This is a genomic window from Candidatus Cryosericum septentrionale (assembly GCF_003570995.1).
In the GTDB taxonomy this organism is placed as follows: Bacteria; Caldisericota; Caldisericia; order Cryosericales; family Cryosericaceae; genus Cryosericum; species Cryosericum septentrionale.
This window is the reverse complement of the sequence record NZ_QXIY01000017.1, coordinates 1-57,671: the sequence shown is the minus strand read 5'-3', so window position 1 is coordinate 57,671 and position 57,671 is coordinate 1. Positions and strand designations below refer to the sequence as shown.

Here is a 57,671-nt window from a genome sequence, read left to right as displayed (position 1 = left end):
CAGTTCTTACAGGCCTCGGCGTCGTGATTCGATTTCCTGGAGCAGCTCCTCGCGGGATGCAAATCCCCACCGCTCCAGCAGTTCCTCCGACAGGTCATACACGAGAGCCTTCTTCAGATAGTCCCGTTTCGTCGTCAGGAGCTTGCGTTCGAGGAGCGACACCAGAGCTTTGTCGCTGGTGACTCCGCGAAGCTGCAGAATCTCCTTACGTGGCAGCGCCCCCTTGATAATGATGAGGGCGAGAACCTCCATGGCCTGTCTGGAGAGGCCGACCTTGGGTCTGGGCTGAGATGGCTCAGGCGTGAGCTTGTCCGGAACCGAGAAGCAGTACTTCTGGCCGTCCTGAACGAGACAGACGCCACGATTGGCGTAGTCAGCCTGAAGACTCTCCAGGAGACGCCGGGTCGCCTGACAGCTCTGTCCCGCCCGGCGCGCCAGATAGCGGACACCCACGGGCCCTTCAGCCGCAAACAGGATGGCCTCGAGTCGCTGCTTCGCAGCCTGAAGCTCCAGCCCCGTAATGAATTCCTGACTTTCTGTGCGCTCAGTCATTCGGTTTTCCCACGTACGCGACGGCAATACCCTCGAACCGGCTCTGCTGAGCGATGTGCAGGACTCCCAGCTTCGTCAGAATGAGGATCGCGAGAAAGCTCAAGACCACACGCTCCCGGGAATCGGATGAGTCGAAGATATCCTCGAACAGCATAGTCCCCCTCTCCTGCAGCAGCTCGCGAAGCTCCCGCATGACCTGTTGGAGGCTCAGATAGACCGGTCGCTGGTCCTCGCTCTTGACGGGTTTGCGCGCCGCGACGCGTTCAACAATGCGGGCAAGTGCCTCGAGAAGAGCGTCCGATACCTCGTCACCCGTCTGCTCCTCCGCTGGAGGCAGCGTCGTCCTCACGTTGGGTCTCCTGTACGGGGCTCTGCCGGCGTTGACTTCCTGGAGGACCTCGATGATGGGCCTGGCGTACAACCCCGCCTCGTCCAGCGCTCTGATGCCTTCCTGCAACGATTTCTGCTGCGCGGCCGCGTGCCCGAACAGGACGAACTCGCTCTTCAGCTTGAGAAGATCAGCCAGCATGTAGACGAGCTCAGCATGCTCCTCAACCCCGGCGTCACGCCGAATGGTCAGACTGCAGAAGTCCACCAGGCGCTCGACAACGACGTCGGCGACGTCGGCCTGCCCCGCTCGTCCAAGGAGTCTCAGGTTGTTCACAGAATCCGTCAGCCCCGCCACGTTCAGATCCCTATGGCCTCCCTGACCATCCGCACGGTCTCGGCGGCGACCACCGAGGCCTTCTCGCGGCCTTCGGCCAGAATGAGGTCAACCGACTGAGGATCGGCGGCAAAGGCGGCCCGGCGCTCCTGGAACCCGACCAGCCGCTCCGAGACCATGGCTGCGACAGAGCGTTTGTGGACGACACAACCCAGACAGCCCTGTTCGCACTCAGTCTTAGCTTCTGGCGCGGTGTCCGGCTGAAGCAGCTTGTGATACTGGTAGACGACACAGCCGGCTTCTGGGTGACCAGGGTCATCCTTGCGTACCTTCAAGGGGTCCGTGTAGGCCGTCATCATGCGCTTCGCCGTCACTTCCGGCGCGTCGGAGACCACGATGTCGTTGCCGAGAGACTTGCTCATCCTCCCTCCGTCGAGGCCCGGCAGCCTCTGAAACTCGTTCAGGATAGGCTGAGGCTCTGGGAAGAGGTCGACGTGATACGTGTGGTTGAAGGTACGCACCAGTTCACGGGCGAATTCGAGGTGTGGGACCTGGTCCTTGCCAACGGGCACTGCTTCCGCCCGGTACACCATGATGTCCGAGGCCATCAGGACGGGATAGCTCAACAGGCCAAGGTTCACGTTGTCCTTCAGGCCCATGTCCCGAATCATCTCCTTGACGGTCGGGTTTCGTTCGACCCACGACACGGGGGTGATCATCGCAAGAAGCGTGAACAGATACGCATGTTCCGGCACATCGGACTGGCAGAACATGGCCGACTTCTGCGGGTCGAGCCCCGCCCCCAGCCAGTCGAGGACCATGTCACGCCGGTACTCACGGATCGAGCCACTCTCGTTCCACTTGGTGGTCAACGCGTGCATGTCCGCAACCATGAAGTAGCAGTCATACTCGTCCTGCAGCTTCACGTAGTTCGCCAGCACGCCCAGGTAGTGACCAAGATGGAGCTTGCCGGTGGGACGCATGCCACTCAAAATACGCTTTTTCATTGGCACCTCACAGCCTCAGGAGAGTATACAGAATGAAGTTTAGAACCTTGGACATCACAACCGTGATGACGTTGAACCAGAGGAGAGCGAGCAGGATGACCGTCCCGTACAGGTCGACCGCGCGGTCGTACAGAAACCGTTCCGGTCTCTTGAAGAAGAGCGCGAAAAAAGCCTTGGAGCCGTCAAGCGGGGGGATGGGGAGCAGGTTGAACAGGCCGAGGCCCAGCGAGACCACCACGAGAGCCTCCAAGACCTCATACACGTAGGGGAGCCGCGTGACTATCGCCGGCGAACTCCTCACGAACAGCAGGAGCAAGTAGGCAACGATGGCTGTGGCAAAGTTGGAGGCCGGTCCGGCCAGGGAGACAAGGACGGTATCGCGGCGAGGGTGTTTGAACGCAGCGAAATCGATCATCACAGGGCGCGCCCATCCGACATGGAACAGCAGGAGAGCGATGGTTCCAAGCGGGTCCAGGTGACGCAGGGGGTTCAGGCTGAGGCGCCCTGTCTCGACGGGAGTCGTGTCCCCAAGTTTCCATGCCGTCCAGGCATGGAAGTACTCATGGATCGTAATAACGATCAGGATGACCGGCACCTGGACAATCCAGATGGGCATCTCGCTGCGAATGTAGTTCAAAAGTCCCTGCATATGTTCTGTCCTTTCTCAATCATGCACCGGTTTTGCCGGCTGGTGTCATGGAGTCATAGTAGTCGGGTTTCTACCTTACGCAATCGCTTGGCAACCAGCGATTCTTCATTGCGGATGCCTACTTTCCTGCTACAATCAACGCATGATTAAGATGCGCATGCGATACAGCAAGGAAGAAGAGGCCTGCTTGCTTTCACACCACGAGGTCCAGGCGGCCCTGGTGCGATGGCTGCGGCGCAGCAACCTGCCTCTGGTCTACAGCAAAGGGTTCAATCAGCGCGTCCGGATCGAAACTGGCATTCCCACGGGCGTTGGCATGGTCAGCCTCCAGGAATATGTGGACGTGCACCTCGACGCCTATTCGCCCATCGCCGACCGTGCGAATGCACTGGAACGTACGGCGCCTCCCGGCCTCAGGTTCCTGGCCGCGGTCGACATCCCTCTCACTGCCCCGTCTCTCATGGGACAACCTATGATCCTCCGCTACGAATACACGTGGGCACACCGGGCGAACATTGATGCTGAGCAGATGAAGGCCCGCATGACGTCGTTCCTCGCCCTGCCAATGTTGATGGTCGAGCGCGAGAATAGCAAGTCCCATGCACCGAAAGACATTCGCAAGTACGTTCTTACGGCACAGATCTCGACGCGAACCTCCTTGCGCGCTCACGTGGGCGTCTTCTTCGACCAGTCGGGAACAATCCGCATGGACGAGGTCATTAAGTACATCTTCGGCCTCGATGCCAAGGTTGCGCCCATGCCGGTTATCACGCGCCAGAGCGTGCTGCTCAATATGAGTGACGTGTTCGTCGACCCTATGGACGTCGCCGCACAGGCTGTCTCACCTCATCGACCGAAGAACAATCACCACGACTGAGATGCACCAACAACAAAAGCTCCCCGGTCACCCGGGGATTTTCCGTTTCTCACGTGCTGTTCCAGCTAATCGCCGTAGTCGTCTTCCTCGCGCCCAGAACGCTTCCGCTCCTTGAAATCAAGGAGCCTCTTACGAATGCGCAGTGACTTGGGTGTGACCTCCAGCAACTCGTCCTCGTTGATGTAGTCGAGAAACTGGTCGAGAGCGAACTGGATCGGCGGGTCGATCTTCGTGGAGATCTCTGACGTGGAGGACCGCATGTTGCTGAGGTGTTTCTCCTTCGTCGGATTTACCTTCAGATCGTGATCGCGCATGGTCTCGCCGACGATCTGACCGGCATACACCTTTTCCGCAGGCGCAGCAAACAGCTTGCCACGGTCCTGGATGTGTGCGATAGCATAGGCTGAAACGGCCCCGGTATGGTCTGAGACCAGGACGCCGTTCCTGCGGCCGCCAATCTTGCCTGCCCACTCCAGGTACCCCAGGTACGTATGGGTCATGACGCCGTTGCCTTTGGTCGAACTCAAGAACTCGGACCGGAAGCCAAACAGCCCACGAAGAGGAATCGTATAGCTGAGACGGACGTACGCTCCCTTGAGGTCGAGCATCTTCTCCATGGTCCCGCGCCGTTCACCCAGCATGTTGATGACCGTTCCCCGGTACTCCTTGGGAACGTCGAGGACGAGGGTCTCATACGGCTCGAGGACCTTACCGCCCTTCTTCTCGGTGATGACTTGTGGCATCGAGACCTGAAACTCATAGCCTTCGCGGCGCATCTGTTCGATGAGGATCGCCAGCTGGAGCTCGCCTCGTCCCGCAACGGTGAACCGGTCAGGCAGATCGCCCCAGTCGACGGCGATCGAAACATTGGTGCGCAGCTCTTTCTCGATACGCTCACGCAGCTTGTTGGAGGTCACGAACTTGCCCTCCGTACCTCCAAATGGACTGTCGTTGACCATGAACATCATGGAGACGGTCGGCGGCTCGATCCTCAAGATGTTCAACTTCACCGGACGTTCCGGGTCGGTGACCGAGTCTCCGATCGTAACAGCAGGTATTCCTGCGAACGCGAAGATCTCGCCCGCCTCCACACTGGGGACTTCCTTGCGTTCCAACCCCTCGAAGATGAAGAGCTTGAGGACCTGGCCCAAGTATTCGTTGTCGCCGCCGGAGAACACCTTGACCTTGTCTCCGGTCTTCAGCTGTCCCCCAAACATGCGGCCGATGCCGATACGCCCAATATAATCGTCATGGGTGATGTTCGTGACCAGGACCGACAGAGGACTCGCAGCGTCATACTCCGGAGCAGGGACCTTCTTGAGCATCAGCTGGAACAGCGGCGTCAGGTCTTGCGGCGGATCGTTGAGGTCCATGGTCGCTTTGCCGTCGCGGCCCGAAGCATAGACAACCGGGAAATCCAGCTGCTCTTCGGTGGCGTCGAGTTCGACGAACAGGTCGAAGGTCTCGTTGATGACTTCCTGGATACGGGCATCCTGCCGGTCGATCTTGTTGATGACCACGATCAGCCTGAGATTGAGCTCGAGAGCCTTCTTAAGCACAAACCGCGTCTGCGGCATCGGCCCCTCGGAGGCGTCGACCAGGAGCAGAACCCCATCCACCATTCTCAGGACGCGCTCCACTTCGCCACCAAAGTCCGAGTGGCCAGGCGTGTCGACGATATTGATCTTGACACCCTTCCACACCAGCGACATGTTCTTGGAGATAATGGTGATGCCGCGCTCCCGCTCGAGGTCCCCTGAGTCGAGAATACACTCGCCCATCTGGTCGATATTGCGGAACAGTTTGCACTGCCGCATCATGGCGTCGACCAGTGTCGTCTTCCCGTGGTCAACGTGTGCAATGATACCTATGTTACGGAGATCGTTTCTGCGCACTCAAGCACTCCCTTCAAACAAGCATGGTTGGAGACCGGCAATGGCCTCAAACTATTATTATACCCTTGTTCTCAAGCGTTCAATGCCCCGAGTGCGATGGAGTAGAACTTGGAGTCTTCGGAATCCCCCCTGCTGGTCAGGATGCAGGGCGCAGTCGTGCCAGTCACCATAGCCGCGACGTCACCGCCCCCAAACCTGCACAGCACCTTGTAGAAGACGTTTCCAGACTCGATGTTCGGTACGATGATGACGTCCGCGTCCCCCTGGATGCGGCCCGTGAAACCCTTAATCTGGCAAGCGTCAGGGAACAGCGCGCAGTCGATGGAGATCGGCCCCTCACCGATGATGGCGCCAAACTGCTTTCGGACCGCCATTCCGGCCAGCACTGCGGCCTCCTGGCTGCTTGCGAACTTCAGCACACTCTCGCTCGCCGACAGGAACGCCACTTTCGGGACATCGATGCGAAGGCTACGCGCAACACCCACGGTCAGCTTCGTGATGCGCACCTTGTCCTGCAGTGAGGGAAGCGGCACGACGGCAACGTCTGACATGATGATAAGACGCGGGTAGTTGGGAGCCTCGAACACGGCCACGTGTGACAGCAGGCCGCCCTCGGGCAGCAGGCCGTTCTCCTTGTCAAGGATGCCCCGCATGTAGTTGTCCGTGTGAGCAAGGCCCTTCATCAGCATATGCGCGCTTCCATCACGGACCAGCTTCACGGCTGCTTTGATCGAAGGCAGCTCTCCCTGGACGTCCATGATCTCAAAGAGGCTGGTGTCGACGTCACTCGCCGCTGCCACCTCCGCGATCTTCGCCGCGCTGCCCACGACGATAGCGTCGACAATGTCCTCCCTGACTGCGCGCTGTACCGCTTGCAGTGTGTGAGCGTCTTCGCCATAAGCCACTGCCATGCGCTTACGCGGCAGGCCCTTCACTGCGGCCGGAATGTCCGAAAGATGCGTCATTGGTCCCATACCAGTCCCCCTAGTAGTAGGCTACGATGCCCAGCGCCACGGACATGAGCTTGGTTCGTCCGTCGTCGGCCCTTGAGGGTACGAGGACTGGCTTCCGGGCGCCGATCGTCACGTGCGCAGACGTGAATCCTGCAAAGTAGCTCATGGACTTCCCAAGCAGGTTGCCACCCTCAATGTCGGGCACGATGAGAATGTCCGCATTACCCACGACGGGACCACTCAGGCCCTTGATGGCTGCCGCACGCTCAGAGATGGCGTTATCCAGCGCAAGAGGTCCGTCCACGACGCATCCCTTGATCTGTCCGCGCTCCCACATCCGCGCTATGATCGCTGCATCCTCCGTGCATGGCATCTTGTCGGTCACTGTCTCGACGGCTGCCAGCACAGCTACCTTTGGGTTCTCGTACCCCAGCTTGTGGTACACGTTGACCGTATTCCTGATGGCCTCCACCTTCTCTTCGAGCGTCGGAGCGATCAGGATGCCGCCGTCGACGACAGCCAGGAGCGAGTGGCGTACGCGCGTGTCCTCGTACAGCGAGCACTCGGAAAGCACCTTGCTGGCCCGGATGCCGTTTTCCTTGTCCAGCACTGCGTGCAGCATCTGGGCCGTCTGCGCCCCACCCTTGAGGATGATGTCCACCTTGTCGTCGCGCGCAAGCGCCACCGCGACAGCACAGGCTTCGGAGGGCGAGCCGGCTTCCTCAATCTCGAATGCGTCGGTATCGACTCCAGCCTGGCTCAGCAGCTCACGGATCCTGTCAGGAATGCCCACCAGGATGGGCGCTGCAATGCCCGCCTCATGCGCCAGCAGAGCCGCATGCAGCGAGACTTCCTCGGGGAATGCGACGGCCAACTTCCTGCGGCCGCGCTTCTTCGCCTCTTCCAGCAACTGGTCGAATGTCCTGATCTCCATGGATCCCCCTATGCGTATGTTCTTTCGGTCTCGATGCCTTGTCTGAGGCGCAGGTACGCGTCGTTGAGAGCCTCCAGCTCGTTCTCACCCGGCACGACTTCGACCGGCGCGATGAAGCCGACCCTTGCGGTGACCCATCCCACGATGGCGTCATTGTGTGCCAGCCCTCCGGTCAGGACGATGACGTCGACATCGCCCTCCAGTACGGTGGCCATGGCGCCGATTTCCTTGGCGATCTGATAGGCCATGCCTTGCAGGACGAGTGCCGCCTCGCTGTCTCCCATATCGACGCGGCGCTGCACTTCCCGTGCGTCGTTCGTGCCGAGATACGACACGAGACCGCCCGTGCGCGTCAACCGCTTGACGACCTCAGCCTCGGTCGCCCCTTCCTCGAAGCACAGCCGCACGAGCGCGGAGGCGGGGAGCCCTCCCGCACGTTCAGGCGAAAACGGCCCCTGCTCGTTGGCGTTGTTGACATCCACGATGCGCCCCTGGCAAAGTGGTGCAATGGAGATGCCTCCGCCGAGGTGGGCCACGATCATGTTCATCTCGTTCAATGCCTTACCATGAGCCTTCGCGATGTCGTAGGCAACCCTGCGGATGTTCAGCGCATGGACCAGTGACCGCCGCGGGAGTTCCTTGAGGCCGGAGATGCGAGCGACGTCCTCGAACTCGTCCACCGACACGGGGTCGGCGATGTAGCACGGAATGCCGGCGCCCGCGGCAAGCGCATGCGCGATCGGTGCTCCCAGATTCGCCGCATGCTCATGCACCGCGCCTTCGATACAATCATGCAGCATCCTGTCATTCACGGCGTAGATTCCCGATGCCAGTGGATGCAGCAGTCCGCCGCGCGCCATGATTGCTTCCAGATCTGTGGCGCTCGTGCCGTGGCGCGACAGGAAGTCCAGGACCGCCTGTGTTCTCATCGGCAGCTGGTCAGCGATGCCGTGAAAGTGCGCCAGCTCGTCAGCTGAATGGTCAAGCGATTCTTGGGCGACGAGTTCGGATCCCTCATACAAGGCAACTTTTGTAGATGTAGATCCAGGATTGATAGCAAGAATCATATGGGGCACCTCTTGCATCAATGACTAGGGAAACAAAAACTCGCGAGCGTTGGCCAGAGCGACCTCGGACACCTGGTCGCCCGACACCATCCGCGCCAGCTCACGGACACGCTCCTCGCCCGTGACGCGGTGCACTTCCACTGTGGTGGCATCCTCGCTCTGCTCCTTGGAGATGACGAGGTGCGTTCCAGCCTTGGCCGCGATGGTGGGCAGATGGGTGATGACGATGACCTGGCGATGCATGCTAAGGCTGCTTAGCTTGCCGGCAACTGCAAGCCCCGTTTCGCCACTGATGCCGGCATCCACCTCGTCGAACACCATGGTAGGAATCTGGTCGGTCTCGGCGAATACCGTCTTGAGCGCGAGCATGACACGCGAAAGCTCTCCGCCGGATGCGATCTCTCTGAGAGGACGCAGTCCCTCCCCCGGGTTGGGAGCAATAAGGAACTCGACTACGTCCAGACCCGTCTCAGATGCCTTGAAACGCTCATCCCCAACAGCGATACCCTGCTCGTCGACGCTCTGCTCGATGGAACAGACGAACCGGGCATTGGACATGGCCAGCTCAGCAAGCTGTTCCTCGACCTTGCGCGCAAGGACGGGGCCACCCTGCTTGCGTTTCGCCGTCAGTGATGCGCCGATGGTCGAAAGCTCGTTCTCCAGCTGCGCTATGTGGCCACGCAGGCCGGCCTCGTCGCCCGCCCGCTCGTGGCGTTCATGCAACTTGCCGTCGATCTCCGTCTCAAATGCAAGCAGACCGTCGAGGTCCTTGTGATACTTCTCCTCGAGTCTGGCAATGGCGTCCAGCCGCTCAGTCACCTGTGCCAGTCGCGCGTCATCCAGCTCAAGCCTGCTGAGATAGTCACTCAGAGTGGACCCGGCTTCCTTGAGACTCGCCTGCGCCCCATCCAGCAGGGATGCCACATCGTTCAGACGCGGGTCGATCGAGCACAGGGCATCGATGGTGTGGTGCAGTCTGCCGACCTGCCTCACGATTCCTTCGCTGTCCCGGGATTCGTCTCCGGCAAGGGCGGCCCACGCCTGGCCCAATTGCTCCTGCAGCTCACGGACGTTCTCCAGAAGCCGCTGTTCTGCGATGAGCAGGCCGTCCTCTCCCGCCCTCAACTGCGCACGTTCAAGCTCTTCCGACGCGAACTCCAGATAGGTGGTCTCATTGTCCCATTCTGCCCGGCGCGTCTCCATCTGTTCCAGTTCACGGCGTGCGGCGCGCAACTCTGCGAGCCTCGTGCCAAAGAGCTCCCGCTCAGTCTGGGTGTCGTGCCCGAGAAAAGAGTCTAGAAGCTGGAGGTGATTCTCACGTACCAGCAACGACTGTGGCTCGTGCTGCCCGTGGACGTCCACAAGACTCTCGCCGAGCAATCTCAGTGTACTGATGGGGACGATGCGCCCGTTGATGCGATACTTGTGCCTGCCGGTGCGGTCCACCTCGCGCGTGGCCACGACGGTCATGTCGTCGTCCGTCACGAGGTCGCCCAGCATATCCCGCAGTGAACAGACACGCGGAAGCGCGAACTCTGCATCCAGTCGCAGACTGTCCGCCCCCACGCTGATGAAGTCACTGGTCAGCTTGCCCCCCAGCACTGCACTGATTGCTCGCACGAGAATAGTCTTGCCCGCCCCCGTCTCGCCGGTGATGACATTCAACCCGTCATCGAAGGATACATGAACATCGTGCGCGATGGCCAGATTGTGGATGTCCAGTGCCAGAAGCATCGTCAGCAGCCCCAGTGGAACTTGGCACCCAAGACCTTGTAGAAGTTCTTCTCGCGCAACCGGATGATAGCAACGTCCTGGGGGTATCTCTTCACGCTTACCGTGTCAAAGCTGTGGATGTCGCCGACACGCTCTCCGTCACGTATGAAGGCCGCCTTGTCTCGCGACGGCTTCACTTTGATGGTGATCTCACTGCCTGCCCATACGACCAGAGGCCTCGACGTGAAGTCGTGGGGCGCAAGAGCAGTGAGCACAAGTGCTTCCACGGTAGGGTCGACGATAGGGCCTCCGGCGGACAGGGAGTACCCTGTCGAACCAGTGGGTGTGCACACCATGATGCCGTCTGCTGTGAGCTGTCCTGCGCGCACGCCACCGATGAAGACCTCGAACGTCAGGATCTTGCCCGTAAGCTCCCGGACCACCAGAATGTCGTTGATGGCTGTCGTATTGAGGATCTCCTGACCCTCGCGCACGAGGCGGGCCTCGAGGACGAGCCGGTGCTCCACCGTGTACGTATGCGCGAGGACAGCATCAAGCGACGCATAGACCTCGTTCTCTTCGACGTCCGTGAGGAAGCCGAGAGAGCCCAGGTTGATGCCCAGGACGGGCAAGCCCAGCTGGGTGCTGAGCCGTGCGGCGCGCAGAAAGGTCCCATCGCCACCCAGGCTCAGAATGAAGGAACCGTCCACCGCTCCCGACGGGATGGTGGACAGGTCGTCCCTGGAGGTCAGGCTGACGACCTCGACCCCCTTGCCTGTCAGATATGGCCGAATCTCGCCCTCGAGTTCGCGCGCATCCTTCGAGTCCCCGCGGCAGTAGACGATACTCTTCATCACGCTGTACAGTGTACGACGGATGTGCGAGGCTTCAAGCCGCTACCGCCCATCTGCCCCGGCCAGCAGGCCATGCGCTGCGCGCGCCAATCCCTGTGCGTCGAGTTGATAGGTGCTGAGAAGGTGTGCCCGCTTGTCCTGGACAGGAAACGCATCGGGAATACCACACCGTTCGATGCGCCAGATGTTCATGCCGGAATGGACGAGCGCTTCGACGACTGCGTCGTAGACGCCCGTAGAACGTGTGGTTTCTTCGACCAGCAACACTGCCCGGCAGGTGCCGGCCAATCGTGTGAGGAGGCCGGTGTCCAGCGGCTGGGCAAAACGGAGGTCCACGACACACGCCTGGACTCCATCGCCTGCAAGGATCTTCCGGGCTTCCAGAGCCGACCGAAGCACCGGCCCGAGCGAAACAATAGCAACATCACTCCCGTCGGCGACGATGACACCAGTCCCAGGAATCATGGGAGGGCGCTCACCAAGCTGTTCACTGAGGTCGTAGGCGACGTCCTTGGGATACCGGATGGCAAACGGCCCCGTGGCCGCGGCTGACAGTTCCAGCATGCGCACCAGGTCCGCCCGGTCGCCCGGGGAACACACGGTCATGCCGGGAACGATCTTCAGAAAGCCGACGTCGAAGACACCCTGATGCGTCGGTCCGTCGTCGCTGACCAGTCCAGCCCGGTCGACCGCGAACCGTACGGGCAAACCGCCGATGCCGACATCGTGGACGATCTGATCGTACGCCCGCTGGAGGAACGTCGAGTAGACTGCGACGTACGGCTTGTACCCTCGACTGGCCAGCGACGCCGCCATGCCGACAGCATGCTGCTCGGCAATGCCGACATCATAACAGCGATCGGGAAAGCGCCTGGCAAACTCGGCAAGACCGGTGCCGTCCATCATCGCAGCCGTGATGGCGACGATGCGGGGGTCTGTCTCCGCAAGCCGTATCAGCGTCTCGCCAAATACGTCGGAGTAGGTCGGTATGGACTTCTCCTGCTTGCTCAGCCCATTGTCGATGACGAACGGTGCGACGCCATGGAATTGAGACGGCTGCCGTTCGGCCAGCTCGTATCCCTTGCCCTTGACGGTCACGACCTGCAGGACGACAGGCTGCTGGATATCCTTGACCATGTCGATCGCTTCGATGAGTTCGCCGATGTCATGTCCATCCACGACCCCGAAATACCGGAAACCCAGCTCCTCGAAGAAGATCGTGGGGAGGTACAGCCGTTTGACCAGGGTTCTCAGCCAGCGAAGCCCGCGTCCCACCAGCGGAGACTCGCGCGCGCGCAGGTACCATGCACGCGTCCGCAGACGGTTGAGTGCCCGCGCCATGCCTCCTACGGAGGGGGAGATGGACATGTCGTTGTGGTTGAGGATGACGAGACATTGGCCGTGCGCCCGTCCGAGGTTGTTGAGCGCTTCCAGGGCCATCCCGCCGGACAAGGCGCCATCACCGATGACCGCGACTACGCGCTGGTTCCCGCCGTCCAGACGCCGCGCCACCAAGAGGCCTGCTGCTATGGAAAGCGACGTCGACGCGTGTCCGGCCAGGAATGTGTCATACGGGGATTCATTGGGGTTCACGAACCCGCTGATCCCCCCACATTGCCGGAGCGTGCTGAACGACTTGTACCGGCCGGTGAGAAGCTTATGCGTGTAGCACTGGTGCCCCACGTCCCAGACCAACTGGTCCGTCGGCGTATTCAGCGTCATGTGCAGCGCGATCGTCAGCTCGACGGCTCCCAGATTCGACGCAAGGTGCCCACCGTTGGTCGAACACGTGTCGAGAATGACCTGCCTGCATTCGGCCGCCAGCGTCCGCAGGTGCGGGATGTCCAGCCCCCGGATGTCAGCAGGAGAGGAGACGTGCTCGAGAATCAACTTCGAGCCTTTTCCGCAAGAAGGTCGACAAGCCCCGTCAGGAAGTCTCCACCGCTGTCCAGCGCAAGCGCGGACTCACGAGCGCTCGCTAGATACTGCAATGCCTTCTCCCTGGCGTCAGCAAGCCCCAGCACGGTCACATAGGTCGCCTTCCGGTTCTTGACATCCTGACCGGCAGTCTTGCCAGTTTGCGCTTCGGTTGCACTGGCGTCCGCGATGTCATCCACGATCTGGTACGCCATGCCAAAGCTCTCGCCAAATGCACGCAGTCTGCCCATGTCAGTCTCGCTGGCACAGCCGAAAATGCCGCCAAGCAGCACCGAAGCCTGGATAAGTGCGGCAGTCTTGTTCTTGTGGATGTACTCGATCGTGCCCAGCTCGACATGTTCGTCGCTGGAGGTGATGATGTCCATTGCCTGCCCGCCGACGAGACCCTCGGCACCCACCAGAGTGGCCATCGTCCGCACTGCATCAAGGCACCGCTCAGCGCCGAAGGCACCGACCATCTGCGCGGATGAAAGCTCCTCGAATGCCATGGTCAGCAATGCATCGGAAGCCAGAAGCGCCATGTCCTCGCCGTGAACCTTGTGCGTCGTCGGCTTGCCGCGCCGAAGGTCGCTGTTGTCCATCGAGGGCAGGTCATCCTGAATGATGGAGTACGCGTGTACCATCTCGATGGCAGCGAGGACCGGCTTGATGCGCTCCCTGTCGCGGGTGCATGCCTCATAGACGGCAAGACACAGGGCAGGCCGCACACGCTTGCCCGGAGAAAGCAGCGCATAGGACATCGCTGCATGCATGACAGATCCCTGAAGCGGAGCAAGGCAGTCAGCCAGCACTCCGTCGATGTAGTGCGCTTCCTCGTTGAGATGGTCCCTGATGTCCATGTCAGCTCCCTTCCATCTACCCGCAACGATCTGTGATCGTGTAGTCGACGTGGTCCACAGATGAGTAACGGCTCCCTTGCCTGACCAGTTCCACCAGGCGCAAAAGCCGCTGTTCGTCGCCCGATGCGACGATGTGTACAGTCCCGTCATCCATGTTGTCGGCTCTGGCGTCGATCCCGAGCTCAACCGCCGTCTGCTCCACGAAGTATCGAAACCCGACTCCCTGCACGATGCCGGACACGTCCGCAACCAGATTCTTCATGGGCGCCCGCTCGGTCAGTCCCCCGCGCCTCCGACACCACGCAGGACGCCGTTCACGAAACTCCCGGATTCAGCGCCGCCGAACTCTTTGGCCAGTTCAACAGCCTCATTGGCTGCAATAGCCGCCTTGATCGGGGGCTTGCCATACTTCATCTCGAAAACGGCGATCGAAAGAATCACGCGGTCCACGACAGCGATCCTGTCGATGTCCCAGTGCTCCGTGTGTGTGCCCACTTCAGCCAGAATAGCGTCCTGATGAGCTTGGACTCCCTGGATGAGCTTGAGCGCGTGCGCCAACACGAGCGGCGGTTCATGAACGTACATGTCGAACGTCTGGTCAATCGAGACGTTGCCCTGCGCCAGACTGTACAGGACCTGCAGCGCTATCTCGCGTGAGCGCCGGCGGTTCTGAACTCCCTGCCTCGTCGCCATGCGTCAGGCCCGCACGTCGGCGATATGGACGTTGACCTCCTGGATGTGATACGGAGTGGAGGCTTCTACTTCCTTAGCCACAGCGCCCCGCACACTGCCGGCAAGCTTGCGAAGGTCCGTCCCGAATCGTCCGACAAGGAACACGTCAAGCGTCAACTCAAGGCCGCTTCGCGTAATACTCACACCGTGAGGTTCGTGCCCCTCGCGGTCCCAGAATGGAAAGTGTTCCTTGAGACCCTTCCACATCGACTCCACACCGTCGACCGACAGACAGGCGTGGACGATGAGAGATTCCAGTGCGGCGTCAGTGATGAGGACTTTGTCCATGAGTTTACTTGACCCTCTCGAGGTACTCTCCGCTGCGGGTGTCGATGCGAATCTTGTCCCCTTCATTCACGAATAGCGGAACCATGAGCGAGAACCCAGTCTCGATTTCCGCGGTCTTGTTGGCGCCCGTGGCCGTATCGCCCTTGATACCCGGCTCAGTGTGCGTGATGGCCGCCTCGATGAACGTGGGCAACTCGACGCTTACCGGTTTCTCCAGGAAGTAGATGACGTCGACCACGATGTTCTCGATGAGGTAGTTGACGGCATCGCCAAGGTCATTCTTGGTCAGGCCGATCTGCTCGTATGTCCCTGAGTCCATGAAGGTGTAGACGCCGTCAGCATCATACAGGTACTGCATCTTCTTGTGCTCGAGATATGCACTCTTCACCTTCTCATCGGGACGGAAGGTCTGCTCAACGACGTTGCCAGAGATGAGGTTCTTCATCTTGAGGCGAATAAATGGAGAGCCCTTGCCGGGCTTGATGTGCGTGAACTGAATGACGGCAAACGCCTGACCGTCTATCTCAAACGTAACGCCTGTGCGCAATTCATTGGCGGAAATCAAGGTCTAACCTCCTGATACTGGGCTATCAACCGCGGCTATTGTACACGCCAACCAGCGTTGCGTCAAGCGTTCACACCCTAAGCGCCGCCACACTCCGGAGCACTCAGGGGAGGACCAGTTCCTTGGCCAGCTCCGTCAATGACTCGAACCCAGTCGCTGTCACGATGACCGAATCCTCGATGCGCATGCCATAGCGCCCAGGAAGGTAAACCCCCGGTTCACAGGTGACGACCTGTCCCGGCTCGAGCACCGTGTCGGTCCCCTGGGAAAGGCGAGGCGCCTCATGAATCTCGAGTCCCACTCCATGTCCCAGGCCATGTGTGAAGTACTGCGCCAGCCCGCTCTCACCAAGCTTGCCTCTTACCATCGTGTCGACCGAACGCGAGCTCACGCCCGCCTTGATGCAGTCAAGGCCCAGCTGTTGTGCTGCACGCAGTTTTGCATAGACGTCCAGCACATCCGCAGGCTGTTCGCCGAGAGCAACGGTCCTGGTGCAATCGCTCATGTAACCCTCGTAGTTGACGCCGAAGTCGATGACGATGACCTCGCCACTCTGAATAACCTTGCCGGAAGCGATCCCATGCGGCAGTGCCCCACGAGCGCCTGACCCCACGATAGTTGAAAAACTGGTACCCCCGGCGCCCGCCTTGCGCATTTCGTATTCCAGCAGAGCAGCCACGTCGTTCTCGGTCATGCCGGCCTTCAACTGGTGGACCATCACGTTGAACGCCTTGTCCGCAACACGCCCCGCAGCACGCATCATGTCCAGTTCGCAGCCGTCCTTGACGATGCGCATGTCTTCGACCACGCTCTCGGTCGGGACCATGGTCACCGATGGGAACGCGGCGCGCATCTGCTCCGCCTGCACGAAGGAAACACGTTCCTTCTCGAACCCGAGCCAATGAGCATGGCTTGCGACAAGCAGGTTCGCAATCGACCTGCTGAAGTGCCCAGTGTACAGGGTGACGTCCAACCAGGGGCACTCTTCCTGCGCCTGCGTCGTGAACCGGCCATCGACAACAAGGTGCATGCCGTCATGGAGCACGACGAGGTACCCCTCTTCGCCCGTGAAACCAGTAAGATAGCGCATGCTGGGCGCCGCAAGCGTGAAGAAGGCGTCCACGTTGACGACGTCCATCCGTTCCCGCAGCAGTTCAATCCTGCGTTGGTGGTACGAGTTTTCCATCGTGCGTCTCCTTGAAGCCTGTGTCTATTCGAATGGATTAGTCTTGCCTGTCTCGGCCGGGATCGGCTGAGGCGTCACGGTCAGGAACGTCTGCCTCGTCTTGAGCTGGGTGTTGACTATGTTCAGGTTCTTGTGCTGAGCCATCTGAAACACCTGAGGCGCGGGAGGCGTGATAGTCGTCTGCCCCATGCGAGGGAGGAAGTAGAAATTCCAGACGGAGAAGCCGGCCAGCAGGATCACGATGAAGATCCATGTCCCCGCCGAAATCTTGACTCTGGGCTGCTTCCGCGGACGCGGCGCAACCTTCTTGCCCGCCGGAACCGGTTGAACGTTGGTCTTCGGTACTGCTTTCTGTGCCATCACACGCCTCCTATTGCACCGTTTCCGGCTGTGGAGCCGGCGCTACAGGAACCGGCGCACCGACGATCGTCGCATCAGGGCTTAGGACCATCCACGCAGTCATGGAGCAGGTGTACAGGTCGCCCTGACCGGGCTGTCCGAGAGCGGCGTGCGAGACAGTCAGGTTCGAGGAGACCATGACATACTTGAACTTCGTGCGGAACGTCTCCTGGAACCGTCGCATGGTCCAGTAATCCTTGGCGGTGAAGTTCATGGTGACGCCGACCGTCTTGGCAAGCTTCACCTCCGCCGGCTGAGCGGTAGCACCGCCCTGAGCCATGGACGCGTCCGAAATCTGGATGCTGGTATACGTGATGCCGCTGGCCTTGCCGAGAGCCTGAAGGTCAAGCAGAAAGCGTGTGTGTGTGTGCTGGTCGAACACCACGGGCGTGATCTGTGCAAGCTGGTCGATCCAGACTGCATAGGACTCGTTTTGACTCACGAATGCCTCCTGCAGCCGCTGGACCTCCTTGAGCGTGGACAACTTCACGTCAGCCGCCGTGACCTGATCGCGCAGGTCCCGGAGCTGGACGAGCTGAGGGCTGAGCCCAAAGCGGTAGTAGAAGAAACAGATGACGCCGAGCAGAAGGATCACGACGACAAGTTTGACTGGAATGTTCCTACCCATTCTTGCCTCCTCCCACCCATGTCAACGTCAGGTTCATGGTCGCCTTGGCCTGCGGCCCCTGGACCACCGCGCCCGTCGCATAGGGCACCTGGTAGCCGTCGATGTGCACATTCTTGAACTTCTTGTCGGCGCTCAGCGCGTTGAAGAAGCGCACCAGGTCGACGAACTGACTGCTGGTAGCCGCAATCGCCATGGTACCCGGCAGAACCGTGATGTCCGTCTGGGTCAGCGTACACGCCTTAGGAAGGTCCTTCGCAAGGTCATCCAGGACCTGGTTCGTATTGATCTGCAACTGCACGGCCGTGACCAGGTTGGTTTCCATCGCCAGGGAGCGCTGGGCGAGCGACCTGTTGAGGTCGAGCAGTTTCTGCTCACTGTCGAGAGCGGCAATCTGCGCGTTGAGATCAGCCAGATGATTCGTCGTCTGTGCGACGAGCACCCTGGCATAGCCATATGATGCGGCAAGCACCACCAGGACGGCAACGACAATGAAGATGAGCGTCCTGTCCTCATGGGTGAGTTGCGTCTGTCTCCGCTTCCGTGCGTGTGGAACTAGGTTGATGGTAATCATCAGAGTCCCTCCGAACCAGGGCGATACGTCAGAAGACTTTCGCCGACTTCGACTGACTTGGCCTGATGCCGGCCAGAGCGCTTCTTGGCAGCCACTGCCTCGAACTCGCGTAGCGAAAGGCCGGTAGCCACACTGAACATGGGAGCCATCTCATTGAGATAGGATTCGGCGAACATGCTTGGGTCGTACTTGGCAACATCCAGGAGCAGACGGTTCATCTCGACCGTAAAACCGGTCGACAGTTCGACATAGTCGGCGATGCCCTTGAGGTTGGCCGTACCACCCGACAGAATCAGGTGCAGGGGGCGGTCGCTTTCGAACCGTGTCGTATAGTAGTTGAGAGACCGACGGATCTCGAGGACCAGCTCGTCGATGATGGGCAGGGCTGCGGACGTGGCGCGTTCTGCCTCGGTGCCGGCTTCGAGATTGGCCTCCGGGTCCACGTTGACGGACTCCTGCTTCAGCTCTTCTGCACGCTCCGTATTGATGCCCAGAGCTGACGCGATCGCCCGCGAGATCCGGGACCCTCCGAACGGGATCATGCGCGTGAGCCGGATCATGGACTGATCCGCAACATTGATGGACGTGATGGTCGATCCGATGTTGACCATGACGATCGTCTTTTCGTCCAGATCGGGTCGTTTGTAGGAAACGTAGTCCACCAGGCGCAACTCGGCAAAGGGTTCCACCTCGATGAACACTGGCTCCAGCTGCGTCTTGCGGATGACGCCTACGAGGGCGTTGACGATGCCGAGCGGCGCAGCGGCGACCAGACAGTTCGCCTTGATACCGCCGTCGTCCGTCTGAGATCGGGACAGCACTTGGTAGTCGAACACCGCGTCCTCGATGGGATAGGAGATGTGCTTCTCCATCTCCCACATCACAATGTCCCCCAGCGACTGGCGGGGGATCTCATCCACAGTGACCTGCTTGACCGTCACCAGCTGGCCCGAGACGGACGCCGACACACGCTTGCCCACAAAGGAATGCAGCGAGAGCAGGGAGCCGAGCGCTTCGCTGATGATATCGCCCTTGACTATCTTCCCCTCTTCGATGGACCCCTCGGGGGTTGGAACAACGCCGAAGTTGACAAGGCTCAGTGCATTCTTGTCCCGTTTGAACTGAGCCACCTTCATAGTACTCGTCCCAATATCTACTCCAATGATTGGTGTTGCTTTGTCTCCTAGCCCAAACACAGGGTGCCTCCTTATGCGCTCGACCGTCAGACTTCTACCTGTGGAACAGGGTTGTCAAGTACCAGGTGATAAGGTCATTTCCCGCAACAGCTGCGACATATGCGCCCACGGCCATAGCAGGACCGAAGGGCATCGAGTCTTTTCCTTTCTTCTTGAAGAACACCATGAGAACAATCCCAGCAGTCGCCCCGATGATGAACGCGAGCATCAGAAAGACGACAGCCAACCGCCAACCCAGGAACGCGCCGAGCATGAGTCCCAAGGTTGCATCACCCCAGCCCATGCCGCCTCTCGAGAACAGGATAATCACCGCGAACAGGCTCGCACCGATTGCCGCTCCCCCTGCAGCTCCCACCAGACCATGCCACCCTGCAAGCGTGCCGAAGGCCAGACCGATGGCGGTTCCGGGCAAGACGACCGCGTCGGGCACGAGACCCGTCTCGAAGTCGATGATCCCGACCGCCAGCGCAAGGACTGTCATGATGGCGAACTTCAGGGCATCAACACTCCACCCCAGACCCCAGCCCAGGCCGACAAACAACAGGCCCGTGCACACTTCGGTCCGGAGGTACCGGGCCCCGATCCGCGCATGACAGTACCGGCAACGCCCGCGGAGAAACACATAGCTCCAGACCGGAACAAGGTCAGCAACACTTAGCTGATGACCACAGGCCGGACAGACAGACCGCCCTTTGACCCACTGTTGATCGCGCGGTATACGATAGGTGAGGACGCCGACGAAACTCCCCATGAATGCGCCGGCTATGAAGCAGACGGCAAGATATACCACCTCGGGGACTATACCCAGCAAACCTGTCACGAGCAATCCATCCTTTCAACACCCCTTCGTACGCCCAGAATAGCACCGTACGATCTCTGAACGCTGCATGTGCCCACTAATCGTCGTTTAGTATAGCACAGCCCGCCGCTGGTTGTACATAGTTTGGACAACGAGATGCAAAATGCAAGACCTGCGCCCCTCCCTGCAGTCCCTGGATATGGAAAAGCCCCCACCAAGGAGGCACAGGATAGATTCCCGCCTTCGCGGGAATGACGGAGACTGTTGCACTTCGGGACGGTTCCGTTTCCTCTGAGATTGTTACACTTCAACGCATGCATTCTCGCCTTCGCGGCGAAAGCACCCCTCGCCTTGGACAAAAGGGCTCGGGGGAATGACGGAGAAGGGAAGTCCCCTGGATATGGAGAAGCCCTCTGAAGAGGGGGCACAGGATGGATTCCCGTTCAGACGTGCATGGACCCTCCGCTGAACATCCCTGATCAGAGACGCGGTGGAACCCTGATCGCTTTCAACAGTTTTCTCCTGGGATTGTTGAAGTCATACTACACCCTTTTCCAGCGGATAGAGATTGGTTTCCTTTTTCATAGTAAGGATATTTCGTCAAAAGTACCCTCAGCAAAATCTAAAAATATAAGACGGTTACGAACCGGAGTCCCGATCCCCGTAATTATTTTTATCGCTTCCTGTACTTCCCAGGCGGCAATTACCGCCGCAGTTGCCGCGGGATTGCCTGTATACGTTTCAATCCCGCATCCGTTTTCATCGGCGGATAAACCCCAAATATCGTTAAGCCCTTTATCTCCAGGAAAGATGGTCATCAACTCACCGCTGAAACCGGCTATAGCTCCGTGAACAAAGGGAATTTCCAATTCATCACAGGCACGGGCTACAATCCGGCGGGTTTTCAAATTGTCCAACCCGTCAAGCACCACGCTTGCATCCATTATTATCTCTTTGATGTTCTTGGAATTGATGGTTTTATTAACGGCGGAAATCACAACGGCGGAATTGATTTTCTTAACCCGGGCAGCCGCAATTTTAACTTTGGATTTCCGCAGATCACTCTCTGTGGCTATTATCTGTCTGTTAAGATTGTTTTCTGCAAATTTGTCATTGTCAATGATAACTAAGTGGCCGATACCCTGCCTAGCGAGTAATTCTATTATCGTTCCCCCGAGGCCACCCGCTCCACAGACGGCAACCGTGGAGCGAAGCAGTTTTAACTGCCCTTCAATGCCTATTGTGCCTATGTTGCGCAAATAGCGGATGGGAACTACATTGTTTTCGAGACAGAAAGTCTCGGCTTCCCGGCGGGTAACTTTCTTTTTGGAGGAAATAAGCCGAACACTTTGCAAGTCTATAACCCGCATTTTCTTCTTGTCGGGCGTCACTAAACTCTTGCAAAGCTTACGAATCAATATATCAACAGGTTGACCCTTGGCCAGATTCAACATCCTCTTCTCAACCACCGGCTACTCTAGGCAATAGATCGAGCTTGTCGCCATCTTTAAAGTCTATTTTATTCAACAACTTTATGTTTGTGCCGTTGAGCAGGATATTACTGTTATCCCAAATGGACTGCTTTTTTCCAGCTCCAAGGGACTTAATCCTTTTCTCAAATACAGGGCCGAAATTAGTCTCCACATAATCTCTGGCATCGTCAATACCATCTACATTGACGGTTACGGTTCGTGCCCCTAAGAAAATCCTCCACGGCCCGATGAAGTTGATATTAATTGTAGGCAAATACGTTACCCATTAATAATGCCTCCAGGAGAGTCTTTGCTATTCCCACTGAGCTCTATGCTACAACTATTCTGCCCTGATGGATGCGGCGATTTCCGGCATACCGAGGTTCTCCAAGCGTTTTTTTGAAGGTTTGCCAGTAGTTTTGTTCCAGTCTCTAATAGCATAATACTCAGGCAGCATCTTTCCCATATTGGGTACATGGCCTTCCTGCCCGCCATCGGGAATCGGCCTCATGGCCAGTTCCGGCAATACATCGTCTTTGGCGGTGACACCCAGCTTGCAGGACAATGCGCGCTGCAACTGGAAAGTGCGTTCCCCAGCCTCTAATAATTCATCCACGGTCGTATTCCAGCCGGTGGCGGCATTAACCATGCCGATCATTAAGTTAAACGGTATCTGGGCGAAGTGACAAATGCCGAGGTTATCGGTCAGCGCCCGGAAGTTCTGCCCTTTTTCCACGCCTGCGGCCTTATCATCGGCAAAGCGGTCGGTGATTTCCAGCCCCAGATCGGGATGGCTTGTTCCGCCGTCCACCTGGTAGGCATCATTCTTATTATGATCAGCGCCGCGCGCGGCAGTAGCGTAAACCAGGCCCATGGAATGATACGCTCGGGGATCGTGCATGGGAAATTCTAGTCCTTTGCACTGGACGGCTTCTCCTATCGGGCGACCGTATTTTTGCGCCATGCGTTTGGTTCCGCCTGCCAGTACGGCGCCGAATCCCTGGTTTTTGGCAATCAGATGCAGCAGTTCGATTGCCGCATCCGTATTACCCCAGGTAAGTTTAAGCCCGCCGGTGTCCTTTTCGGTAATTACTCCCAGGCTATAAAGATAAAATGCATAGCCCGCGCTGGCGCCGCTGCTGATCGAATCAAACCCGTACCCGTTACAAAGCTCATTAATATATACGGCGGTGGACATATCCAGATCCAGCCCCATCATTCCGCCCCAGGCCACCAGGGTTTCATACTCGGGGCCTTCGACTTTATCATACAAATACTTTCCTTCCTTGATCGCCAGCACCTTGCGGCAACGGATAGGGCAGCCGTAGCAGGCGGTATTTTCGATCTGATATTTCTCCAATTGCTCGGCGCCGCTTATTCTTGTTGATTCCGGCATAGTTGGAGCGGTGTAATATCTGGCCGGCCCGTCGCCATAGGATATGGCGGAATCAATCCAGCCCGCCGTGCCGGTTTCGTGCATGATCATGGACAGAAAACCTTCCTTGACCTCCTTCATGGCCTGCTTTGCGGTCTCGCGGAATTCTTCCGGCAGAGCCATAGACAGCTTCATCTTGCCGCGCACCGCAATCGCCTTGACCTTCTTTGAGCCCATTACGCAGCCCAGTCCCGCCCGGCCGAGACAGTGGCCGTGCTCGGACATGATATTGCCATATAGTACCAAGTTCTCCGAGGCAGGGCCGATACAGGCTACCTGCACGCGATTATCGCCTTGTTCCTTCTTGATTTCTTCCTGAGTCTTGTAGGTATCCTTCCCCCAGAGATGGCCCGCATCCTTAATTTCGGCCACGCCGTCCTTGATGTAAAGATAAACCGGCCGGGCGGACTGGCCCTGGAGGATAATGCCGTCGTAACCGGCATTCTTGAGCTCAGCGCCGAACCATGCGCCAGCGTTGGCATCGCCATAAAATCCGGTATACGGAGATTTGGCGGCGGCGCCCCAGCGGCTGACGCTGGGGCCGCTCGTACCATTGAGGAGACCCGGCATCAGGATAAGCGGATTATCCGGTCCCAGAGGATCGGTTTGCTCATTGACCAGATCATAGAGATAGCGCGCGGCCAGTCCGGTGCTGCCCAGAAAATCGCGCGCATACCTTTCATTGAGTGGCTCATCTCTGAGCGTTCCGTGGGTAAGATCGGCAATCAGTACCCTGTTGTGGTATCCGTTCATGGTCTCCTCCTTCTATTTATTTGTAGTATCTTTAGAAATCAATGCTCTTGCCTTCGTAGGCATACTTGAATATCCTGCCCAGATCTTCCTCGCCGGGAATGCGGGTTACGGTCATGGTCATAACCTCATTTAACGCCCTTTCGATCAGCCTCGGTATCTCCTTTTCATATTCAGCTTGACCGACGCCGCAATCCTTGACCGAGAGAGGCTGGCCCAGTTCCCCGGCCAGGGCGCGGATTCTGGCTACCAGAGCCAGGGCGCATTCCTTGTCGGAGCCAGATGATGCGACACGGCAGTAGCGGGCTATTTCGGCATATTTGGCTGTTGTCTCGGCGGATTCGTTAATCAGGTACTCCATGGTGTAGGGCAGGAAAAGACCGACGGCGCGTCCGTGCGGAACATGGAAAATCGCCCCGAGGGCATGTCCGGTGCTATGCGCCAATCCGGCCATGGAATTGCCGAAGGACATACCGCCCATTGTCGCAGCATTCATCATTTCCTTGCGGGCTTCGAGGTCGCCGCCGTCTTTATAAGCGCGGGCCAGATATTCCAGCGTCAGCCGCGTGGCGATCAATCCCGGTCCGAGGGTCATGCTGGTGCCCCAGACAGAGGTGTATCCTTCGATCGCATGGCAGATAACATCCATTCCGGTGTCCGCCGTAATTTGCGGCGGCATGCCCATAACCATGACCGGATCGAGGATGGCGACATCCGGCATGCATTCGGTGGAGCCCAGACCCAGTTTGCGGTTATCCTTTGTGTCGGTGAGCACTATAGCCCAGGTGGCTTCCGAACCGGTTCCGCTGGTGGTGGGAATCGCCATCAACCTGGCCTTGGTCCGGAAATTGAACTCTTCAAGGACCGATAAGGATTCCGGTTCCAGTTCCGGCCGCGCTAGAAGCAGAATAATCGCTTTTGCGGCATCCATGCAGGAACCGCCGCCGATGCCGATGACCCAGTCCGGCTGATATTTGCCCACTGCAACGCCGCCCTTCTTGATCGTGGTAAGCGACGGCTCCGGTTCTACATCATCAAATATTTCCCACTGAATTTTTGCTTCATCGAGTTTATCGGTAACAGGTTTGATCAGACCGAGTTTTAGAATGTTCTTGTCGGTGACAATAAACGCTTTCTTCCCTTTAACCTGCGCTAGATAATCGAGAGAATTATCCCCGTAGACAATCAAAGGACAGGAAAAATTCCACATATATTGGCCTCCTTCTATTATTATGATTCGCTGGCCAGACTATCAGTCCAGCCATTCAGTCGGAACTAGCATCGTGCAGTTTGTAAGCTCATTGGCGGCCTTGGTATAGCGCATGATTTTGGCCATGTCGCCCGTCAGTTTGGATTGTCTAGTGATCAGTGCCTTTGTAGAATCAAGCTTCTTGGTGGCAATTTGCTTCCAAATATTATAGGGAGCTGCAAGGGTGAATGCAGGTTTGTATTTGTTGGGGTCGGTAACAATTTCACAAGCCCGGCATTTGCCGTGATAAAGATCGACATACATGAAACCTTTCTCCTTAACCGGTCCGCCCGGCTCTGTGATAAAATAAAAATCGCCCTCCCAAGTCTTGGCGGCCTCTTCATATGCCTTGCTTTTGTTGATTTCCTCCTTGTACAGATCACACCATTCTTGAGACAAATACTTAGCCATGATAAAAGCCTCCTTTTTAGCTAACTCGGCACCTTAAGCGCCGACCTTCCTGTGCTCATTTAAAAGAGTACCTCCAGTCTACATCATTCAATAATTCTATTCAATGGCGCGCATCGGCTCATGCAAAATGGAGGTGAAGGATGACAGAATACTGCTGATCCTTTGGATGAGAACAGAGCAGCGGGAATGGAGCTCACGATGCAGGAATGCAAGAAGCTCACGATGGTCAAGGCACAGGTATATCTGAAGGCAGGGAAGACAAGGAAGTCGGAGGTGTTGGACGATTTCTGTGAGGGGGCGGGATACTGCAGGAGACATGCCGCTCTTCGTGGAGAACCTCACAGCCCATGGACATCTCCATGTGGAGGACGAGACTCAGCGGCTTCTCCTGCAGATGAGTCCTGCCACGACCCTCCGGCTCCTGGCAGGGGAGAGGCAGACGTATCATCTGCACGGACTCTGCCACACCCGGAGCACTCCTCTGGGTAGCAGGATTTCCGTTCAGACGTGCATTGACCCTCCGCTGGGCATCCCTGGCGTCCTGGCCGTGGACCTGGTGGGTCGAGGCGGAGGGCAGGCCGTGGGAGACTTCGGCTGGACGCTTACTGTCACCGACTGTACCAGGCCCTGCACCTCATGGTGAACTGGTTCCTTCCCAGCCAGAAGCTCCTGCACAACGTCAAGACCGGGAGTCACATCACCAAGGTGTATGACAACGCATAGACACCATGCGCACGGATGCTAGCACGGAAGGATGTTGCAGAACAGACGAAGAAACGCCTCTTGGCCATACGTGCAGAGCTGGACATGACGAGGCTGCACCATGAGATCCTCCTCTGCCAGGAACACCTGGATGCAATTGCCAAAAGGAGACAATCTTTGGTCATCAACAAACGTGGCAGCTACGCCTCCGTTTCTGGTGAGTTGACGACCTGATGGTTCACATCCATTCTTACGTGAGTTGACATGATACGCAGCTCAATTAAACCAGCAAGGCCAGTTCGACATCTAAAACGCCACATTCCTATTTCTTTGCCGGCTCTTTGGTATCCTGTCCAAATATATAATTTACAAAATTGGGCATTACTGCTTTCCAATTTTTCTTGCTAGATCTGCCAAGCCTGGCTGAACAAGCTTTCCTTCTTCCATGATCAATTCATCATCAAGCCAAACCGAGGAATTCAAGCAAATTCCGTCCATATGAGATATTGCACAACCTGCTTTGCCTTTCCAAAACGGATTTTGATACCCAAATCCCCACTCAGTTGCCCCCCAGACTCTTTCGTCTTCAGTGCATAGTCCTGATAATTTTGCTTGTGGATTAAATCCATAACAAACATGAGCTACATTATACATACCCGGATCGGACAACCGTTCGAGCCAATCTGATATAATTTTAGCCTCTCTGCCGCCATCAATCTTAATAACCTTGCCCGATTTAATTAGAAATTTAATAGGTTCTCTTAATATTCCTATCTCAGCTTCCCCCCCTCCTGATATAGAACCATCAAATACTATTGTTCCATTGATGCTCTCCTCAATGGGGGCCCAATCAATTTGGCCTAAAAGGAAATGGGCTCCTGGCTCTAAAGCCCAACCCTCATTTCCTACAGGTCTTTCGGGGTCGTTTTCAAATATAATATCAGTGCCAGCAGGAGTTGTAATTCGCATTGTTCTGGCATCCTTAGTCATCTTTACTACCAAATCCTGGAATTGCTTTTGCAACGACAGGTCAATGCATCCAATCAACCTTACAAACTGGTCCGCATTTAGCCCGCCAAGAAATAAATATCGGACTCTTTTAGCTTCCTTTATGGCTTCCTCCCAGGGAGTTGAATAGAGAAGCCACTGGTGATTGTATTCGATCCAAACATCTGTGTTAGGTATAGCACTCTTCAGTCCGTCGGGTAAATAAGGATCAGCAATTTTTCCATAGCCGTTTGGAGTACTATGCCAAGCTAAAAGAACCTTGGCTCCTGCAACTGCTGCGGCCTTAGCAGTTTCCTCGGCAACTTTCCAATAGCCACGCGAGTCCAAGGTTATTAACACACTCTCCCCAGGCCTTACCCCAACTAAGTCGTCAACAACCTTATGCGCTGCAATAGCGATCTCTAACTCTAAAGATTCGGGCATTTCTAATATCTCCTCTCAGTCTAACTTTCATTATACAAGAAACACTTTACAACGTGGCCAGATGTGACCTCCACACTTGGAGGGTCGTCTCTCGAACACCTTTCCAATTTAAAGGGACATCGTGGATTGAAACCACATCCAGGTGGAACGTCTACTGGATTTGGAATTTCTCCCGTTGATGTTATTTGCTTTGGTTTCAATTTTCTTTCTTCATCAGATATAACTGGGATTGACGAAAGTAACATCTGAGTGTACGGATGCAGCGGTTTGGTAAAAAAATCCATCGTAGATGCACTTTCATAAATTTTACCCAAGTACATTATTTCTACTCTTGTAGCCATGTTCCGCACTAAGCCAAGATTGTGAGTGATAAATAAATACGAGAGGTTAAGATCTGCTTGCAGTTTTACCAGCATACTGATTATTTTTGCTTGCACTGATTCGTCCAGGGCAGATGTCGGCTCGTCTAAGATAATTAAAGAAGGACTTACGGCCACGGCCCTTGCTATTGCAACCAATTGACGCTCGCCCCCACCTACCGTCCTTGGATACTTAGACATGTAGTTCGCAGGAAGTTCCACAGTTGCCAAGAGCTCCTCAATTTTTTCTTTTACTTTGCCTTTTCCTACCATATTATGTACTCTTAGTGGTACCTCTAAGCTTTGCCCAATGGTCCTTCTGGGATTCAAGGAAGTTCCTGGATCTTGAAAAACAGTCTGAATTTCCTTTTTGAGAGACAAAGGTCTTTTAGTAATGTCTGTCATAGAAATTTCCATGTTCCTGAACCAGATTTTCCCCCCAGTTGCCCTATACAACCCCATAATGGTGCCCGCAACCGTACTTTTCCCTGATCCTGATTCACCCACCAAAGCTAAAGTTTCCTGCTGATTTAAGTAAAAACTCACCCCATCTACGGCTTTTAGATCTACGATTTTTCGTCTATGAGAAATTGATCCCATATTAACTGGAAAGTACTTCTTTAAGTTGTCCACTTTCAATAGCTCTTCCATTGTCTATGACCCCTGCTTTTCGCTGAATAGAAAGCATGCAACTTTATGTCCCGGCTCAGTCTCTACTAACGGCGGTGCCTCTGTTCTGCAAACCGGCAACGCTTTTGGGCACCTTGGACTAAATCTACAACCACGAGGGGCAGCCAGATAATCGACCATTTGTCCTGGAATGCCCGACCCAAATCCTCCCCCGGACAACCTTGGAATGCAAGACAATAGGGCGCGGCTATAAGGGTGATACGGGTTTTCGAACAAGTCTCGAGTATTGGCTTGCTCTACAACAGTACCTCCGTACGTCATGTAAACGCGATCAGTCATCTCACTGACAACATCTAACGAATGACTAATTAATATCAAGGACGTGTGTTTTTCATCAATTAGTCTCTTAATTAACCTTAGAATTTGATCTTGAATCGTTACATCCAAGTTTGTCGTTGGCTCATCAGCAATTACCAAGGACCTAGGCGTGGCAAGAGCCATTGCAATAAAAACCCTTTGTCTCATTCCCCCACTTAGTTGAAATGGATAACTTGCCAAAATCCTCTCTGGAGCTGGCAGAGATGCCAATCTCAGCGCATTAATCGCCATCTCTCGTATTTGTGATGGCTTAACTCTCGAGCCTTCAGCAGTGTAAGAATATCCAATGACATCACTCATTATAGACCCAATTGTCGACACTGGATTCAATGCTGCAGTGGGATCCTGAAAAATCATTGAAATTTGCTGCCTTCGCAGAAGTGATACCTCAGGCTTCGACATTGTTAAGACATCTTTGTCCTCAAAAAGAACCTTGCCATCAAAAATCTTGGCCGCCTTGGGTAGTATCCTCAGTATCGATCTAGCAATTGTAGTCTTGCCGCTGCCGGTCTCACCAACTATCCCTACTCGTTCGCCTTTATATATTTCTATGTTTACTCCGTTTAAGACTCTTAATAGCCCCTTATAAACCCTATATCCAACCTTTAAATCTTTGATATTCAGAAGTAATTCTGACACCTATAATACCTCAGTAGAGAGCATACTTTTTACCCCATCGCCTAGAAGATTAAATGCCAAAATCATAAAACATATCGCCAAAGCAGGAAATAAAGAAATCCACCATTGAGCCGGCAAGTATTGTGCCCCATCGGATACCATTGTTCCTAACGCAGCTGTTGGTGGTTGCTCCCCAAGTCCTACAAAACTTAACGTAGCCCCCACCAGAATTACCCAGCCGATTTCTAGGGCCATTTTAGTGAAAATTGGAGCAAGGCAATTGGGCAAAATTTCTTTGAAAATAATGTGCGCTTTGTGTGCTCCTATCGTTTGTGCCGCCTTTACAAAAGTTTCATTTCGTACAGAAGAAGCCATACTATAGGTCAATCTTGCATAGAAAGGCCACCATGCAAAAGCGACTGCCATCATGGAGTTAAATAGACTAGGCCGTCCAAACGAAGCGACTGCTAAAGCCAAAAGTAATGCCGGCAGCGTGACAAAAATATCAGTAATGCGCATAACAACAGTATCAATCCATGTTCCATAGTAATAGCCAGCGAATAAGCCCACCAGAACTCCAAAGGGAACGATTGCCGCAATTACTCCTAGGCCCATTATAAGTGCTCCCCTAAAAGCAAACATTACACGACTCAGAATATCCCTTCCAACAACGTCAGTGCCGAAAAAATGAGCTCGAGAAGGAGGCTTGCTGGCATTGCTAAAATCAATAAAAGCCCCTGCGGCCTTAGGATAGGGGGCTAAAAGGGGTGCAAAAATAGCAACAATTATAACCATCGCAACCATAAAAAAACCAATGATTGAGACTTTATTGCGAGAAAATTTATAAATAGAATTCTTTATCGAATCCAAGAAAATTTCCATATCCTAACTCATCCTCTCTGCTGTAATCTCGTGCGAGGGTCTAAATATGCAACAATTAGATCGGCTAAAATAATTATAAGTACAAACAGGACCCCCACGAGCAGTAATATACCGGCAATAGAATTTAAGTCTTTGTTAAGAATTGCTTGCATCCCAAATCTCGACAATCCAGGAAAATTAAACACAGATTCCACTACGAAAGCAGAAGCAAATAATGAACCCGCATCTAATGACATAACAGAAATAGCAGGAATGAAAGCTAGCCTGGCTAAGTATTTAGTCAAGATTCGATTCTCAGGGACACCATAAGCTCTCATTGCATAGACATGATCTGCTTCCATATCGTCGCACATGCTACTCCTCAATAGCCGGGCAGCCTGTGACATCGGAGCTAGCGCTAATGCTAACGCCGGCAAAATCAAGTGCTTTAGGCTATCCCAAAGAACACCTAGCTTTCCTGTTAAGAGAGAATCGACCGTAAACATGCCCGTTATATGAGGGGGAGGCGTCACGTTAGGACTAATCCTTCCCTGAATTGGAAGAATAGGTATCCAATAGCCAAGAAGTAAAAGCAGAACAATGCCCCATACAAAAGATGGCGTGGCAATCCCCAAATATGCAACAACCCTTACAATCCCATCGAGCCAGGTATCTGCATATTTTGCAGCAAGTATCCCAAGACCGATACCGCCGGCGAATTGAAGGATAGCCGCCAGTATAACTTCTTCAAGGGTTGCAGGAAAATACGCCTTAATGTCAGTCACAACCGCTCTCCTGGACAGCAGAGACATTCCAAAATCGCCCCTTAGGACACCTTTGACCCATAAAAAGTATTGAGTAGGCAGGGGTTTATCCAAATTCATTTGCTTTCGTAAGTCTTCAACAGCAGACTCGGGAACCCGGGGACCCAAAGCTATTCGGGCTGGGTCCCCAGGCAAAATCCTCGTGATACAAAAAAGAAGAATTGACAAGCCTACCAAGACAATTACCGCTTCACCTAATCTCTTGGCTAACCACGATGGCAAACTCATAACACTATTCCTTCTCCATACTTATGACTTAGGATCCAGACAGCAACTCCGCCCTTTTTTGAGGGTAGACTTTCATGTCATGTGCATATAGGTTATAGCCCATAACCGAAGAGCCAACAGCAGTCTTGCCTGCTTTTATGGCATCCCCTACGGGCCAATCAACGTAAGCGCTCTGATAAGCTCTTTTCTCTGCTTGGTCCATTACCCAGATTGTCGGGCAAAGATCAACGATTTTTGCCTGGATAGCATAATATTTCTTCAATCTTGCTGCCTGGTCTGCTGTTGCTAACGCGTCATTAATCATCTTGTCTATCGCCGAGTTTTGAAGCCACTCACACTGTTCCCAACTTCCAGCTGAAGCAGATGAATATCTTACACTAAGCATAGCGCCAGCCTCTGGATAATCGGGGGCAACAAAAACAATTGAAGCATTGGGGGTTGTTTTGATATTGGTAGCATCCGCTTCCATTGAACCAAAGGGTTTTTTTGTAATCTGTACCTTAATACCTATTTCAGCGGCATTTGCCTGGAAAAGAAGAGCAACCTTTTCTTCTGCCGGGGCCTCGGCGCACCACGATAGAGTAACGGGGTATTGATCGAGTTTATTAGCGTATTTCGATTGGGCAAGCTCCGCTTTAGCTTTCTGTAGATTTGTGTGATAATGAAAAAGATTCGGGTCAAAGCCTAGTAACGTAGCTGGCACAGGTCCTTTACTCTGGACACTTCCTGGATAAATGCTTGAAATTACCGCGTTATAGTCAAACACGTATGCCAGCGCCTTTCTGAAATGAACATCATCCGTGGGCGGCTTTTTAGTATGCAGCATTATGTTCAAATTATGCCCGTTCAAAAAAGTAACGACAGTGGCACCCGTAAGTTTAGCCATAGATTGATAGGTTTCCAAGGGTAGCAATTCATCGGTTATGTCGAGGTCTCGTGTAGCAAATGCTGCATATTCACTTGCTGGCTGACTACTAGCAGACTCCTCGAAGAAGTTAGGTGCATTGGGACTCCAACCCCCCCAATATTTAGCAAATTTTGCGGCTAACAGATCACTTATCACATTATATTTTTGGACTGTATATGGACCAGACCCAGCGTCGTGAGTCAGCAGCCATTTTGTCGCGTAATCACCAAAAGCTCCATAAGTGCCAGGCTTTACTATGTGCGCCATGACTGTCCGTTTGTTTAAAATATACAGTCTTGGAAGGGCGCTAATAAAGGGTCCAAAGCTCTTCTTCAAAGTAATAACGACAGTGTATTTTCCGGTCGCCTTGGCATTTTTAACATATGGTGAGAATAGATAGGCAAAGCCTTGCTTAATGGTAAGTAATCTCTCCATCGAGAATGCTACATCTTCACCCGTAAGTTCATCACCATTGTGGAATTTTACCCCGTGTCGAAGAGTGAACGTGTAAACCAACCCGTTCTTAGATAAACCCCATTTCACGGCAAGGCTGGGTTTTACCGTACCCTGGACAGTTGGAAATACCAGAGAGTCATACAAGTTTAGTAAAGCAATTGAGTCTGAAAAATCATTACCAACGGCAGGATCAATATAAGTTGGCCAGTCTTCCGTGGTGTGAATAGTATAGTCTGTCGGTTGGGCAGTGTAAGCACCTGTTTTGGAAGTACTTGTACTGCTACTCCAGAAGGTTAGTAACAGCGCTGAAATTAAAAAAACTACTAAGACAACTCCAACCCTTCCCAGTCTCTTGGTGTACATTTACTTACCCCCTTGTTATTTTACTACTTCTTCAATAGGCCTATAGTTCCAATCGAAGCCAAAGTGTCTCGGGCCAAGTATCGCCAATCCTTTGCTGGTTCTAAACATCTCTTTGGCTTTCATCCCAATTACGCCAACGCGATCTGTAATCTTTAAATTAGTGTTAGTAATTGGCTCACCCGTATCTAGGTCTACTACTATTATAAGATCGGGGCTAGTCACAAAAGGCTTATCGTCTTTCCAAGAAATATGGTTCTCATTCTTGAACCAAATTTTAAAAGTTTGCCCGGAAAACTCATCAACACCGTTCAGGGTATGAGTTCCCCAATAATATCCATCTTTATCCTCAGTTTCCTTAGCAGACACAATGCCCTTAAACAAAAGCCACCCACCAACTTCGTTTACCAAAGGATCTAGTACTTTTTGTCCGCTTTCTCTGGATTTCCTAATAAATGCGCCAACCTCTAAGCATTTTGATACCGTTCCAGAGATTATGGTTTCTTTAGCTTCTTTCCCACTCATCAAGAAACCACACTGAGCAGCCAGTGAAAATGAGGCTGCACTAATGTATTTACCAATTCTCTCTACTACCAGAGTATTTATTGCATTCTTTATAATGCAAATGTTGCCGAATTCATCAACACTCGAGATAGGGTAAATGGTCTTATCAGCCAGAAAAGGGGTGCCTTGAGAAATTTCTGGGATGGCTCTCCCCGAAAAGTCGCCATCCACAATTGTGATATTCAGACTGGAACCTGCTGCAGCGGCTGCAAGAGTATTTCCACCACCAAGCTCAATAGGAACAACAGCGCTGATCTTTTTCCCGGCATAGTTGGCTAACTCTTTGACAGCCGTGGCCATCATCCCTTTATAGTCATAAATCTTCTTGGACAAGCCGAACATCTCCATCTCTTTCAATTTTTCTTTGGTCAGTGGCGCAATCGACCCCATAAGGAATGGGCAAGCAACCAAATCATCGTCACTAAGCTCCTGGACATCAATTAGAGATATTTTCTTACCTTGTTCTACTTCACTTAGAACTGCTTTTGCCCCCTCAGTTGGCTCTCCACCGCCTCCCGTCCCAAAAAAAGTAGCCCCTCTAGCCAAGTCCTCAACCTGCAATTTATTTGCAATTACTGTACTCATCATAACCTCCAACAAGAATTCTTGATCTCTTTAATCTATTTCTAAATTAAGCGATTCTTTTCTCCTTTGCGAATTCATAGCACCATTTAGGAAAATAGGACTTTTTCAGGAACCGCGTACGCGTTACATACATTTGGGACTCCGCATGTTACATTTGCAATCCTATTCACACCTCCTTAAGGTCAATTTCTTAGATTTGTGTACGCACTCCATACACTTGAGATTTCGGATAACTTGAGATTTCGGATAACTTAAGATTTCGGATATTCTATTAACAATCCTAGAAGGTTCCATAGCAAAGTCAACAGTTCACACGCCAGCGGTTGCGAGCCGCTTGGAATGCACGTTTCAGAATCATCATGGGAACGTCGGGAATTGCTGATATACTCTCCCGGGTTATGAGCCACGTAAGGAGAGTACTGAAGAAAGACCTCGCATCGACTCATCCAAAATGGAGGTGAACTGGCTCCATAAACTCATGAGAAAACGGAGGTGAAGGATGACAGGATACTGCTGGTCTTTCGGACGAGAGAGGAGTAGCGGGAACGGAGCTCACGATGCAGGAACGGGGGAAGCTCACGATGGTCAAGGCACAAGTATATCTGTAGGCAGGGAAGATCAAGAAATCGGTGATGCTGGATGATTTCCGTGAGGAGGCAGGATATTGCAGGAGGCATGCCGCTCTTCGTGGAGAACCAAAAAGGCGCATGGGCATTTTCATGTAGATGATGAGACGCGGCGGCTTCTCCTGCAGATGAGTCTTGCCAGGAGCCGGAGGGTCGTAGCAGGGGAGAGGCGGACGTACACACGAAAGCAGAAGTCGTTGTAGTCGCTGCACTGGCATCCTGTCTCCGCAGGTACCCGGGGCGCGTCCTCTCCCTGCATTCCGACAATGGGAGCGAGTCCGCGCCCGGACATCTTACCCGCTTCTGCATTGCCCGGGGTATTACCTTCCCCCGTTCCCGTCCGTACCAGGGGAACGACAACCCGCATGTGGAAGAGAAGAACAACTCTGTCATCCGCACGTTCGTGGGGTATGACCCGCATGACAGCCAGGGGGAGGAGGGTCTCCTAAACCGACTGTACCAGGCACTGCACCTCCTGGTCAACTGGTTCCTTCTCAGCCAGAAGCTCCTGCGGGGGGACAGGACCGGAAGGCACATCACCAAGGTGTACGACAACGCATAGACACCATATGCACGGATGCTGGCACGGAAGGATGCATCCAAAGAGACAAAGGGGCGTCTCCGGGCCACCCGTGCAGCGCTGGATATGACAACGCTGCTCCATGAGGTTGTTCTCTCCCAGGACCGACTGGATGAGATTGCCAGGAGGAGACAACCTCTGGTCATCAAGAAACGTGGCAGCTACGCGACCATTTCGTACGATGGAGGAGTACTATTCCAGGTAGTATGGGTGAGAGGAATGGGTAGATCGTGCGTACATTGAAGCAATGAGAGGTCCTCATGAGCTTGTACCAGAGATGGATCGCCCTTCCAAAGTTTGTGTAGTATCAGAAGCGGAAGAAGGTTCTTCCAGCTTGGGTTGTGGACGAAATGAAACGCTTATGGAAGGGCAACCCATTGCAAACTCTCCTCATACGGGGAGGTTTCGTATGACCTATTGTATCGGCATTGATGTTTCAAAGCAATCGTTGGAGCTATGGGATGGAACACAGGAGGGTGAGGTTCCCAATGAGAAGAGTTTGAAGACCCTGAAGAAGCTCCTCAAGAAGAGGTATGGTACCAACTGGAACAAGGGAGGGTTCATCTATGAACCCACAGGGCCCTATTCCAACTATCTGCGTGCATTTGCTGCAGAGCATGAGGTCCAGGTTTATGAAGTGAATCCAAAGAAGAGTGCGAACTTCGCAAAAGTACTGGGGAACAGGTCGAAAACAGATGCCATTGATGCGAAGATGCTCTACAGTTTCCATCTCCTCCTAAAAGAAAGTGAGTTCTCTATCCCTGAGATGGACGAGATAGCGGAACGGCTGGGAGCATACCTCGGGAGTTATGAGATCATCCAGAAGACAAGAACCATGCTTGCCAACCACGTGCATGCTCTGGAGGAGAAAAGTGGTGTGACGAGGAAGCTGAAAGACTCACTCGAGAAGGAGCTGGGGCGTCTTGGTACGATGGAGGAACAGCTCGAGAAAGAGATGGAAGCGTATGCAGAGGATCATGAGGAGACACGAGAAGACCTCAACAATCTTCTTTCTATGAACGGGATCGGTGTCGTCTCTGCCATGAATCTCCTGTATCTCTTCCGGAAGTATCCTGGCGCGAATCGAAATGAGATCACAGCACTTGCGGGACTGGACCCAGTACGAAGACAATCAGGGTCTTCGTTGAATGGAGGAAGGAAGATCAGCAGGGCAGGAGATCCAATGCTCAGAAAGGTCCTGTACCTCGCTTGTATGAACAGTATCCAACACAATGAGTGCATACGAACGTTCTACAAGCATCTCGTGAGCGATAACCACAAGAAGCCCAAAGTCGCCTTGGTCGCTTGCATGAGAAAACTCCTTCTTATCACCCAACACCTCTACGTAACAAAATCACCCTACCGGACCCTTGAACATGATGCCAATCTATGTTTGTCCTCTTGACACGGATCGTAGTATCTTTACGTGAGTTGACACGATGGCAGCGAAATTTTTTTCACTCGTCTGCCACTAGTCCATGATTTCCAGTTCTCCTCTCGAAATAAGAGTTCATTTTCCGAAAGGCAAAAATAGTGCCATATCTCATGTAATACCAGCCAATTTGTCCGGCCAATATATAGGGCCTAGAGGTCCTAAAAAAGGTCTGAGAGTTTCCAAGCTTCGATCTCTTCGTGAGGAGGAGATAAGTACTCATTCTTCTTGTTAAAATACCATCCATGCTTATTTCTCAAATTCACAAGGAATTCAGCGTAATTTAAGGCAGCCAAACCAACATCTATAACCGGTACTCCTAAAATACCCTGTAACTCTTGATAGAACCCAAATTGGTGAGTACAGCCAAGGATGATAACTTCCGCTCCATCCTGTTCAATCGCTTTTTGCGCAGCCTGAACTATCCTCCTTTTAGTCTCTTCAGGGTCCACCTGAAGGTCCAGCACCCCCATGCCAATGGCCTGAAAGGATGCTAAGTGATCCTGGAATCCATACTTAATGACGTTTTCTCTCATAAGAGGTATCCATTTAGTCCGTCCCACAATTATGGAAAAACGTTGCCCAAGTGTTGACGCGATATGCATCGAAGCTTCCGCCGGAGCAGTGACCACCAATTTTTCTGCAATTTCTCGGGCTTCCCTTAGGCCAGGATCGTAAAAGCACCCAATGATTGCGCCATCGAAGCCCTCTTTTTCCGCACCCTTTATGATGTTTAGAAGTCTAGGAACAACCAGCGCCCCATAGGAATAGTATTCCAAGTGCCTTGGACCCTCTGGCAAAGAGGTTACTACCACTTCGGTTTCAGGGCACTTGTATTGAGACAGATACCTTGTCCATTCACCGACCATTTCACTGACTACTGGTTCAATGTATAGTAGTTTTGTCATTCATTCTCCTTAAACATGGTCTGTTCATTAAGACGTGTTCTTCTTCTCTTCTACAAAGTCTCATTATTCCTAGTAAACACATGGTTGCTTTTCTCTTGTTCAAACTCCTTTGCTATCAGTTTCTTCCGGCCTAGAAAAAAGGTGGCATCGCACTATATGCCCTGGGGAAACCTCAATCATCTCGGGATCCACTTCCGAGCAAATGGGCATCCCGTAGGGGCATCTTGGATGAAAACTGCATCCTGAGGGTGGGTTGACAGGACTTCCAATCTCACCGATAGAAACGACTTTCTTTGGCTTTAACTCTTCCTCTTCCTCCGTAATCACAGGTACCGAGGAAATTAGCATCTGGGTATAGGGATGAAGAGGCTTTTCGAAAAAGGCAGCAGTATCAGCTACCTCACAAATCTTTCCCAAATACATAATTGCAATCCTGCTGGCGACGTTTCTCATCAAACTCAAGTCATGGGTGATAAATAAATAGGTTAAGTTTGACTCTTTTTGAAGATTCATTAACTTATTGATAACTTTTGCTTGAATAGATACATCCANNGGCTCATCGAGGACAATCAAGGACGGGTTGGATGCCAGAGCTCTGGCGATGGCCACCATCTGCTTTTCCCCGCCACCAATTGAGGGGGGAAATTTGTAAAGATACTCTGAAGGGAGTTCTACCTTTTCCAGAAGCTCAATCATTTTTTCTTTGAATTGTCTATTGGGAATCCTAGTATGAAGCCTGAAGGGCAAACTCAGAATTTGTTCAATAGTTTGCTCGGGATTCAAAGAGGAACTAGGATCCTGAAAAACAATCTGGATTTCTTTCTTTAGAGATAATGGCCTCTTCGCGGCTTCCATACCGATGTTTTGATCCTTAAATAAGATCTGGCCGGAGGTAGGGCGATACATGCCTACAACGGTGTAGGCAATAGTGCTTTTGCCAGATCCGGATTCTCCCACCAATCCCAAGGTCTCACCATACTTGATGCTGAAGTTCACTCCATCTACGGCTCGGACGAATATTGGACCTTTCTTGTCCTTGCCAATGCGGAAGTACTTCTTCAAATTTACAGCTTCTAGAATTTCACTATTTTCTGGTTGAGTCATTATGTTCACCTCTGAGCCAAATAACATGCCACTAAATGGCCCTTCTCAACTTCAAACAATTGTGGGGGGTTTTCCGCACAAGAACAAGTAGCATGCTGACATCTGGGCTGAAATCGACATCCCTGTGGTGGATTCAAGTAATCTGGAATTCTCCCAGGAATGCCCTTGGCTATACCTCCCCCAGATAATTTGGGCACAGAAGCAAGTAAACCTTTAGTATACGGATGCACAGGGTTTCTAAAGAGGTCTTTAGTGAGAGCAGTTTCCACAATCGTCCCTGCATACATTACATATATTCTATCGGTCATTTCCCGAGCTACTCCCAAGGAGTGTGTAATCAAAATTATGGAGGTTCCCTTCTTTTCGACTATCTCTTTCAAAAGACGCAAAATTTGGTCCTGAATAGTAACATCGAGCGATGTCCCCGGTTCGTCAGCAATGAGCAGATTCCTGTTAGAGGAAATGGCCATGGCGATACAGACCCTCTGCCTCATGCCTCCACTTAATTGAAAGGGGTAATTTACCAGCATCCTTTCGGGATCTGGGAGGGACACTTCCTTTAAAGCTTTGACTGAGAGTATCTTGATTTTCTCTTTATGTACTTTCTTTTCTTCCAAAGCAATGGAGTACTTGATGACATCGCCAATTTGAGTTCCTACTGTAAACACCGGGTTCAGGGCAGCTGTAGGGTCTTGAAAAATCATGGCGATTTCCCTAGAGCGAAGCCTTTGAATTTCACTGGAGTTCATCTTCAAGATATCTTTCCCTTTATAATAGATCTCTCCCTTTGGGATGAGGAAGTCCCCTGGCGGAAGAATTTGCAGGATCGACTTCATGGTAGTAGTTTTCCCGCAACCAGCCTCCCCCACAAGACCAACGCGCTCTCCTTCTCGAAGTATCAGGTTAACACCATTAAGAACCTTTAAATAACCACCGTAAACTCGATACCAAATATGAAGGTCCTTTATGTCCAGGAGAACATTTTCTTTGGCTTCCATTCTTATCCTCTGCTTGTTTCCAACATGTCCCTTATGCCATCACCCATTAAATTGAAACCCAGAAGGATGAGTACGATGGCTAAAGCAGGGAAAATAGTCATCCACCATAAGGAAGGCATATACCTGGCGCCATCCGAAACCATCTGGCCCAACGCAGGGGTAGGTGGTTGTTGTCCAAGCCCTACGAAACTTAGCGAAGCCCCTATTAGAATTACCCACCCCACATCCAGTGCCATCTTCGTAAAAATAGGGGATAAACAGTTGGGAAGGATTTCTCTGAAGACAATGTGGAACTTGCTCGCTCCAGTTAACTCAGCTGCAATGACAAAGTAGTCATTCTTCATGGAGGAAGCTGTCCCGTATAAAAGCCTCGTGTACCAGGGCCACCACATAACGGTGACTGCAATCATAGTGTTCATCAGATTGGGCTTTAACACCGCTGCAACGGCAAGAGCGAGGATTAGGGGGGGCACGGCGAGAAAGATGTCGGTGACGCGCATGATTATAGTGTCAATCCATCCGCCCTGGAAATAGCCTGCGATTAGTCCCAGAAGAACGCCCAAAGGCACAGCTAAAGCTAAAACTACAATTGCCATAATTAGAGCATCGCGAAACGCAAAGATGATCCTTGAGAGGATATCCCTTCCCATGTCATCCGTTCCACAAAGATGTTGTAATGACGGTGGTTGTTCGGCGTTATCGAAATCAACAAAAGGTCCTGCCTCCTTAGGATAAGGGGCTATCCAGGGTGCAAAAACTGCTGAGACAATTATTACCAAGACAATTACTAACCCTATTATGGATAAGCGATTCCGGGAAAACTTATACCAATTCCTTCCCAGATTTGTCCAGAATAACGACTTAGGTCTTGCTAAACTAACAGCTATTGAACTATTGGACTGACCTCCGCTCAAGTCTCTCATTTTACACATCTCGAGCGGCGCCTAGTCTAATTCTGGGGTCTAGGAGCGCTACAATGACATCAACGATAATGTTTACGACCAAGAAAACGACTCCAAATACGATGATAACCGCAGAAATCGCGTCTAAATCTTTGTGCAACATCGCATTGATACCGTAACGTGAAATCCCGGGCCAGTTAAAAATCAGTTCCACAAGAAACGCATTAGATAATAGAGATGCGAAATCCAAACCCATAATCGATACAGTAGAAATCAGAGAGGGTTTAAGGAGGTATTTGAACATGACAATCTTTTCAGGTATTCCATAACCTCGTTCTGCGGCAAGAAAGTCCTTGTGCATATTATCAACCATAGAAGAGCGGGTAATCCGTGCTTCTTGGAAAAGCCCTCCTAAAGACAAAGCAACTCCTGGTAGGATCAAGTGTTTGAATGCATCCCAGAAGGCTGGAAAGTTGCCCTCAATTAAACTGTCAAGTGTCAATAGACCTGTGATAGTCCGAGGCGGGGTTATTCCGGAACTTAGCCTTCCTAAGACTGGCAGTATCGGCCAGTAGTATCCAAACAGCAGCATGAAAATAATCGCTACTACAAATGCTGGAATCGCTATTCCAAAATAGCTTAACATTCTTATTAAGCTATCAATCCAGGTGTTCTTATATTGAGCTGCAAGGACTCCGAGCAAGATGGCAAAAATAACCATCAATATGCCTGCAAAAATAGCCAGCTCCATTGTTGCTGGAAAAAATTCTTTAATATCTTCCGCCACTGGTCTCTTGGAAACCAAGGATTGACCGAAATCTCCCCGAACAACCCCCTTGATCCAGTAAAAATATTCCACCGGTAAAGGCTTATCCAAATGCATTTCCTTCCTCAGCGCTTGAACCACGTCTTCAGGGGCTCTCGGCCCCAGTGCCATGCGGGCCGGGTCACCCGGGACAACTCGAGCTATTATAAAGATTACTATTGAAAGGCCAATAATTACAAAAATTGAAAGCAAAAAACGCTTGAGAAGAAAACTGCCAAGTTTCACTTGTTTTACCTCCATCGACAAGGGGCTCCTGATTACGCGGAGCCCCATTGTTTCAGTCTACTTACCTGTTCTATACAACCCTGAAAGCAGAATAACTACGCCGTGAACGGTGTATATGGCTGTTTTGCCTTCTCGGGAAAGACCTTGAAATCCCGATAATAGAAGTTGTAGCCCATAACGGGGTTAACCGGTTTTCCTTGCTTAACAGCCTCTGCTGCAGGGAAGACGACATAATCGCTTCGATAGTCTTGCTTTATTGCCTGCTCCAAAATCCATAATGTAGGGCAGAGTGCGAAGATTTTCTCCTGAATGGTATAGTATTTTTGGAATCGCTTTTTTTGATCAACGGTGGCAAGCGCAGCCTTGATCAATATGTCAATCTGAGGATTCTGTAGCCATTCTCCCTGCTCCCAGGTTCCGGTAGAGCTGGACTCATAACGAGATTCCAACATCGATCCCGCTTCGGCATAGTGAGCAGCGACGAAGATGACAGATCCATTGGGAGTGCTTGCGGGTTTAGCCAACAAATCAATCAAGGAAAGCCAAGGTACTTTGGTAATGTTTACCTTTATTCCTATCTTGGCGGCATTAGCCTGAACCATCAGAGCAATTTTTTCCTCAGCCGGAACTTCCGACACCCAATCGAGTTCAAATGGGTACTTGGCCAATTTTCCATAATACTTTGATTGCTTCAACTCCGCTTGTGCCTTCGCCAGATCCAGAGTGTATGGCTTCAAATTGGGGTCGTATCCAGGGAGGCTGCGAGGACAAGCAGTGGAAGGGCGAGTACCAGGGAAAAGCTTGGCAATAATTTGCTGGTAATCAACGCAGTAAGCAAGAGCTTTCCGGAAGTGGATATCGTCTGTCGGGGCTTTCTTGGTGTTAAGCATGATGTTCAGAACTGAGCCCTCGAAGAAAGAGCACAGCTTGGTATTAGGAAGCTTGGCCATGGCAGCGAGGTTTTCCTCCGTCTGCCACTGGTCCGTGATTTCTAATGCCCCTCTGGATATGAGCGTCCTCACGGTTACCGCCTCAGTGGTCCCGATTTCTTCAGCATACTGGGGAGCGTCCTTGTTAGCCCATCCGGCCCAGTAACCGTTGAATTTCTCCATCAAGAGAGATTCTGCCGTTTTCATTGTCTTGACTTTGTAAGGTCCGGAGCCAGCATCATGGGTGACCAACCATCCCTTACCGTAATCCTTAAACGCCCCATAGGTACCAGTTCGAAGATGTGCCATTACCTGTTTTTTATCAAGAATGTAAAGCCTTACCAGGGCTCCCAGAAAAGGCCCAAAGGGCTGTTTCAGCGTAAATTGAACTTTGTATGTGCCAAGGGCTTTGGCTGCTTTGACGGAACTGGTAAAGAGGTACCCATATCCCTCTCCGATAGTCATGAGTCTCTGAAGAGAGAAAACCACATCCGCTGCTGTCAGCGTGTCTCCATTGTGGAACTTGACTCCGGGTACCAATGTAAAGGTGTAGGTCAATGCATTCGCCGAGATTACCCAGCTCTTTGCCAGCCAAGGTTTTACGCTGCCATCCGGATTTGGAAAGACCAGCGAATCGTACATATTACAAATAGAAATGGAACTTGCATAGTCTGATCCAACTGCTGGATCGATATAGGCAGGCCACGAATCGGTATGGCGAATGACCTTAATGTTTGTCGCGGCAAGAGTCTGTTGTTGGAATCCGACAAGATTCAACACCAGGCTCGCTATCAAAATGAAGAACAATCCATTTTTTAAAAACCTAACAAACTCACTTCTCTTCATAACCTTCCTCCTTAATCTTCATAACCTTCCTCAATGAATTATTTGATTTCTTACTTTTCCCCTATCAATTAAGAGATCCCGCATTATCCCTTCTTTCCGCACCTCCTTTCGGTGTTAGAGAATACTGGGTTCAATTCTGGTTCTCAATCAATGACACGGTGTAGAGAACAAGATCATTTAAAAATGCGCTGAATTGAGAATCATCCTCCATGACCTTGTACTTGCCTTGCTCAATTTTTTCTCGGATTTTTTCCAGGGATGGCGACGAAATATTGTTCTCAGAAAGAATAGTAATTAGACGGCTTGCTGCATCAATAAGTCTGAAGGGGCCATAGCTTTTCGTTTCGTTAACCAAATTGCAAGCGCTGGTAAGCATATAGCCAACTAATCCGAAAATTTGTTCTTTAAAGGTCTCATTCATCTGCATAGGAATTGAACCAGATTACATTGGGGTTTCGCCTGGGAGCAGGGGGATTTTCCCCGGGGAAACCTACCGAGATTAGAAGCTGCGGGTAAATATGTACAGGCAAACCAGTAATTTTTTGAACGGCCTCGGGATGAAAAGAAGCAATTGGGCAGGTTCCCAAGCCAACCGCATAAGCGGCGAGCATAATGTTTTGAGCCGCCATGGCAGTATCCATTAAAGACAGGATTTTGACCCCCAATTCCCCTCCTTTTTTCAAAGCATAAGCTAAATCCTGGCAGATAACAATGACCGAGTTGGGAGTCCCTAAGAGGCCTGGGGAAACCAGCTTGAGCTTATTTAGAATCTTGGGGTCAGTGATAACGAGGAATCGCCAGGATTGGGCATTCCCCCCTGATGGGGACCAGATCCCCGCCTCCAGGACAAGGTTCTTAAGCACCTTGTCCTCTACCGGATCATCAGTAAACTTCCTTATGCTCCTTCTATTCTTAATCGCCGTCCAAATATCCATTGCTCAAAGTCGTCAAGCAAATTGCTCAAGGATATGTTGAAGAATCTGAACTACCTTCTTCATGTCCTCGACAGACACATTCTCGGAAGTTGTGTGCTCGCTTTTAACTCCGTTTCCGATGGGGATTGTCTCTATTCCTTTCTCGTTATAAATTGCCGACTCCAGGCCACCGGTGATTACCATCACCTTGGGGTCAATCCCAGCGCTCTTCAAAGCTTTCTTTGCGACCTGAACCATTGGGGCATCCTCTGAAATTCTGGTTGCCTTGAATGCTAAATTCAGATTTACATCTGCTTTAGCTCCAATGGAACGAGCCATTACTTCAAAAACTTCTTTATACGTATTACTCAAGGCTATACACTTGTCGTTGTTCAGGCTTCTTACTTCCGCTTTTATGGCGCATTTGTCTGGAACACCATTCCGGATTAGACCACCTTGAATAATGCCGAAGTTTGCAGTGGTTTCAGGGTCGATTCTGCCATCTTTCAGTGTTGCTATGGCCAGACTGGCTGCTTTAATGGCGGATACCCCTTTCTCTGGCTCCATCCCTGCGTGAGCCCCTTTGCCGGTGATCTCGATATCAATGTTCATATAGGATGGACCACCTATCACGATGGCATCTAAGGCATCCATGTCCACCAAGACACCACGTTTTGCCTTCAATAGGGAATAATCAAGGTTCTTAGCTCCTACAAACCCAATTTCTTCCTGGCGAGTAATAACAATTTCCAATGGTGGGTGCCTTCGTGAGCTTGAAACAGCTTCCAGGATCTCCGCTATTCCTGCTTTGCAGTCTGCTCCCAGTACCGTATCCCCGCTGGAATAAACAACACCATCTTTTACTATTGGTTTGACGCCCTTACCGGGTTTCACTGTGTCGGCATGAGCGGCAAGCATAAGTGGCTCCGAGGCCGAAGAATCCTTAGCGGGTATTTTGCAAATCAGGTTTCCGTAACTATCAAACTGGCATTGCCCATTGAGCTCCTGTTGGAGCCTATTTCTAAGAAATTCAATAACTTCCTTCTCTTCCCCGGACTCACTGGAAATGCTCACCAGTTCACACAGAGTTTTTATCAACCTTTCTTCCATAAAAACCTCCAGTTTTACTCTTTATAGGAATTTTATAACCTCACTGGTAAACCGCACTTGGAATCCCATCCGAGTGAATCATCCGGGAAGCTGAGAACATATGCCCCAAATCACTTAACATGCAAATGTGCGATTTCAACCAGTGAGGTCAGGTCGTCATTGAAAGCCTTATTTCCCCAATTTTTCTGCTAACTTTTTAAGCTCTGGGTCTAATAGCTGACCCTTGTCCATAATCTGGACTCCGTCCAGCCATACGGAGGAATTCAAGCAAATGCCATCAGAGTGCGAAGGTCCAGAAATCCCACCAGGAATATCAGGAACGGTAAGTATTGCACCAACATTGCCAATACCCCATTCTGTCCCGCCCCAGACTCTTTCATCCTCTAGGATGTTTCCTGTCAGTCTTGCCCCAGGGTTAAATCCATAGCATACATGGGCCAGCTTGAGCATCTGTGGGTGGTTGAAGCCCTTAAGCCACTTCTCATACTCTGTGGCTTCCTTTCCTCCCTCAATCTTCACGATTTTTCCCTTTTTGATTGTTAAACTGACTGGAGTTTGCAAAAGGCCAACGATAGGGGGAACGAGGGAACCGTCGAAGACGATTTTTCCGTTAATGGACTCGAAAGTTGGAGACCAACCGATCTGTCCGGCCATCATGTGGGACCCTGGAGTGTCAGCATAACCAAGCTCCATAATTTGCTTGCGACCAGGTTCGTTATCGAACTCCACGTCTGTGCCAGCAGGAGTGGTAATGCGCATATGCTTGGCGGCCATGGTCTTTTGGGTAACCAGCTTCATAAATTTCCCTAGATTTGGGTAGTCTACCCTTCCCATGTTGCGGACCATCATCTCCACACTCATTCCTACTAAGCACTCATGGCGGAGCTTTTTGTTCTCTTTCACCGCGATATCGTAAGGCGTAGAGTAGAGCAACCACTCGTTATTGAATTCCACCCAGGCATCAGCCTTCAAAAGTGCAGCAGTGAGAGCTTCTACGGGAAGCATGGGATCGGCTGCTTTTCCTACTCCCATTGGCGATGCTACAGTGACGACCATCGGTTTGGCACCGCACGCAAAAGCGGCGCTGGCGGTAGCCTCAACGACTCTTTCGTCACTTTCCGTGTCCGCAGTAATGACAAATGTTTCTCCTGGTTTCAACTTAAAGAGCTCTTCACAAAGAATTTTAGCTGCTTTCCCTAACTCGTATTCATAATACTGAGCCATTTTAAACCTCCTTAAGATGAATGTCTTGCATTTGTGTACACGTTACATACATTTGAGACTCCAAGTAGTATTTTAGTAGGTAATTTATCGGTGCTTCTTCCAAAGAAGTCTTCTCTTACAACGAAAGTCTGGAAACAATCACAATAAATAGCCTCTACCATACCCTTCAAAATAATGCCCCACTTTCAAAAGAAGTTTGATAAACACGATCGATACCAATTCTACTCTTTTCAACAATGCTCTCTTACATCAAAAGGTTTTTGCAGCAAGTTAACTGATAATCTCTAGAGACACCTCCTTTTTGCAACAAAAAACTGACATTGTTTCATAGAAACCTTGTAAATAAAATCTTAGCATTCCAAAATGTCCCTTAATCGCATAATGGCTTCTTCTAACACCTTATATACAACTAGAAATTTCTGTCAAGTAGTTGCGCGTCGCATCATCTCAATTATCATGAACAGAGAGGAGGTAGCCATGATGCTGACATGTTTGGGTGAGCATTCGGGAAAGGAGCAGCATCATGGCGCTAACGATACAGGAGAAACGGCATGCCGGGAGAGAGGTCGCCCTGCGGTATATCCATGCCCGGCAGAAGGAGAAAGGAGTCATGCGGTAGGAGTTCTGTGCCACCACGGGGTACAGCCCTCCCTATGCAGCGTACCTGCTCCGCACCTATGCGAAGCGGGTGGTCCTGGGGGACGTGACGCTGGTCCCTACGAGACCCTCTCCGTGGCACAGACAGCGGAAGCCTGTGGTTGGTCCTGCCGTAGCAGAGGCGCGCGTCTGGGTGTACCACCTTGCCGGGGAGCTCTGCAGTAAGAGGCTCCAGGTAGCGATGCCGGACCACCTGCGTGCCGCCGTCCTCCACATGGGGTCTGCAAGGTGGACCGTCTGCTGCGAGCAGAGAAGGCAACAGGGAGGGACCGGAAGCATTGTTCCCGGACAAAGCCCGAGAGTCTCCTTGCCCGCATCCCGGTGGTCTCCTTCCGGGAACGCTCGGCTGCCTCTCCCAGGTACGTGGAGGTAGACCTCGTGAGCCATGACGGAGGGAAGGCGGCAGGGGACCACTGCAGCACCCTCACTGTCACCGATCGCTGTTCGGGGTGGACGGAGATCGTCCCGGTCTCCAGCCGTGCGCAGGTCTATGTCTTCGCTGCGCTCACCACGGTCCTGGTTCTGCACTCGGAGGGCGGGAGCGAGTTCATTGGTGACGAACTGAGACGCTCCTGTGATCCACATGGCATCCGCTTCACCCGTTCCCGTCCGTACCAGGGGAACGACAACCCGCATGTGGAAGAGAAGAACAACTCCGTCATCCGCACGTTCGTGGGGTATGACCGGCATGACAGCCAAGCTGAGGAGGGTCTCCTGAACCGACTGTACCAGGCACTGCACCTCATGGTGAACTGGTTCCTTCCCAGTCAGAAGCTCCTCCGGGGGGTCAGGACCGGAAGGCACATCACCAAGGTGTATGACAACGCATAGACACCATGTGCACGGATGCTGGCACGAAAGGATGTTGCAGAAGAGACGAAGGGGCGTCTCCGTGCCATCCGTGCGGAGCTGGACATGACAACGTTCTTCCACGAGATCTTCCTCCCCCGAGGATGTTGTTGTATCCGAGGGGTGTATTGGCCAGGACCGACTGGATGAGATTGCCAGGAGGAGACAGCCTCTGGTCATCAAGAAACGTGTCAGCTACGCGACCATTTCTGGTGAGTTCACGACCTGATGGTTCACCTCCATTCTTACGTGAGTTGACATGGGGCCCTGCGCCCTTGCCAGCGCGGGGCCTTGGGAGCTATGCGATGTCTTTTCTCATGGTGCTGTGTGTCAGGTCCTGCTTACTTCCCCCAATACCAGTACTGGATATTCCAGTTGTTGTAGACGGTGGAGGAGAAGTAGTGGTCGTAGCCCTTGAGGCCCTTGCGGATTTCGTCGGGATAGACGCGCTGCTCAAGATACATGCATGGAAGATCTTCAGCAAAGATGTCCTGGATGTGAGAGCAGGCTTCCTTGAGGGCAGCGGTGGTGGCGGCGTTCTGCGCTGTGTTGAGCCACTTGTCCGTGGCGGCGCTGCTATAGCGGAAGAAGTTCTCGCCCCTATACTGTTGGTTCCGGTCGGGATCTGATCGCTCCGGAAGCCGAGCACTGATCCGAACGCGTCGTAGTTGTCGAACATGATGCCGTGGAGGAAGACGACGAACGTGCCGGTGGTAGCCAAGTCCAGGAGGGCGTTGAAGTCCGTCGGGTCCTGCTCGACCGTGATACCGAGCTTGGCGAGCATGGGCTGGATTCTCTCCGGATGCGTTCGAATATGTCAGCACGATGGAGAATTGCGGTCACAGCAAACCCAATGCGGCATACTGGCACCACGTGGCCACCGTCATGAAGGTCGATCCCGAGTACGTGGTCGCGGTGGCCAACGGTTGTACCCAAGACATGTCAGCACGTCTGGTCGGCATCAAGACCTACCTCGTGACAGACTACGTCATCGGCGACGCAGCGTCATCGGGGGCAGACCACATCTTGGACGTCCTCGCGTATTTTCGGCGAAGCCCGTGAAGCGACGCAACGGCTTCTGGGCGAGCACATCCCCCTGGACTGATGCTCCAAGATACGGAGTATTATGAATTATGACCCTTACTTTTGAAGAGTAATTCCATTTCGGTACAGGTTTCATAATTGGTTGCAACAAGTATATTGTAAAAATTACACGACAATGTTTCTCCTTTTTCAATGTCTCCATTACTTCTCCTCTGAGCCCTTTTCTATGACACTTGACATAGAACTTGGGGACCGAGTCAAGGAGTTTGTATTCCTCAAGCACTGAATAAGCATCGTTAAATGTCGGTGAATCAAAATATGTAGGTCCTGAAGCAATCGCCTCAAGAGGGTCGCCAATTACATCGGATACTATGAGAGGAATAACAGTACCATCTCTATGGAATGATAGCCTGCTCGATTGATTGTATCGAGTATAGGTAGCATTTCATCAGTACTCATTCGCGTAGCTATAAGTGACTGCTGGGCATCCCTGAGTACTGTTTGTGTAATTGCCACTTTTTGCATGCAAGACCACCCCTGTTTCAATAAGACATCACCTTCCTGTAGCAAAGTTAGCTATTTCCTTTGCAAGACAGGACGTTGCGTCAATGACAGGAAGAGAAGGCTCAAAATACTTTAACAGAATTGGAAGCTCTGTACACCCAAGTATCACTGATTCGCACCCAAGGAATTTCATATGCTCAATGATCTCTTCAAAAGTTTGGACATTTTCTTCCATTTTTCCGGCCTTGATAGAATAAACGATTTTCATCACTTCATGTTGTTTTTCTTCTATAGGGGTGATGATTCTGTACCGTTCAACCTCAAATATGTTGTGGTATACCCTTCCAATTATTGTCCCATCGGTTGCAAGAAGTCCAATATTCTTAGAGTTCTCGAAACTGCTCTTTATCTCATTCAGAGTACTTTCAACAATACTTATAAATGGTAACGGGGTGGCATTCCTTATGTCTTCGACAAAGTAATGCGCAGTGTTGCAAGGCATACACAACACATCAACATTCGCTTTCTCAAGGGTTTTCGCTGATTTCAATATATAAGGAAGAGGATTCTCGCCCTTTCCAAGAAGAAAGGCCGTTCTATCTGGTATCTGTGGGAAATCATCAATGATAATATGAATATGATCCTGATCTCTTTTTGCAGGAGTAGCCTTTAGTATCTTGTAAAAGAGGTCCAGCGTTGCCGCTGGGCCCATTCCTCCAATAATGCCTAGAGTCTTTGCTTTCACTTCCATTTATCTAAGTTTAGTTCCCCTTCGGTTTTTGCAACTATTGCAGCCCCAGCAAGATCCCCCCGTTATGTTGATGGATGTTCTACCCACATCAAGGAGTGCATCGATTCCAACGATCCTCGCGTACGCTGCCGCAACTGCTGAACATAGAGAGTTAGGTTCTTTCATATGCTATTTTCCATTACAGATTGTGTAATTAACAGAATTGTTTTTTGAGTACATTAGTAGCTCTTTGAGTTCCAGCTCAAACTCTGGATAGGCATTTTTACCATTCATCAAATCAATAATTTTTTCTCCAGTAAACAGGGTTTCTTCTGTATATTGTAGTCTTTTCCCTGCAAATTCTCCAGCTATTCAAATGTACCTTTAACTATAACCTTCCCTTCTTTAACCATGCATTTACCTCTGGCAAATACATATTCTATGTTCAAATTCTTATCCATGACGACTATATCCGCATCGCTGCCAATCTGTAAAGCACCTTTTTTCGGATAAAACTTCAAGGATTTTGCAGGGTTCTGTGTGATAACCCTCAATGCATCAGGCAGTCTTATACCTTCGTCTTTAACCAGGGCCTTGAATTCCTGGTAGAGGGAATCAAGTCTTGAAACCAGCAGCCCCTGTGTATTTCCCTTATCATCAAAAAGGGGTATGCTGCCGTTTCCGTCGGAGCTCATGGTGATATTTTCTATGGGTACACCTTTTTCAAGACACTGTTTTATGGCTTGGGATGGTTTTACCGAGTTTCTTGCACCAGAATCGGGGCTTACTCCGGATGTCATGTCTATCACTCCACCCATCTTGGCAAATTTAATTCCATCTTCCAAAAGATATGGATTTCGGTTTATGTGGGTAGGTTTAAACTGAGTTATGGGAATTTCCGTTTCCTCCAAGATTTCAAAAATCATCTCCAGCTTCCTCTGCCCATCTCCTACATGAAGCATCAGTACACCAGCCTTGCCACTGAGCATCCCCCCTATCCGGGACTCGGCAGCCAGCTCTTTAATTTCTTCCTTTCCGGGTTGTGCCGAGCGGTGATCTGATATGGCTATTTCACCGGCACCTACTACTTTATCTATGAGGATGATGTCGTTCCTTACACTCCCGGTAATGGTTGGCGGAGGGACCTCATAGGCACCTGTATATATATAAGAAGAGATCCCCTCTGCTTCTAATCCCCGGGCTTTTGCTAGTAAAGACGTCATATGCCTGGTGGTGCCATCGGTGCCAAGGCAACCCACCACGGTAGTAGTCCCGCCCTGGGTAATGCGGCTCAATAACACTTCAGGGGTGCGAGAAGCAAATCCTGCCTCCCCACCTCCACCGATAATGTGAACATGAATGTCTATGAAGCCAGGAACTACATATTTGTCCTTTACATCAATTACCTCAACTTCACCATATGAAGATGCTGAAACAATATTCTCATCGATATTTGCTATAAAGTCTCCGGCAATCAGCAGGTCTTGTTCCCCCATATCATCCGGAGCAAAAACCCTGCCTCCCTGTAAGATTTTGAACATTATCGCACCTCCGACAATATTCTAATCATATTGATTATTTTCCTCTTTGCATATGGCCCTCCTGCCATGCCCATGAATTAGCACTTCAAGTGTATGTAACTCCTACAGAGGTCTCTGAAAGAGCCCCATTTTGTCCCTCGGAATCTACTTCAGAGTCTTATAACTTATTAATATTATTGGACGCCGAAACAAGTTCAGCATGAGATTTTGGATTGTTTCACCACTTTTCAGAGAAACCTGTACAAGAATTCGACGCCGACAAGTTTCTTCTACTAGAGTATCAATCTCTTCTGAGCCTTGGATCCATGACATCCCTCAGACCATCGCCTAAGAGATTAAAACCAAGAACAGAAATAAAGATTGCAACACCTGGAAGTGACGCAATCCACCAAAAGCCACCTGTTATATAGTCGTTGGAGCTTGCAAGCATTGCTCCCCATTCGGCCGTTGGGGGCTGAGCCCCGAGTCCAAGAAACCCAAGGGCAGCCGCATCAATTATCGCACTTCCGATGCTAAGGGTTGCATAAATGACGATAATGGACAAAACATTAGGAAGTACGTGGACTACCATTGTTCTTAGTGTCCCGCTGCCTATGGCTCTTGCTGCCTCAATGTACTCAGCATTTCTCACAACAATTGTCTTTGATCTTACGACACGCGTAATTTGAGGTACGTAGGTAATACCTATTGCAATCATTGTTTTGTCCAACCCTCTTCCAAGTACAGCAACGACAATAATAGCAAGTAGTATAGACGGTAATGAAAACATAATATCAACAATCCTCATAATGAGATTATCCACCCATCCGCCGAGAAACCCTGCAATGATTCCCCCTGCTGAACCTAGAAGAACTCCTATGGTAGTTGCTATGAGTCCCACGCTTAAAGAGACGCGAGCACCGTATATAATTCTACTTAAAAGATCTCTTCCAAATTGGTCGGTTCCTAAAAAGTTGCTGTAATTCTTAGCCCAAAAACCAGGCTTGAAATTGTTGTAGAGACTCTGTGCTATCGGGTCATGGGGAGAGATAACTGGAGCAAAAACTCCTACTAAAATAAGAAGAATTACAATGGAAAGCCCGAGCATTGCGGACTTGCTTCTCTTAAGATGTCTTAGAGTCCCCTTGAAAAATGACTCCTCCATATGCGCCCCTAGTAGCGAATTCGTGGATCTAGGTATGCATAAAGAATGTCAACCAAGAGATTGACTACAGACACCATAAAGGCAATAAGAATTACAGAACCTTGAACTGCAGGGTAGTCTCTCGCAGAAACAGCCTGTACAACATAACTACCTAGCCCCGGCCATGAAAAGATTGTTTCTGTCAGAACTGCACCTCCCATAAGCATCGCAAATTCTGTTCCTGAAGCGGTAACTATAGGAATCAGTGCGTTTCGCAAAGCATGCTTCACAATAACACCCTTCTCATTAAGTCCCTTGGAACGTGCCGTTCTTATATAATCTTGGCCCATAACGTCAAGCATACTCGAACGTGTAATTCGAGCAATAAATGCCATAGGTATCGTCCCTAAAGCAATAGATGGAAGTATAAGATGCGAGAGCGCATTAAAAAACGCCGGGAAATTGAGCTCCAGAAGACTATCAATAAGACTTAAATGCGTTATTGGACGGATAGAATAAAGGGCACTAAGCATTCCTCCTGTGGGGAGCAAATTCAGTTTAATACTAAATAGAAGCACAAGCATAATACCAAGCCAGAAGATGGGCATCGATACCCCGAATAACGCAATGAACATGGCTATGTAATCGAAAAGTGAATAGCGCCGAGTGGCTGATATGATCCCTGCAACTCCTCCTATGAATGTCGACAATATGATTACAACAACTGCCAGTTCTAGAGTATTTGGAGTCCTTTGGAGGAGATCTGAAAGAACCGGGTTCTGTGTTAAGATCGATACTCCAAGATCTCCCCTTAGAGCGTGACCAAGCCATATCAAATATTGGTCTATGAGCGGCTTGTTGAGACCCCATTTGATTCTCATCTCTTGCAATATCTCTTTAGTGGCGTGGCTTCCTGCTATGGCAATGGCAGGATCACCAGGTGCAAGTCTTATGAGCAGGAATATCAATATGGAAACTGCGAGTAACATCACAACAATGTTTAGAAACCTTTTGATAATGTAATTTGTCACTGTGCCCTCATCAACTTTACTAGACTAGAGAGGGGGGCCTCCCCCCCCTCTCTGTCCTATTCTGAAGTTCCTATGCTTGTAGTATCGAAATAGTACCGGCCAACAGGATAGAGCACGAAGCCTTTTACATTCTTACTAAGCACGACAATCTGTTCTACATGCGCCAAAGGAACACATGGAATGTCCTTGTGCATAATTACTTGAACTTGCTTGTAGAGTTCAGCTCTCTTTGTCTGATCGGTGATCCGCTGAGCTTGGATGTTAAGACTATGTACCGCAGGACTTCTATAGAAACAGGAATTGCTAGCCGTTCCTACTGTTGCATGATCTGAATCAAACAACGTGTAGAGGAAATCATCAGGGTCTGGATAGTCTGCTATCCATCCCGCAATGTTCATTGGAGCATCTCCATTGTCAACCTTATGGAAATAGGTACTCCAGTCGTACGTTACGATTTCTGCGTCAATTCCAACCTTCTTCAGATCTGCTTGAATTGCTACAGCAACGCTCTGTGGATCGGGTACGTATGGCCTTGCCACAGGAAGAGTCCAAAGCTGCGTCTTGAACCCGTTGGCGTATCCAGCTGCTTTCAGAAGTTCCTTCGCCTTTGTCGGGTTATAGTCATAGTCTTGAATTGTATCGTTGTATCCCCAAAGCGTCGGAGGAATAATAGTCTTGGCGACAACAGCGGTACCTTTGAATATCTGATCGACAATTGCTTTCTTATCGATGGCATAGGCAATGGCTTCACGGACTCTTAGATCTCCAAAGGGTTTTTGGAATCCTGGAGTATCAGTTCCCACATTGAAACCGAGGTAGCACACAGTAACGCCAGGCTCCCTGAGAATCTGAAGATCTGTGTCTTGTGACATTTTGGTAAGATCGTCTGCATTCGGAAATTCAATCCCTTGTACTTCGCCCTTCTGAAGAGAAAGAAATCTTTGAGATGCATCCTTTACGACTGTAAAGATCAGCTTATCGATCTTGGGTTTGTCGCCCCAATAATTCGGGTTCTTCTGAAGGGTGATATGGTCTCCCTTTAGCCATTCTACAAACTCAAAGGGCCCAGTCCCCACTGGATGTATCACCGACTGACCCTGCCACTTCTCGCAACTCGTTGGGCTTACAACACCCCCTGCCGTGGCTAGTGCGCTGATGAACGGTGTATAAGGCTGCGAGAGGGTGATTTTCACCGTATAGTCGTCCACCTTTTCTGTCTTGGTGACCTGGCTAGCACACCACTCCCAGTTCTCCCACGTTCCAAACTTATGGTAAGCATTGTTTGGATCAGTGTATCTCTGATAAGTGAAAACTACTGCATCTGCATTGAAAGGTGTGCCATCTTGAAACTTTACACCCTGCCTCAGATGGAAAGTCCAGACGAGGTTGTCTGATGATACCTCCCAGCTTGTCGCAAGGCTGGGTTCGACTTCAGTTGAACCAGGTTTGAATTTGACAAGACTCTCAAAAATGTTGCACCAAATTGAACTTGAGTCATTATCGGGGTCATCTCCTGGGTCAAGACCGATTGCGTCCCCCCCCTTTGCAAATATGAACGTTACTGGCTGTAATGCTTGTCGCTTGCATCCTGCAAAAAGGCTAACCGCTAAAACAACCACAAGGAAAACCAGAATTTGTTTCTTCATTGCCTAATTCCTCCTCTATCTTTAAGATTTTGGCCAAACTTCTTTAAGTACCATTAAAGCGTTTTCACCAACGACCTTCTTTATGTCTTCATCAGAATATCCATGTTTCACTAACCATCTGATAATATTCCAAGATGCCTCTGTAGGGTTTTCTAATCCTTCAACATACGGTACTTCTTCAGTATCTGCAGCAAAAACCTTCTCTAAAGAAAACGTCTTACTATACGCATGGTGCATAGCTACATGGTCACCGTACATTGTATCTGGTCCAAAGCCAATATGGTCTATGCCAACAAGATTTGCTATATATTCAAAATGTTCCATAACTGATTCTATATTTTGTTTAGGATGAGTTTTTGTAATTGTTGTATGCGGTGCCGCTTCAATCCCTATTACTCCCCCTTTCTCAGCACATGCTCGAAGAGCGTCATCTGGTTTAAATCTCTTAATATTCCATAATGTTTTTGCCCCTACATGAGTTATGAAAACTGGCTCTGTACTCACTTCTATTACATCAGCAGCTGTTTTGTCACCAGAGTGAGATACATCGATTGCCATACCAACTTTATTGTACCGTTTTATTACTTCTCGACCAAAATTGGTCAATCCACCATCATTCTCTTCACTTAACCCAGACCCTAAGCCGTTTGATTCACTATACGTAACCCCCATCATCCTGATGCCCAAGCCAAACAGGATATCTATTCTATCTAATTCGTTTTCAATTGGTGTTGCTGCTTCAATAGCAGGTATAAAAGCTATTTTCCCCTCGTTGTGTGCCCTTATTATATCGTTGACTGTTCTCCCAACTATAACAAAATCTTGATGTGCCAAATCGGACAAAGTCATTCCTAAGTCATAGATTGTATCTTCCCATTTCCATCCCGATTTTGAAACTATCATTCCTTCTCCATCCAGTAAGTTATCAAAGATTGCATCCCAGCATGATTTTGACAAGCCTTCGTATGGTGTTACTACTCTTGCTTCTCTGTTATAGTCAAAGATTTGGTTCATTACATCTTCAGGTAGAAGCATTGGGTGGTCATGTAAAGAAATTACAATGCTTTCCCCAGCAAGTTGTTGTACCCTTTCTTCTTCTGCTTGTGATACAGGTACGGCATATGGTTCCACCCTTCCAATTTCCTTTGCCATCTTAAATACCTTGTAGTCAAGATCCGGCTCTAAGTATTGGAAAGGCTTATACCCAGCGTATTGTTTATTTACTCCCACATTAAATACCTCCTTGTATAATATGTGGAGCCACAATACCTATTCCATTACCCGCAAAGTTAGAATTTTGTGAAAAGAAGCTTTTCGTTTCTTTCTTCTCTTCCCACCTCCTCCAGATAAGTTTAACTACTATTAAATCTCATAATTTCTCCGTAGCTCGAGAAAC

General features: G+C 51.3%; 60 protein-coding genes and 1 pseudogene (1 of these 61 running past the window's edge). 9 read left to right on the top strand and 52 right to left on the bottom strand.

The features are described 5' to 3' along the window. Positions 1 to 27 carry the 3' end of a ribosomal protection-like ABC-F family protein gene (gene abc-f / locus SMC1_RS04475; protein ID WP_119085599.1) on the top strand. It extends 1,872 nt beyond the left edge of the window, so the window shows 27 of its 1,899 coding nt (coding positions 1,873-1,899); its start codon lies beyond the left edge, outside the window; the stop codon is at positions 25 to 27. On the opposite strand, the gene scpB is transcribed toward abc-f, so the two are convergent. The 4 genes from scpB to SMC1_RS04455 are packed head-to-tail and all read right to left on the bottom strand — an operon-like array spanning position 7 to position 2,860. Next, complete coding sequence (gene scpB, locus SMC1_RS04470; protein WP_119085598.1) at positions 7 to 552, bottom strand: SMC-Scp complex subunit ScpB; 546 nt, start codon at positions 550 to 552, stop codon at positions 7 to 9. The genes abc-f and scpB overlap by 21 nt on opposite strands. After that, positions 545 to 1,237, bottom strand: a complete 693-nt coding sequence (locus SMC1_RS04465) for a segregation/condensation protein A (protein WP_119085597.1) — start codon at positions 1,235 to 1,237, stop codon at positions 545 to 547. Before SMC1_RS04465 ends, scpB begins: the two co-directional genes overlap by 8 nt. Before the next feature lie 2 nt (positions 1,238 to 1,239). Further along, positions 1,240 to 2,223, bottom strand: coding sequence for a tryptophan--tRNA ligase (trpS, locus tag SMC1_RS04460; protein ID WP_119085596.1), 984 nt, complete (start codon positions 2,221 to 2,223; stop codon positions 1,240 to 1,242). A gap of 7 nt (positions 2,224 to 2,230) precedes the next feature. Then, positions 2,231 to 2,860 (bottom strand): site-2 protease family protein, encoded by a 630-nt coding sequence (locus SMC1_RS04455; RefSeq protein ID WP_207799307.1) that lies wholly within the window; start codon positions 2,858 to 2,860, stop codon positions 2,231 to 2,233. A gap of 154 nt (positions 2,861 to 3,014) precedes the next feature. On the opposite strand from SMC1_RS04455, the gene SMC1_RS04450 reads away from it, so the two are divergent. After that, complete coding sequence (locus SMC1_RS04450) at positions 3,015 to 3,749, top strand: TIGR03936 family radical SAM-associated protein (protein WP_119085594.1); 735 nt, start codon at positions 3,015 to 3,017, stop codon at positions 3,747 to 3,749. A 65-nt stretch (positions 3,750 to 3,814) separates the two neighbouring features. Here the strand turns inward: SMC1_RS04450 and typA are convergent, their stop codons facing one another. The 23 genes from typA to SMC1_RS04335 all read right to left on the bottom strand — a co-directional run bounded on the left by typA (position 3,815) and on the right by SMC1_RS04335 (position 25,623). Further along, a complete protein-coding gene (typA, locus tag SMC1_RS04445; protein ID WP_119085593.1) occupies positions 3,815 to 5,644 on the bottom strand; it encodes a translational GTPase TypA in 1,830 nt (609 codons plus the stop codon). Positions 5,645 to 5,715: 71 nt separating this feature from the next. Beyond that, on the bottom strand, positions 5,716 to 6,618 hold the full coding sequence (locus SMC1_RS04440) for a phosphate acyltransferase (RefSeq protein WP_119085592.1): 903 nt from the start codon (positions 6,616 to 6,618) through the stop codon (positions 5,716 to 5,718). Between the two features lie 10 nt (positions 6,619 to 6,628). Next, positions 6,629 to 7,531, bottom strand: a complete 903-nt coding sequence (locus SMC1_RS04435; RefSeq protein WP_243626488.1) for a bifunctional enoyl-CoA hydratase/phosphate acetyltransferase — start codon at positions 7,529 to 7,531, stop codon at positions 6,629 to 6,631. An 8-nt stretch (positions 7,532 to 7,539) separates the two neighbouring features. Continuing rightward, complete coding sequence (gene buk, locus SMC1_RS04430; protein WP_207799305.1) at positions 7,540 to 8,598, bottom strand: butyrate kinase; 1,059 nt, start codon at positions 8,596 to 8,598, stop codon at positions 7,540 to 7,542. 24 nt (positions 8,599 to 8,622) lie between these two features. Next, entirely contained in the window at positions 8,623 to 10,332 is a 1,710-nt protein-coding gene (gene recN / locus SMC1_RS04425; protein WP_119085589.1) for a DNA repair protein RecN, read from the bottom strand. Positions 10,333 to 10,334: 2 nt separating this feature from the next. Beyond that, positions 10,335 to 11,165: an NAD(+)/NADH kinase gene (locus tag SMC1_RS04420; protein WP_119085588.1), complete on the bottom strand. Its 831-nt coding sequence runs from the start codon at positions 11,163 to 11,165 to the stop codon at positions 10,335 to 10,337. Between the two features lie 42 nt (positions 11,166 to 11,207). Further along, positions 11,208 to 13,055: a 1-deoxy-D-xylulose-5-phosphate synthase gene (dxs, locus tag SMC1_RS04415; RefSeq protein ID WP_119085587.1), complete on the bottom strand. Its 1,848-nt coding sequence runs from the start codon at positions 13,053 to 13,055 to the stop codon at positions 11,208 to 11,210. Further along, positions 13,052 to 13,942, bottom strand: a complete 891-nt coding sequence (locus SMC1_RS04410) for a polyprenyl synthetase family protein (RefSeq protein ID WP_165849211.1) — start codon at positions 13,940 to 13,942, stop codon at positions 13,052 to 13,054. The genes dxs and SMC1_RS04410 overlap by 4 nt, the downstream gene beginning before the upstream one ends. Positions 13,943 to 13,958: 16 nt before the next feature. Further along, positions 13,959 to 14,204 (bottom strand): acylphosphatase, encoded by a 246-nt coding sequence (locus SMC1_RS04405; protein WP_119085585.1) that lies wholly within the window; start codon positions 14,202 to 14,204, stop codon positions 13,959 to 13,961. A gap of 14 nt (positions 14,205 to 14,218) precedes the next feature. Then, on the bottom strand, positions 14,219 to 14,635 hold the full coding sequence (nusB, locus tag SMC1_RS04400; protein ID WP_119085584.1) for a transcription antitermination factor NusB: 417 nt from the start codon (positions 14,633 to 14,635) through the stop codon (positions 14,219 to 14,221). Positions 14,636 to 14,638: 3 nt separating this feature from the next. Continuing rightward, on the bottom strand, positions 14,639 to 14,962 hold the full coding sequence (locus SMC1_RS04395; RefSeq protein WP_165849210.1) for an Asp23/Gls24 family envelope stress response protein: 324 nt from the start codon (positions 14,960 to 14,962) through the stop codon (positions 14,639 to 14,641). A gap of 4 nt (positions 14,963 to 14,966) precedes the next feature. Further along, positions 14,967 to 15,527, bottom strand: a complete 561-nt coding sequence (efp, locus tag SMC1_RS04390; RefSeq protein ID WP_119085582.1) for an elongation factor P — start codon at positions 15,525 to 15,527, stop codon at positions 14,967 to 14,969. Between the two features lie 103 nt (positions 15,528 to 15,630). After that, positions 15,631 to 16,713, bottom strand: a complete 1,083-nt coding sequence (locus SMC1_RS04385) for a M24 family metallopeptidase (RefSeq protein WP_119085581.1) — start codon at positions 16,711 to 16,713, stop codon at positions 15,631 to 15,633. Between the two features lie 24 nt (positions 16,714 to 16,737). Then, positions 16,738 to 17,073 carry a hypothetical protein gene (locus SMC1_RS04380; protein WP_119085580.1) on the bottom strand — a complete coding sequence of 112 codons (336 nt, stop codon included), beginning with the start codon at positions 17,071 to 17,073 and terminating at the stop codon, positions 16,738 to 16,740. 10 nt (positions 17,074 to 17,083) lie between these two features. Next, positions 17,084 to 17,740: a hypothetical protein gene (locus SMC1_RS04375; RefSeq protein ID WP_119085579.1), complete on the bottom strand. Its 657-nt coding sequence runs from the start codon at positions 17,738 to 17,740 to the stop codon at positions 17,084 to 17,086. After that, complete coding sequence (locus tag SMC1_RS04370; protein ID WP_119085578.1) at positions 17,733 to 18,311, bottom strand: hypothetical protein; 579 nt, start codon at positions 18,309 to 18,311, stop codon at positions 17,733 to 17,735. Before SMC1_RS04370 ends, SMC1_RS04375 begins: the two co-directional genes overlap by 8 nt. Then, positions 18,311 to 19,507 (bottom strand): type IV pilus assembly protein PilM, encoded by a 1,197-nt coding sequence (gene pilM, locus SMC1_RS04365; protein WP_119085577.1) that lies wholly within the window; start codon positions 19,505 to 19,507, stop codon positions 18,311 to 18,313. Before pilM ends, SMC1_RS04370 begins: the two co-directional genes overlap by 1 nt. 34 nt (positions 19,508 to 19,541) lie before the next feature. Next, positions 19,542 to 20,327, bottom strand: a complete 786-nt coding sequence (locus SMC1_RS04360; protein ID WP_119085576.1) for a prepilin peptidase — start codon at positions 20,325 to 20,327, stop codon at positions 19,542 to 19,544. A gap of 560 nt (positions 20,328 to 20,887) precedes the next feature. After that, complete coding sequence (locus tag SMC1_RS04355; protein WP_207799304.1) at positions 20,888 to 21,760, bottom strand: HesA/MoeB/ThiF family protein; 873 nt, start codon at positions 21,758 to 21,760, stop codon at positions 20,888 to 20,890. A 7-nt stretch (positions 21,761 to 21,767) separates the two neighbouring features. Beyond that, positions 21,768 to 22,052 (bottom strand): MoaD/ThiS family protein, encoded by a 285-nt coding sequence (locus SMC1_RS04350; protein WP_119085575.1) that lies wholly within the window; start codon positions 22,050 to 22,052, stop codon positions 21,768 to 21,770. A 66-nt stretch (positions 22,053 to 22,118) separates the two neighbouring features. Beyond that, complete coding sequence (locus SMC1_RS04345) at positions 22,119 to 23,966, bottom strand: aldehyde ferredoxin oxidoreductase family protein (protein WP_119085574.1); 1,848 nt, start codon at positions 23,964 to 23,966, stop codon at positions 22,119 to 22,121. A 31-nt stretch (positions 23,967 to 23,997) separates the two neighbouring features. After that, positions 23,998 to 25,173, bottom strand: a complete 1,176-nt coding sequence (locus SMC1_RS04340; protein WP_119085573.1) for an iron-containing alcohol dehydrogenase — start codon at positions 25,171 to 25,173, stop codon at positions 23,998 to 24,000. A gap of 42 nt (positions 25,174 to 25,215) precedes the next feature. Continuing rightward, entirely contained in the window at positions 25,216 to 25,623 is a 408-nt protein-coding gene (locus tag SMC1_RS04335) for an SCP2 sterol-binding domain-containing protein (RefSeq protein ID WP_119085572.1), read from the bottom strand. A 316-nt stretch (positions 25,624 to 25,939) separates the two neighbouring features. Between SMC1_RS04335 and SMC1_RS04330 the strand changes: the two genes are divergently transcribed. Together SMC1_RS04330 and SMC1_RS04325 are read left to right on the top strand one after the other, a co-directional pair. Then, complete coding sequence (locus SMC1_RS04330; protein WP_119085571.1) at positions 25,940 to 26,266, top strand: hypothetical protein; 327 nt, start codon at positions 25,940 to 25,942, stop codon at positions 26,264 to 26,266. Between the two features lie 95 nt (positions 26,267 to 26,361). Next, on the top strand, positions 26,362 to 26,559 hold the full coding sequence (locus tag SMC1_RS04325; RefSeq protein WP_119085570.1) for a hypothetical protein: 198 nt from the start codon (positions 26,362 to 26,364) through the stop codon (positions 26,557 to 26,559). A gap of 147 nt (positions 26,560 to 26,706) precedes the next feature. Here SMC1_RS04325 and SMC1_RS10565 read toward each other — a convergent pair whose 3' ends face one another. From SMC1_RS10565 to SMC1_RS04295, 8 genes and pseudogenes are all read right to left on the bottom strand, one after another. Beyond that, positions 26,707 to 27,756 (bottom strand): leucyl aminopeptidase, encoded by a 1,050-nt coding sequence (locus tag SMC1_RS10565; protein WP_165849208.1) that lies wholly within the window; start codon positions 27,754 to 27,756, stop codon positions 26,707 to 26,709. 20 nt (positions 27,757 to 27,776) lie between these two features. After that, positions 27,777 to 28,766: an ABC transporter ATP-binding protein gene (locus tag SMC1_RS10560; protein ID WP_207799303.1), complete on the bottom strand. Its 990-nt coding sequence runs from the start codon at positions 28,764 to 28,766 to the stop codon at positions 27,777 to 27,779. A gap of 3 nt (positions 28,767 to 28,769) precedes the next feature. Next, the gene (locus tag SMC1_RS04315; protein WP_119085569.1) at positions 28,770 to 29,762 is read right to left on the bottom strand and encodes an ABC transporter ATP-binding protein; all 993 of its coding nucleotides are present in this window, start codon (positions 29,760 to 29,762) and stop codon (positions 28,770 to 28,772) included. Then, positions 29,763 to 30,623 (bottom strand): ABC transporter permease, encoded by an 861-nt coding sequence (locus SMC1_RS04310; protein ID WP_119085568.1) that lies wholly within the window; start codon positions 30,621 to 30,623, stop codon positions 29,763 to 29,765. Positions 30,624 to 30,631: 8 nt separating this feature from the next. Continuing rightward, complete coding sequence (locus tag SMC1_RS04305) at positions 30,632 to 31,387, bottom strand: ABC transporter permease (RefSeq protein WP_207799302.1); 756 nt, start codon at positions 31,385 to 31,387, stop codon at positions 30,632 to 30,634. Positions 31,388 to 31,432: 45 nt separating this feature from the next. After that, positions 31,433 to 31,654: pseudogene (locus SMC1_RS11245) on the bottom strand (ABC transporter permease); the annotation flags it as partial. A gap of 28 nt (positions 31,655 to 31,682) precedes the next feature. Further along, positions 31,683 to 33,380, bottom strand: a complete 1,698-nt coding sequence (locus SMC1_RS04300) for an ABC transporter substrate-binding protein (RefSeq protein WP_119085566.1) — start codon at positions 33,378 to 33,380, stop codon at positions 31,683 to 31,685. 15 nt (positions 33,381 to 33,395) lie between these two features. Next, the gene (locus SMC1_RS04295) at positions 33,396 to 34,526 is read right to left on the bottom strand and encodes a DUF917 domain-containing protein (RefSeq protein ID WP_207799301.1); all 1,131 of its coding nucleotides are present in this window, start codon (positions 34,524 to 34,526) and stop codon (positions 33,396 to 33,398) included. A gap of 993 nt (positions 34,527 to 35,519) precedes the next feature. Here SMC1_RS04295 and SMC1_RS10995 point away from each other — a divergent pair. Together SMC1_RS10995 and SMC1_RS04285 are read left to right on the top strand one after the other, a co-directional pair. Beyond that, entirely contained in the window at positions 35,520 to 35,714 is a 195-nt protein-coding gene (locus SMC1_RS10995) for a hypothetical protein (protein ID WP_243626487.1), read from the top strand. A 427-nt stretch (positions 35,715 to 36,141) separates the two neighbouring features. Then, on the top strand, positions 36,142 to 37,137 hold the full coding sequence (locus SMC1_RS04285) for an IS110 family transposase (RefSeq protein WP_165849206.1): 996 nt from the start codon (positions 36,142 to 36,144) through the stop codon (positions 37,135 to 37,137). Positions 37,138 to 37,325: 188 nt separating this feature from the next. Here SMC1_RS04285 and SMC1_RS04280 read toward each other — a convergent pair whose 3' ends face one another. The 10 genes from SMC1_RS04280 to SMC1_RS04235 form a co-directional block, all read right to left on the bottom strand. Continuing rightward, on the bottom strand, positions 37,326 to 38,072 hold the full coding sequence (locus SMC1_RS04280) for an aspartate/glutamate racemase family protein (RefSeq protein WP_119085562.1): 747 nt from the start codon (positions 38,070 to 38,072) through the stop codon (positions 37,326 to 37,328). A 99-nt stretch (positions 38,073 to 38,171) separates the two neighbouring features. Next, on the bottom strand, positions 38,172 to 39,176 hold the full coding sequence (locus tag SMC1_RS04275; protein ID WP_119085621.1) for an ABC transporter ATP-binding protein: 1,005 nt from the start codon (positions 39,174 to 39,176) through the stop codon (positions 38,172 to 38,174). Positions 39,177 to 39,181: 5 nt separating this feature from the next. Continuing rightward, positions 39,182 to 40,174 (bottom strand): ABC transporter ATP-binding protein, encoded by a 993-nt coding sequence (locus SMC1_RS04270; RefSeq protein ID WP_119085561.1) that lies wholly within the window; start codon positions 40,172 to 40,174, stop codon positions 39,182 to 39,184. Positions 40,175 to 40,176: 2 nt separating this feature from the next. Further along, positions 40,177 to 41,097, bottom strand: a complete 921-nt coding sequence (locus tag SMC1_RS04265) for an ABC transporter permease (protein WP_119085560.1) — start codon at positions 41,095 to 41,097, stop codon at positions 40,177 to 40,179. A 1-nt stretch (position 41,098) separates the two neighbouring features. After that, positions 41,099 to 42,127 (bottom strand): ABC transporter permease, encoded by a 1,029-nt coding sequence (locus tag SMC1_RS04260; RefSeq protein ID WP_413814605.1) that lies wholly within the window; start codon positions 42,125 to 42,127, stop codon positions 41,099 to 41,101. A gap of 95 nt (positions 42,128 to 42,222) precedes the next feature. Continuing rightward, positions 42,223 to 43,902 (bottom strand): ABC transporter substrate-binding protein, encoded by a 1,680-nt coding sequence (locus SMC1_RS04255; protein WP_119085558.1) that lies wholly within the window; start codon positions 43,900 to 43,902, stop codon positions 42,223 to 42,225. A gap of 130 nt (positions 43,903 to 44,032) precedes the next feature. Beyond that, positions 44,033 to 44,329, bottom strand: a complete 297-nt coding sequence (locus SMC1_RS04250) for a DUF6092 family protein (protein ID WP_119085557.1) — start codon at positions 44,327 to 44,329, stop codon at positions 44,033 to 44,035. Continuing rightward, positions 44,316 to 44,837 carry a nitroreductase family protein gene (locus tag SMC1_RS04245; protein WP_119085556.1) on the bottom strand — a complete coding sequence of 174 codons (522 nt, stop codon included), beginning with the start codon at positions 44,835 to 44,837 and terminating at the stop codon, positions 44,316 to 44,318. The genes SMC1_RS04250 and SMC1_RS04245 overlap by 14 nt, the downstream gene beginning before the upstream one ends. Before the next feature lie 12 nt (positions 44,838 to 44,849). Continuing rightward, positions 44,850 to 45,926 carry a M20/M25/M40 family metallo-hydrolase gene (locus SMC1_RS04240; RefSeq protein ID WP_119085555.1) on the bottom strand — a complete coding sequence of 359 codons (1,077 nt, stop codon included), beginning with the start codon at positions 45,924 to 45,926 and terminating at the stop codon, positions 44,850 to 44,852. A gap of 168 nt (positions 45,927 to 46,094) precedes the next feature. Continuing rightward, positions 46,095 to 47,150, bottom strand: a complete 1,056-nt coding sequence (locus SMC1_RS04235) for an aminopeptidase (protein ID WP_119085554.1) — start codon at positions 47,148 to 47,150, stop codon at positions 46,095 to 46,097. Positions 47,151 to 48,035: 885 nt separating this feature from the next. Between SMC1_RS04235 and SMC1_RS04230 the strand changes: the two genes are divergently transcribed. From SMC1_RS04230 to SMC1_RS10340, 3 genes are all read left to right on the top strand, one after another. Further along, positions 48,036 to 48,638 (top strand): integrase catalytic domain-containing protein, encoded by a 603-nt coding sequence (locus SMC1_RS04230; protein ID WP_119085553.1) that lies wholly within the window; start codon positions 48,036 to 48,038, stop codon positions 48,636 to 48,638. Positions 48,639 to 48,961: 323 nt separating this feature from the next. Then, positions 48,962 to 49,285, top strand: a complete 324-nt coding sequence (locus SMC1_RS04225) for a hypothetical protein (RefSeq protein WP_126855167.1) — start codon at positions 48,962 to 48,964, stop codon at positions 49,283 to 49,285. Positions 49,286 to 49,481: 196 nt separating this feature from the next. Then, positions 49,482 to 49,718 carry a hypothetical protein gene (locus SMC1_RS10340; RefSeq protein WP_126855166.1) on the top strand — a complete coding sequence of 79 codons (237 nt, stop codon included), beginning with the start codon at positions 49,482 to 49,484 and terminating at the stop codon, positions 49,716 to 49,718. Here SMC1_RS10340 and SMC1_RS11240 read toward each other — a convergent pair. The 7 genes from SMC1_RS11240 to SMC1_RS04180 all read right to left on the bottom strand — a co-directional run bounded on the left by SMC1_RS11240 (position 49,645) and on the right by SMC1_RS04180 (position 57,505). Then, positions 49,645 to 50,037 (bottom strand): hypothetical protein, encoded by a 393-nt coding sequence (locus SMC1_RS11240; RefSeq protein WP_413814604.1) that lies wholly within the window; start codon positions 50,035 to 50,037, stop codon positions 49,645 to 49,647. The genes SMC1_RS10340 and SMC1_RS11240 overlap by 74 nt on opposite strands. A 216-nt stretch (positions 50,038 to 50,253) precedes the next feature. Next, entirely contained in the window at positions 50,254 to 50,949 is a 696-nt protein-coding gene (locus tag SMC1_RS04210; RefSeq protein WP_207799300.1) for an aspartate/glutamate racemase family protein, read from the bottom strand. Between the two features lie 353 nt (positions 50,950 to 51,302). Next, positions 51,303 to 52,475 (bottom strand): beta-aspartyl-peptidase, encoded by a 1,173-nt coding sequence (gene iadA, locus SMC1_RS04200; protein ID WP_119085548.1) that lies wholly within the window; start codon positions 52,473 to 52,475, stop codon positions 51,303 to 51,305. Positions 52,476 to 52,755: 280 nt separating this feature from the next. Beyond that, on the bottom strand, positions 52,756 to 53,619 hold the full coding sequence (locus SMC1_RS04195) for an ABC transporter permease (RefSeq protein WP_119085547.1): 864 nt from the start codon (positions 53,617 to 53,619) through the stop codon (positions 52,756 to 52,758). 8 nt (positions 53,620 to 53,627) lie between these two features. Continuing rightward, positions 53,628 to 54,629, bottom strand: coding sequence for an ABC transporter permease (locus tag SMC1_RS04190; protein WP_165849204.1), 1,002 nt, complete (start codon positions 54,627 to 54,629; stop codon positions 53,628 to 53,630). 56 nt (positions 54,630 to 54,685) lie between these two features. Further along, positions 54,686 to 56,275 carry an ABC transporter substrate-binding protein gene (locus SMC1_RS04185; protein ID WP_119085546.1) on the bottom strand — a complete coding sequence of 530 codons (1,590 nt, stop codon included), beginning with the start codon at positions 56,273 to 56,275 and terminating at the stop codon, positions 54,686 to 54,688. A gap of 21 nt (positions 56,276 to 56,296) precedes the next feature. Further along, a complete protein-coding gene (locus SMC1_RS04180; RefSeq protein WP_207799299.1) occupies positions 56,297 to 57,505 on the bottom strand; it encodes a dipeptidase in 1,209 nt (402 codons plus the stop codon). Positions 57,506 to 57,671 lie beyond the last annotated feature (166 nt).

Coding starts and splice junctions, on each gene's coding strand:
- buk (WP_207799305.1), bottom strand. CDS start 8,598: ATGATTCTTGCTATCAATCCTGGATCTACATCTACAAAAGTTGCCTTG.
- SMC1_RS10340 (WP_126855166.1), top strand. CDS start 49,482: ATGGAGAATTGCGGTCACAGCAAACCCAATGCGGCATACTGGCACCAC.
- SMC1_RS04300 (WP_119085566.1), bottom strand. CDS start 33,380: ATGTACACCAAGAGACTGGGAAGGGTTGGAGTTGTCTTAGTAGTTTTT.
- SMC1_RS04340 (WP_119085573.1), bottom strand. CDS start 25,173: ATGTGGAATTTTTCCTGTCCTTTGATTGTCTACGGGGATAATTCTCTC.
- SMC1_RS04330 (WP_119085571.1), top strand. CDS start 25,940: ATGCCGCTCTTCGTGGAGAACCTCACAGCCCATGGACATCTCCATGTG.
- SMC1_RS10560 (WP_207799303.1), bottom strand. CDS start 28,766: ATGGAAGAGCTATTGAAAGTGGACAACTTAAAGAAGTACTTTCCAGTT.
- SMC1_RS04420 (WP_119085588.1), bottom strand. CDS start 11,165: ATGAAGAGTATCGTCTACTGCCGCGGGGACTCGAAGGATGCGCGCGAA.
- SMC1_RS04270 (WP_119085561.1), bottom strand. CDS start 40,174: ATGGAAGCCAAAGAAAATGTTCTCCTGGACATAAAGGACCTTCATATT.
- SMC1_RS04355 (WP_207799304.1), bottom strand. CDS start 21,760: ATGTTGAATCTGGCCAAGGGTCAACCTGTTGATATATTGATTCGTAAG.
- SMC1_RS04435 (WP_243626488.1), bottom strand. CDS start 7,531: ATGGAGATCAGGACATTCGACCAGTTGCTGGAAGAGGCGAAGAAGCGC.
- SMC1_RS04380 (WP_119085580.1), bottom strand. CDS start 17,073: ATGGCACAGAAAGCAGTACCGAAGACCAACGTTCAACCGGTTCCGGCG.
- SMC1_RS04440 (WP_119085592.1), bottom strand. CDS start 6,618: ATGGGACCAATGACGCATCTTTCGGACATTCCGGCCGCAGTGAAGGGC.
- SMC1_RS04195 (WP_119085547.1), bottom strand. CDS start 53,619: ATGGAGGAGTCATTTTTCAAGGGGACTCTAAGACATCTTAAGAGAAGC.
- SMC1_RS04405 (WP_119085585.1), bottom strand. CDS start 14,204: ATGAAGAATCTGGTTGCGGACGTGTCCGGCATCGTGCAGGGAGTCGGG.
- SMC1_RS04450 (WP_119085594.1), top strand. CDS start 3,015: ATGATTAAGATGCGCATGCGATACAGCAAGGAAGAAGAGGCCTGCTTG.
- scpB (WP_119085598.1), bottom strand. CDS start 552: ATGACTGAGCGCACAGAAAGTCAGGAATTCATTACGGGGCTGGAGCTT.
- SMC1_RS04375 (WP_119085579.1), bottom strand. CDS start 17,740: ATGGGTAGGAACATTCCAGTCAAACTTGTCGTCGTGATCCTTCTGCTC.
- recN (WP_119085589.1), bottom strand. CDS start 10,332: ATGCTTCTGGCACTGGACATCCACAATCTGGCCATCGCGCACGATGTT.
- SMC1_RS10565 (WP_165849208.1), bottom strand. CDS start 27,756: ATGCCCGAATCTTTAGAGTTAGAGATCGCTATTGCAGCGCATAAGGTT.
- SMC1_RS04255 (WP_119085558.1), bottom strand. CDS start 43,902: ATGAAGAGAAGTGAGTTTGTTAGGTTTTTAAAAAATGGATTGTTCTTC.
- SMC1_RS04345 (WP_119085574.1), bottom strand. CDS start 23,966: ATGAACGGATACCACAACAGGGTACTGATTGCCGATCTTACCCACGGA.
- SMC1_RS04295 (WP_207799301.1), bottom strand. CDS start 34,526: ATGAGTACAGTAATTGCAAATAAATTGCAGGTTGAGGACTTGGCTAGA.
- SMC1_RS04370 (WP_119085578.1), bottom strand. CDS start 18,311: ATGATTACCATCAACCTAGTTCCACACGCACGGAAGCGGAGACAGACG.
- SMC1_RS04185 (WP_119085546.1), bottom strand. CDS start 56,275: ATGAAGAAACAAATTCTGGTTTTCCTTGTGGTTGTTTTAGCGGTTAGC.
- SMC1_RS04385 (WP_119085581.1), bottom strand. CDS start 16,713: ATGGAAAACTCGTACCACCAACGCAGGATTGAACTGCTGCGGGAACGG.
- SMC1_RS04410 (WP_165849211.1), bottom strand. CDS start 13,942: ATGGACATCAGGGACCATCTCAACGAGGAAGCGCACTACATCGACGGA.
- SMC1_RS04245 (WP_119085556.1), bottom strand. CDS start 44,837: ATGGATATTTGGACGGCGATTAAGAATAGAAGGAGCATAAGGAAGTTT.
- SMC1_RS04325 (WP_119085570.1), top strand. CDS start 26,362: ATGCTAGCACGGAAGGATGTTGCAGAACAGACGAAGAAACGCCTCTTG.
- iadA (WP_119085548.1), bottom strand. CDS start 52,475: ATGTTCAAAATCTTACAGGGAGGCAGGGTTTTTGCTCCGGATGATATG.
- SMC1_RS04225 (WP_126855167.1), top strand. CDS start 48,962: ATGTCTTTTCTCATGGTGCTGTGTGTCAGGTCCTGCTTACTTCCCCCA.
- SMC1_RS04240 (WP_119085555.1), bottom strand. CDS start 45,926: ATGGAAGAAAGGTTGATAAAAACTCTGTGTGAACTGGTGAGCATTTCC.
- SMC1_RS04310 (WP_119085568.1), bottom strand. CDS start 30,623: ATGGAAATTTTCTTGGATTCGATAAAGAATTCTATTTATAAATTTTCT.
- SMC1_RS04250 (WP_119085557.1), bottom strand. CDS start 44,329: ATGCAGATGAATGAGACCTTTAAAGAACAAATTTTCGGATTAGTTGGC.
- SMC1_RS04335 (WP_119085572.1), bottom strand. CDS start 25,623: ATGGCTAAGTATTTGTCTCAAGAATGGTGTGATCTGTACAAGGAGGAA.
- SMC1_RS04285 (WP_165849206.1), top strand. CDS start 36,142: ATGACCTATTGTATCGGCATTGATGTTTCAAAGCAATCGTTGGAGCTA.
- SMC1_RS04395 (WP_165849210.1), bottom strand. CDS start 14,962: ATGGACAAAGTCCTCATCACTGACGCCGCACTGGAATCTCTCATCGTC.
- nusB (WP_119085584.1), bottom strand. CDS start 14,635: ATGGCGACGAGGCAGGGAGTTCAGAACCGCCGGCGCTCACGCGAGATA.
- SMC1_RS04265 (WP_119085560.1), bottom strand. CDS start 41,097: ATGAGAGACTTGAGCGGAGGTCAGTCCAATAGTTCAATAGCTGTTAGT.
- SMC1_RS04280 (WP_119085562.1), bottom strand. CDS start 38,072: ATGACAAAACTACTATACATTGAACCAGTAGTCAGTGAAATGGTCGGT.
- trpS (WP_119085596.1), bottom strand. CDS start 2,223: ATGAAAAAGCGTATTTTGAGTGGCATGCGTCCCACCGGCAAGCTCCAT.
- SMC1_RS04235 (WP_119085554.1), bottom strand. CDS start 47,150: ATGGCTCAGTATTATGAATACGAGTTAGGGAAAGCAGCTAAAATTCTT.